Origin of the sequence: Pedobacter zeae, from assembly GCF_014196715.1 — a bacterium.
Lineage (GTDB): Bacteria > Bacteroidota > Bacteroidia > Sphingobacteriales > Sphingobacteriaceae > Pedobacter > Pedobacter zeae.
Window position 1 is genome coordinate 514899 of the sequence record NZ_JACIEF010000001.1, and the last position, 57671, is coordinate 572569.

Consider the following 57671-nt stretch of genomic DNA (forward strand, 5'->3'; position numbering starts at 1 on the left):
TAACCATGATAAAACCATACTGATCGGCCACTTTCTGCAGGTTGGTGGTTTGCGACCATTGTTTGTAGGTTTCGCTATATCCGTGAAGCAGGTAAACCAATGGAAATTTTTTGGCAGGAGTATAAACCTTTGGTTTGAAAATAAGAACGGTATCGGGTTTTGCTAAATATTCTGATTTTAAAATCCATTTTTCCTGTGCATGTGCCGCGATGGTGGCAAATAGCGCCATCGTTATAACTATTGTCTTAACCATATTTTGTATTTTTGTTAGTGCAAAATTCTGCAGGCATTTTTTCGTGTGCAATAGCTAACAAAATTGTGAGCCGCAAAAACAATGGCTAAATACAAGGCGTATAATCGAAATGAAAAAATACATTTCTCCTGTTAACAGGAGGCGCATTTTGGCAGGTAAAAAATTGTAATGCGGCAGAGACTAATGCCTTTTAAGGGAATTGAAGGGTATCGCGGGCCGAAATAGATTATCGCATTTTTGGCCCTAAGGATGCAATTTTGGTTTTGAAATGGGTAGATGAAAACGGGTAAAGAAATAAAACTAAAAGGTGAAATGGAGTACATATATGCGTAAAGAAAATTCAACCAATGCGATAAACGAACAGTTCTTGTTTCAGGTTTGTGAATTAAATTCAGCGATTGCCATGATCAGCGGGCGCTGGAAATCTCAGATTGTGTATTCCATTTCGCAAGGAAATAACCGGTTCCATTTATTGAAAAAAGAATTGCCAAATATTTCAGAACAAGTTTTAGGCAGGCAGCTTAGAGAACTCGAAACACACGCGATTATTATTAAGAGAGAAATTCCAGAAACGGTTCCCTCCGGAATTGAATATGTACTTACAAATAAGGGCATTGATTTGGTACCGGTTTTGGAAAAACTTTGTGATTGGGGAAAAACCTATGCCGATGGTAAAGCGATTGCTGTTTGCTCCGATCTAATAAACAGTAGCCGGTAAGCCAGTATAGCTAACTTCTTTTGGTAACAAGATGATATTAAGGTGTTTATGGTGAAAAAGGTGCCTTTTGTAAATTACTCATCAACATTTGGTTTTTCAATAAGTGAAGCTGAAGGTACTGAGCCAGGGACTAAATTTCCTGCCGGTTATCCACCAGGCATATGAAAAATGGTCCCAAAGGCTACCAAATCAAAAAACTAAAATCCTTAAAATCATCAATGTTAAGGATTTTAGTTTTAGGCCCTGTCCATGGGCGGGAAATGAATTATTTTCACATCCGCTCTTATTCCGTTACTTTCAACTGCTGAATTAGCCCGTCTGCGATATCAAAATGAAATTTTAATATAATCGGGCTTCCCGGAAATGTTCCGGAACACTCAGCAGATAAGATACCTGAAGTACCATTTTCGGTATATTCTAGAGGTATCATCACTGATCTGTATTTTTCGTTTGATTCTTCGATCCAATGGTGGATTTCGGTCCTCCCGTTATGCGTTTTTCCCTCATCAAATACCACGGCGGTTTCGGAAAAACAATTGGCGTAAGCAATGCTGTCGAAGCTGTTCTGTGCATTAACCAGGTCGGTTATGATTTTCGGTAAGTTCATTTTTATTTCTTTTTAGGTGATTTTTTAAGATGATTAGATTGTTGGTACTGTACCACCATCAATTATAAATTCTGTTCCTGTTAAATAACTGGCCCTTGGTGAAACGAGGAAACCAACCAATTCGGCTACTTCTTCCGGTTGGGCAGGTCGGCCATAAGGTATTCCACCCAGGGCATCCATAACACTCTGTTGGGCTTCTTCTATCGTACTATTTGCGTTTCTTGCAATCTCGCCCAGCCACGCTTCCGATGCTGTTGTATTTATCCATCCTGGCGAAACTGTTAGCACGCGAATACCTTTGGGGGTAACTTCATTCGATAAACTTTTACTATAGTTGATCAGCCCTGCTTTTGCGGCGGCATAGGGCAAAGTAGAATCGTACAAAGGCAATTTGCCCTGAATCGATGCAATATGAATAATCACACCGCTTTTTCGTTCCAGCATCTGAGGCAGAAATCCCCTGTCCAATCGCACAGGAGCAAGCAGATTAGCCTGCAGGGTTGATTCCCAGTCTTGATCGGTCAACGCGGTGAAGCCGCCGGCAGGTGTAGTTGAAGAACCGAGGTTGTTCACAAGAATGTCAAGTCGCCCGTAAGCCGACAATACCTCGCTGATCACTTTTTGTGTTCCCTCTGCCTTGCTTAAATCTGAAGGAATGAAATGCAGCCTGCTGTCTTCTTTTTCGGGTGTATTCCTTGCGGTAATAATAACGGTTGCGCCAGCCTGCAGCAGCCTTTCTGCTATTGCTTTTCCGGCTCCCTTTGTACCTCCGGTTACCAGGGCAATTTTGCCCGATAGCTCGTTGTTGAAGTTAAAATTTTGTTCCATTGTCTTTTATTTTTGTACAAAGTTGGGATGTATATAAGTATCTGGCAATAAGGGAAAATCGAATTGCATAGGGACAATTTTTTCCCCTATTGCGCAATTTGGAACATTGCACTAGCTTTGCTATATGTACGAGAGAAAAATACCTTTGAACCTGAATTGCGGCCTCGACCTTATTGGCGAGGTGCTTTATGGAAAATGGAAGATGCGGTTGCTGTGGTTTATTAACCAGGGACATAAGCGTCCCAGCGAACTGCAGCGTAAAATTCCGGATGCCTCAAGAAGGGTGCTAACCATTCAGTTAAAAGAACTGGAAGACCATGAACTGATCTCAAAGGTGATTTATCCTGTGGTACCTCCCAAAGTTGAATATAGCCTCACGGATTTTGGAAAAACGCTGATTCCGGTAATTGGAGCGATCGGTGGCTGGGGAGATGAGCACGAGGAACGTTTACGATCGCTCATTTTGAAACGTTTGGATTCAAAGCCTTGACTACTAAAACGGTTTGTTATTTATAACTTAGTCCTTTTCGGAAAACCCTTTAGCCCGGGAGAAAACCAATGATGGCTATTTTTTTTGAAGTGAATATCGAAACATGCTGAGAGAATTTTCATATAAACAGTTCGGGAACATCGAATTTAGCAAGAAAGCTATGGATGAAACTGTACTCAATTCAATATCGGGATACATTAAAATTCTATTTATTCCAAAAAAGGCTACTATACAGGTTGATTTCCAGGAATTCACGATGGAAACCGATGCCCTTTTATTCATTAATCCAAAAGTGATCATCAAACCTTGTGAAACCATTAACGGCCAGTTGATTTATTTTAACAGAGATTTTTATTGTATCGAAATTCACGACCAGGAAGTGGCCTGCGATGGTATCCTTTACAATAATGTTTTCGAAATTCCATTTATTAAGTTAGACGAAATTCAATCCCAGAACATCCAAAGCATCATTCAGGAAATCAAAACTGAAATGACCAATGATGATTCCAGTACTGAAGAAATGCTGAGAATTCTATTAAAAGTTGTCATTCTCAAATCAACCCGCATCTGGAAACAACAACATCAGCTATCGGAAAAGAATCAGCATGCCGATGTGCAGTTCTTAAGGAAGTTCAGCAAGCTGGTTGAACAAAATTTTAAGACACATCATACCGTTGCTGATTATGCTGAGATGTTATTCATAACGCCAAAAAATCTGAGTAAAAAAATCGGGCTGATCAGCAAAAGTACGCCCAACGATATGATAAAAGAACGGATCATACTAGAGAGCAAGCGGCTTTTGGCGCATACCCAAATGACGGTAAAGGAAATTGCCTTCAGCCTCAATTATGAAGATGATGCCTATTTCATCCGTTTTTTTACCAAACATGCGGGTTTGTCGCCTGTATCTTTCAGAAAGCAATTTTAAAGCTAACGGGTAGTAAATTGTAAGTAAAGCACGGTAATTATGCTGTGCTTTTTCTGTTAACCCAATGCTGGGAAAGAATTTAAACGATGATCAATCTGCCTGATTTAGCATAAAGGGGAAAAAGTGCAATTTAAAGAGAAAACCGTCCATTGATGCCATTGGGCATTTGCTGCAACTTTGCTTCATCAAATAATACTAACCATTTAAAAAACAGAAAAAATGAAAAATTTAGTTTTAGCAATCGGATTGTTTTTATCATTATTAATGGGCAATGTTTCGTTTTCGCAAACCAAAAGAGTAGCAGCCGCTGCTGGTAGGGAAGAATACATCGAAGTTGAGAAAAATGTAAAACTTCATGTAACCGACCTGGGAGAAGGGCAGCCTGTCGTTTTAATCCATGGTTGGCCACTAAGTGATGAAATGTATGAGTACCAATACCAGTACCTAAGCCGAAAAGGTTTCAGGGTGATCGGAATTACCTTAAGGGGATTTGGAAAATCAGACAAACCTTATGGCCGATATGACTTTGATGTCTTTTCAGACGATATCAAAGTGGTTTTAGACCAACTAAAAATCAAGAATGCGGTAATGGGCGGTTTCTCCATGGGGGGTGCGGTAGTGCTTCACTATATCACAAAATATGATGCGGCGCATGTTAGCAAGCTTGCCCTTTTTGGAGCAGCTGCACCATCGTGGAGGAAGAGAGAAGGCGCACCTTATGGCATATCAGAAAATGACGCAAACGGACTGATCGCAAAAACCATGACTGACAGGGAAGATCTGATTGCCGGATTTGGAAGCGCCTTTCCTGCAAAAGAAGGCAATATCTCTAAAAACGTAGAAAAATGGCTGGAAAGCATTAATTTACAAGCATCGCCTTATGCCATCACCGAATCGATAAAAGCACTTTCAAATATTGACTTACGTCCTGAACTTTCTAAAATTAGTATTCCCGTAGCGATTTTTCATGGAGTACAAGACAAATTATGTCCATTTGAATTTGCAGAAGAGTTAAAGAAAGGGATTAAAAATTCCCATATCGTAAGATTTGAAAATAGCGGCCATGCGTTATTTGTTGAAGAAGCAGAAAAATTCAATACAGCCTTAGAAAAGTTTGCCAGATCATAAGATTGGCCCATCGTTTAATAAAAGATGTAAATGAAGCTGTTCAATTGTATGTGTTAATTTAAGCATACCAATTCATATGTGAAATATACGATAGGCTTGAGGTTGCATTCAGAATCTTAGAAATTATAATAAAAAAATCGAGGGTCAAGCTCAATTGAGCTTGACCCTCGATTTTGGTGGAGCCGAAGGGAGTCGAACCCTTGTCCAGTTGTGAGATAAATTATACCTTCTACATGCTTATTTTTCAATTGATTTTCGGGAAATAAACGGGCTGAAAACCGACCTTATTTAGATCCTTAGATACTTCATCTCACTTTAAGTCGTATCTCCTTAAAGCCAGCTTTGTTGTTTCGATGCCCCGGGTTCTAACCCAACAATGCAGCAGTTAGAGGGACAAAAGCTAAGCGTAGTTCTAAACTAGGCAGCTAAGGCGTAAGTATTTTCGCCAATTAAAATGTGATCGTTCACTTTTAAGTGCTCTCCGAACAACGCACTGCATGCTAACATAACCCTCGCCACCCTGTCAAATCCAAGAACGGCCCCGGTATTACAATTTTACAATCTTGCAATTATCAATTATCAATTATCAATTATCAATTATCAATTATCAATTATCAATCGCAAAACTGGACTACAAATATACAAAATTATTGGTAAACTGGTTAATTGTTTAAACCGGTTAACTGTTTTTGTAATGACAACAATTAACCAGTTTAAACAGTTTTAACAATTAAACTACGCGTCCGGGATATTGCTGTAAGGCAATTTCCAGGCAGTCCATGGCTGCATTTAAATCTTCTGTATTTAACACATAGGCCATACGCACTTCGTTTTTACCCGAACCTGCGGTAGAGTAAAAGCCTGTAGCAGGTGCCATCATTACCGTTTGGTTGTTGTGGTCAAATTTTTCTAAAATCCACTGGCAGAACTTATCTGCATCATCGATCGGGAATCTGGCCACCACATAAAATGCACCACCCGGGTTAGGGCAGTAAACACCCTCAATGTTGTTTAAGCGTTTAACCAAAGTATCGCGGCGTAGTGTATATTCGGTATTTACCTTTTCAAAGTAACTATCTGGTGTATCAACGGCAGCGGCACCGGCAATCTGTTCTACCATACCCGGGCTTAACCTGGCCTGGGCAAATTTTAATCCCGAGGCAATAACTTCTTTATTTTTGGTAATTAAACAGCCTAAACGTGCACCACAAGCGCTGTAACGTTTAGAAACCGTATCCATAACCACTACATTTTCATCTAAACCGTCTAAATGCATCGGCGAGATAAATTCCCTTCCGTCGTAACAGAATTCGCGATACGCTTCATCCGAGAACAAAAACAGGTCGTATTTAACGCAAAGTGTTTTTAAGGCCTCTAGTTCTTCTCTTGAGTATAAATACCCGGTAGGATTGTTCGGGTTGCAGATGATGATGGCCTTGGTTTTTTCGGTAATCAGTTTTTCAAATTCTGCAATCGGCGGTAATGCAAAACCATTTTCGATGTACGAAAGGATTGGTTTTACTACCACGTTGCTCATACAGGCAAAACCGTTGTAATTGGCATAGAAAGGCTCTGGAATGATAATTTCGTCGCCTTCATTTATACAGGTTTGCATGGCAATGGTTATCGCTTCAGAACCACCAACTGTTACGAGTATGTTTTCTGGCGCAATATTATAACCAAGTTTATTGTAATATTCAGTAAGCTTTAAACGGTAGGCAAGGGTACCTTCTGATGGTGTATAGGCCCAAACATTAAAATCAATGTTTTTAATGGCGTTCAACATTCCTTCAGGTGTTTCTATATCGGGCTGGCCAATATTTAAATGAAAAACTTTTTTACCGTCTTTTTTGGCTTGATCTGCAAATGGAGTTAATTTTCTGATCGGTGAGGCAGGCATCTGCACACCTTTTTGTGAAATTTTTGGCATGGCACAAAAATAAAAAAGTCCCGATGAAAATCGGGACTTTTTAAATATTATCGTCTAAAAAATTATTTAGAAGCTGCGGCAACCGTTTCGCCTTTAATGTAAAGCACTTTAATAGGTGTTTTTGCATTAGAAGTGATGGTGATGGCCTTCGAAAAAGTTGAAGGACCGGCAGCAGCATTGAATGTTACCGAAATTACACCGGTTTCACCTTTTTTTAATGGGGTAGAAGTATATTTAGGAACAGTACATCCACAGCTTGCTTCAGCTTTGGTAATAATTAATGGCTCTTCACCAACGTTAGTGTATTTGAAGTCGTAAGTTACGGGTTTGTTTAAAACGATTTTACCAAAATCGTGAGTTTCCGACTCAAATTTAAACTCTGCGGGCTTAGTTTGTGCATTTGCAGCAATACCCAAACCCAAAACAAAAGCGAATAATACTAAGATCTTTTTCATGTTATTGTGGTTGTAATTTATTTTTTAATTCTAAAACAAATTTAATGATTTCATATTAAAACAAAAACTATTCCAAATATATTTTACAAATCCATATATAATTTTACAGGGGAGGATAAAGGCAAACTTTTAATTTTGTATATATTTGCCGCAACCAATCTTTGATTACTATGCCGAATGAAAAATTGATGACCAACACTATTGATGCTTCAGAACTTAGTTTTAACGATTTTAAATCGATCGTTAAAAACGATTATAAAATAGCCTTCGAAAGCAGGCAGGCCAGTATTTTAGGCCGTAAGGAAGTATTAACAGGGAAGGCTAAGTTTGGGATTTTCGGCGATGGGAAAGAAGTGCCCCAGCTCGCTATGGCGAAAGCCTTTAAAAATGGCGATTGGCGCTCAGGTTATTACCGCGATCAAACTTTTGCCTTTGCAACAGGGATTTCTACCATTAAAGAATTTTTTGCGCAACTTTATGCGAATACCACCTACGGTGCCGACCCGTTTTCTGGCGGTAGGCAAATGAACTGCCATTTTGCAACAAAATCCATTAATGAAGACGGAAGCTGGAATGATTTAACGCAGATTAAAAATTGCTCATCCGATATTTCCCCAACCGGCGGCCAGATGGCCCGTTTGGTTGGTTTAGCTTATGCTTCAAAATTATTCAGGCAAAATAAGGAACTTGATTATCTGAAACACTTTTCGGTTAACGGAAACGAAGTGGCTTTTGGTACCATTGGTAATGCTTCCACTTCTGAAGGCGTATTTTTTGAAGCCATTAATGCTGCAGGTGTTTTACAGGTACCTATGGCCATTTCCATCTGGGATGACGCCTATGGCATTTCAGTTCCGGCAAAATACCAAACTACAAAAGAAGATATTTCGGAGGTCTTAAAAGGTTTTCAGCGCGATGCAGATCAACCGGGATATGAAATTTATAAGGTAAAAGGTTGGGATTATCCGGCCTTGTGCGAGGTGTACGAAAAAGCAATACAGGTATGCAGGGAAGAACATGTACCCGTTTTAATCCATGTAACTGAACTTACCCAACCTTTGGGGCACTCGACTTCAGGTTCGCACGAAAGGTATAAATCAAAAGATCGTTTGGCATGGGAAACTGAGTACGATTGCATCCTGAAAATGCGTGCCTGGATGCTCGATTCGGCCCTGGCAACCGAAGAGGAAATTGCAGAGATCGAAAAAGAAGCAAAGACTTTTGTACGTAATGAGCAGAAAGAAGCCTGGAACGAGTTTTTAGACAGCATTAAACCTGAGCAAAAACAAGTGGTTGATTTGGTTAATGGTATAGCTAAACATCAACCTGAGCTGGCTAAAATTGCTGTAAATCTGGCATCAACTGCTGATGCACAACGCCGTGAAGTTTTTACTGCTGCACGAAAAGCCATTCGCTTATCGGCTGGTTTTAACTCCCCGGAGCGCAAGGAACTATTGGCGTGGTATAAGCAACAGACAAAGCTTAATCACGATCGTTACAATTCTAAACTGCATACTGACGGTAAAGAAAGTCCGGATATGATTCCCGTGGTTAATGCGGTATATGATGAGCAGTCGAAAATGATCGATGGCAGGGAAGTGCTTAATGCCTGTTTTAACGAAAACTTTGCACGCGATCCGCGCTTGGTTGCATTTGGAGAAGATCTGGGAAATATTGGCGATGTAAACCAGGGGTTTGCAGGTTTACAGGCGAAATATGGCGAGTTAAGAATTACCGATACCGGAATCAGGGAAATGACCATAATGGGGCAGGGCATAGGCCTGGCACTGCGTGGTTTAAAACCAATTGCCGAAATACAATATTTAGATTATTTAATATTTGCCTTAAATGTACTAAGCGATGATTTGGCATCGCTTTCATACCGCACCAAAGGAATTCAGAAAGCCCCTGTAATTGTGCGCACCCGTGGCCACAGGTTGGAAGGTATCTGGCACTCAGGCTCTCCTATTGCCATGCTGTTAAGCTCTTTAAGAGGGATGCACCTGTGCGTACCGCGAAACATGACCCAGGCTGCCGGTATGTACAATACGCTGTTCAGGGCCGATGAGCCCGCGGTCGTAATTGAGTGTTTAAACGGCTACCGTTTAAAGGAAAAATTACCTTCAAATGTTGGCGATTTTACAGTTCCTTTAGGAAAAGCCGAGGTTTTGGAAGAAGGAACCGATATTACGGTAGTTTCTTACGGTTCTTCATTAAGGATTGTTCAGGAAGCTGCGGAAGAACTGGCAATCTTAGGCATTTCTGTAGAAATAATAGATCCTCAAACCCTTTTACCTTTTGATATCGACCAGGTTTGTTTGGGTTCTCTTTCAAAAACCAATAAATTACTGGTTGTTGATGAAGATGTTCCGGGAGGTGCTTCAGCCTATATCCTGCAAAAAGTACTCGAAGAGCAAAAAGGTTATTTCTACCTGGACGGACAACCCAAAACATTATCGGCTAAAGCACATCGTCCGCCGTTTGGATCTGACGGTGATTATTTCAGCAAACCATCAGTAGATGATGTGATTGAAACCATTTACCAGATGATGCATGATGCCAATCCCACCAAATACCCATCACTTTTTTGATAACAAGAGTTAGGGTGTAAGACATGTTCTGTAGTAACATAATGATTTACAGTTGGTTTCCTGTTTTTTTATATTTTCATTGAAAATGTAAAAAAATGGTTACTTATTGACCGGTTTTTTATTACTTTTATAAACCAAACTCTATTTTGTTATTTCAGTATGTTTTATTTCATCCGGGTTATGAAACGCTGTCATTTTCAAGATCCTTCAGGTTTTAGTAGAAACCAATCATTAAATTGATCTTGGACATGAAGCGCTATCTTGTAAATGCTCTGTTCGTTAGTGAAGCGTGTTTTTTTAAAAAAGGCATGCTCTTTTTCCCTTTCTTATTTTTAGCTATGGCCAGTTTTGGCCAGGGGAGTGCACCGCAGAAAAAACTGGATAGTCTTTTAAGTTTAAACCAAAGGAATTTAAAATCAGACTCTACCAAAATCAAAATATTAACGGAAGTCTTCCGTCAGTACATGAGGATGAAAAATGTAGACAAAGCGGAAGAATATGTGGATAAAACCATTCAGCTTGCACATGAGAAAAATCTGAAAAAATTCTCTGCCATGGCCTATTACCGTAGAGGTTTAATGTATCATGGAAGGTCTGATTATCAAAAGGCTGAAGAAAATTATTACAAGGCGGTTGCCGAATTTTCTTCCATAGGAAATTTGGATATGTTGGCTGGCACTTATCTCAACCTGGGAGCGCTATATGGCAGCATTCCGGATTATGTTAAATCTTTAGATGTTAACCAAAAGGCTATAGCGATCTACGAAAAAATGGGTAACGAAGCCGATATGGCGAGTTGCTATACCAATATTTCGACTATTTATCAACGCTTGGGTAACCAAAGCCAGGCGCTGGTTTATATGAACATGGCATTAAAAGTGTTTGCCAAAGAAGGTGAAAATACAAGGGGTGTAGCGGTTGTTTATGGTTTAATCGGAGACAACTATTTTGAGGCTTCAGACCGTGAATTATCGGAAATGAACGTCATGCCCAGTCAAAAAATAAAGCTGGCCTTAACCTATTACAACAAATCGCTGAAAGTATCAGAAGCTATCGGCGATATAGGATTAATGGCTAGCCTTAAGCGTGATCTTGCCAACCTGTACAGTTCGATAGGACAAAATGAAGTGGCGCTAAAATTATATCAAAAATCGGTCGAGTTAAATAAATCGGGAGAAGATAAAGAAGCCTATGCTGCAAGTTTGTATGCTTTAGGAAACTTTTACCAAAAAGAAAATGATTTTGAAAATGCAATCGCCTTGCTCAGTAACAGTTTAAAAATTGCAGAAGAAAACCATTTATTAGATATTGAAAAGCAGGCTACTTTAGGATTGAGTACGGTATATGAAAAACAAAAAGACTACAACAGATCATTAACCTACTACAGGCAGTATATTGCGGTCAGGGATAAGATTTTCGACCAGGAAAAGGAAAAGGAGATTACCAGGAGGCAGATGCAGCTCGATTTCGGTATCAAAGAACGCGACTACCTGCTGAAACAGAAGCTGACAGAGGCGGAATTAAAAAGACAACAACAGGAACTTGCGCTAAAAAGGCAGCAACTTGCATTGAGCGATAAAGAAAAAGCATTGGATCTCCTGACCTTTCAAAAGGCAAAGGCCGACCTCGATATTCAGCGTTTGGCTCAGGATAGTAAATTTACCAATGCTAAATTTGAGGCGCAGTTAGCCGCCGGGTTAAAGGATAAACAGATCAGTAAACAGGTACAGCAGATAAAATTTGATGAACGTATAAAATTATTCCTTACCATAGCCGCTACGCTTATTCTGATTACAGCTGTGGTTACATTTTTTAACCAGCGGAAAACAATCAGGCTGAATAAGATTATCAATACCCAAAAACGGGAATTAGAGCAACTCAGTAAGGTGAAAGACCGTATATTTAGTGTCGTAAGCCATGATATGCGTACACCTGTTAATTCGCTGATTTCCTTCATGCAGCTGTTAGAAGGGGGCAACATAGAACAGGAGAAGTTAAACAGGTATGCAGCATCGCTAAAAAATAACCTTACCTATACCTCTACCATGATGGAAAACCTACTCAATTGGGCAGCCAGCCAGATGCAGGGGTTTAACCCATATCTCGAATCATTGGATGTTCATGACCTGATTAATGAAGTTATCCTTTCTTTGCACGCTTATGCCGATGAAAAGGGCCTGACGATCCGGAATTTAGTTTCGGCCAGAACATATTGCAAAGCAGATTCGAACATGTTTGCGCTTGTTGTAAGAAATATGATCAGTAATGCCGTTAAATTTACACCAAATGGCGGTACAATTACCGTTAGTACGATTTCTAATGGAAATGACCTGGAAATCAAAATTTCAGATACCGGCATCGGCTTAACACCCTTACAGGTTGAGCATTTTAATAAGCCCGGCTATTTGGGCGTAGGCGTAAGCACATTGGGTACCAATAAAGAAAAAGGTACAGGTTTGGGATTATTGCTCTGCAGAACTTTTATAAACTTAATGGATGGTAAGATCAGCGCAGCACTTAATCCTGCGGGTGGAAGTTGTTTTAAAATAATTTTAAAGAAATAACCTCATTTTAAAAATCTCGACAGAATTTTCTTGTCGATCGATTTTTCCAATAATTCCTGCCGGTTGGAAGCACTTATCGGAACCAGGAAGTTATGAGCCAAATGAACTTCGTGATTGGTTAAGGTTACAATGTGGTTGATATTGATGATATACTGCTTGTGTACCCTGGAGAAAATTTTGGAAGGCAGTTGTTTTTCTAAATTTTTTAAGCTTACTAAAATAACATGCTTATCGCTATGGGTGAACAGTTTTGAAAAATCGCCCATGCTTTCAATATAAATCACGTCGCTGTATTTTAACTTGGTTATGCCTTTAGTTTCCCTAAAAAAGAAATAGTCGTCGTCTTTTTTATTACCGGGGTTTAAGTCTTCAACAGGGAGTTTATCTATCAGTTTTCTTAATTCGATATATTCAATGGCTTTATTGGTTGCTTTTAATATCCGTTCGAAAGTGGCGGGCTTAACAATAAAATCAAGGGCATCCAGGTTAAAACTTTCGGCAGCGTATTCACTAAATGAAGTAATAAAGATAAACAGGGGCTGCTTTTTGATGCTCTTTAATAAATCCAAACCAGACAGTTCTGGCATATCAATATCAGAGTAAACAATATCTACAGCAGTAGTGGTTAAAATTTGGGCAGCTTCTATACCATTACTGCAGGTCGCGATGATGTTTAATGATGGAATTTTCTTTAGATGCATTTCTATGGCATCTCTTTCAATTTCATTATCATCAACAATTAAACAGTTATACGTCATTTAGAAATAAGTTAAACAAATTTATTAAGTTTTTACTTAATGTGCTTGTAATTTACGTTAAATATGGGATATAATAGAGTTAGAGCATCATTTTATAGATAAAGTTAACACCAGTGATAGATAAAATTAACACCGGCATTTATTCATGATGTTTCTTCTCACCGGTGTATCGTTTTTCGCCAGCTTTAATGGCCAGTTGTAAATCGTTTTCTTCCGGGGGTACCGGACACCGGTAACCATCGCTGTAGGCACAGTAGGGGTTATAGGCCTTGTTAAAATCGATTTCTATGTGGTTGTTATTGATTTCTTTCGCATCCAGGTCAATATAACGGCCACCTCCATAAGTTTCCTTATGGTTCGTTTCATCTGTAAAAGGCAAAAATAAATGGTCATTATAGACAGGATTGGTCGATAAAGCGACGCTTCGATACAGCGTCATCTGGATCGCTTTTCCCTTTAAACTGAAGTTTATGTGTGCATAGCGGTAATAATCGCTGCTGCTGCCGTTAAAGGTTGGCATTTTGAACACCTTTTCATTCTTTAACAATTCTACTGCCGCTAATACTTTATAATTGCTGTCGGCCTCATAAAAATGCAGGTTCTGCAGATCATTTTTCTGTAATGGCGAGTGGCTGTCTTTAATGAAATCTTCTTTATAAGCCTCGCGGTGTTTAGCAATCAGATCGGCATAACTTTGGGCAAAAGTATTCATGCTGATCAACAAAAGTAGGGTGGTAATAAGTTTCATAATTAAACTACACTTGCTTTATTTCTTAAAAACTGATCAGCCAGAACCAGGGCAGCCATTGCTTCTACAATCACCACAGCTCTTGGTACCACGCACGGATCGTGCCTGCCTTTTCCTTTAATTTCTGAAGCTTCGCCAGCAGCGTTAATGGTTTGCTGGTTGTGCATAATAGTGGCGACAGGCTTAAAGGCTACTTTGAAGGTAATATCCATTCCGTTTGAAATGCCCCCCAATATACCGCCGGCATAATTGGTGGTGGTTTTGAATACCTTCGAATCGGCAGTTTTTGGCTGCGGGATATCGTTATGCTGCGATCCGCGTAATTCGCTTCCGGCAAAACCGGAGCCATATTCGAAACCATGAACGGCATTGATGCTTAGCATGGCTTTACCCAAATCGGCGTGTAATTTATCGAAAACTGGTTCACCTAAACCTGCCGGACAGCCTTTTATTACGCAACTGATCTTTCCACCAACCGTATCGCCGTCTTTTCTTACTGAATCAATAAATTCGATCATTTCGTGCGCCGTTGCAGGATCGGCACAGCGAACAATATTTTCTTCCCTGATGGCTAAAAGCGACGATAAATCGTTGCTTTCTAAATTCGGAGCATCGATAGTGCCTACTGAGGTTACATGAGCAAAAATTTCTATACCCTGTTGTTTTAATAATAATTTGGCAATGGCTCCTGCCGCTACGCGGGCCGCTGTTTCGCGGGCAGAAGAACGTCCGCCACCACGATGATCGCGGATGCCGTATTTTGCATCATAAACATAATCGGCATGGCTTGGACGGTAAACATCAATGTTATGGCCGTAGTCTTTTGAGCGCTGATCCTCATTCGGGATTAAAAGTGCGATAGGGGTACCCGTACTTTTTCCTTCGAAAACACCGGATAAAATCTGCACAGTATCACTCTCTTTTCTTTGCGTGGTAATTTTAGATTGACCTGGTTTACGCTTATCCAGCTCGGATTGGATAAAATCCATATCGATATCCAATTGCGCCGGACAGCCGTCAATAATTACTCCAATGGCTACGCCATGAGATTCGCCAAATGTAGTGATGCGAAATAGTTGTCCGAATGAGTTGCCTGCCATATATATTAGATAAGATAAGTTAGATATGAGATTGGAGAAGTACCTGGTTCATATCTAAACTTCTGTTTTTTAATTGTTTAGAGGTTAGATCTGAGGTGGTAGATTTGGAGTTATCCCTCAAATTACACTCAAATCCAGTTAGCTTGTTATTATTTGTTTTAATTAATCTTGTATTCAATCCCGATGTATTTTCTCAGGTCTGGTGTCTCACATCTAGTATCCCACATCTCAAATTTCATGTCTCACACCCAGTATCTCACTTATCCAATCTCTTTCACCTCAAACCCTGCTTTTTTCAAATCTTCCCAATAATATGGATAAGATTTTTCCACCACCTGCATTTCTTCAATTTCAACTTCGTTGATCAGTAGTGCAAGTGGCGCAAAGGCCATGGCCATACGGTGGTCCTCGTAGGTTGCAATGGTAATTTTATCCGGAAAATGCAGGTTATCTGTATTTAAGGTATAAACCTGGTTATTTTCGGTTAAAGTAACGCCAATTTTAGCCAATTCGTTCTGAAGGGCTGCAATACGGTCGGTTTCTTTGATTTTTAGGGTTTCCAAACCAGTAAATGCCATGTTTTTGCCCAAAGCTGCGGCAATAACGATGATGGTCTGTGCTAAATCAGGACAGGTTTTTAAGTCTAAAACTTCTTTGGTGTCTAAAGTAAGCCCCAGATTACTAATGGCGATTCCTTTATCGGTTTTACTGGTTGCAATGCCAAAAATCTTCATAATATTTTTGATCTGGCTATCGCCCTGCAGGCTTTTTTGCTTTAAAGCAGGTAAAGCAATTTCAGCTTCATCGGCTAAAGCCGCAATGCTGTACCAATATGATGCTGCACTCCAATCGGGCTCAACAACCAAAGTGCCGGGCTTAAAAGCCTGAGGTTCGATTGTTATCGAATTTCCGTTCCAGGCATGCTCAATGCCAACTTCTGCAAGCATATCCAAGGTCATGTCTACATAGGGTTTAGAGGTGAGCTCCCCCTCGATCTCTAGAGTTAAGCCTTGTGGCAGAATAGGGGCAATCATCAGCAAAGCCGAAATATACTGACTGCTGATATCGCCTTTTATTTTTACCTGTGCCGTTTTTTGATCCAGTGGACCAATAATATTTAAAGGAGGGAAACCCTCTGCTTCTGCATAAGAAATATCGGCACCAATTGTTTTTAAAGCCTCGGCCAAAATCCCTATCGGACGTTGTTTCATCCGCTCGGTTCCGGTTAACAGGAAATTCCCGTTTTTAGCCGAAAGATAAGCCGATAAGAAACGCATAGCAGTACCTGCAGGTCCAACATCAACCAGTTCGGAGTTTGCAGTTTTCGGTTTGGAGTTTTCTCTCAACTCACTACTCTCAACTCCCAACTTATTCAGGATACCATTTAAGGTTACCGTATCGGCAGCATTTGAAAGGTTTTCAACTTTAACCAGTTTCTTGCTTAAGGCACTGATGATTAAAGCCCTGTTACATTCGCTTTTGGAGCCTGTTAATTGGATTTCCGTGTTAATATTCTTGGTTCCTTTAAAAGAAACTAAGGCGTTTTTGGACATTTTATTCTGTTTTATTCTTAAATGTAAGTGCCAGATGGAAACATCTGACACTCCATTATGTATGTTTCTTAATATCATGTTAAGCTGTCGAAAAATTACTGTAGTTTTTCGACAGGCTATCATTGACAGATACCTAAGGAATGTCGTCATTGCGAGGAGGCTTTTTCAGCCGACGGAGCGATCTTTATAGCCAGAATTACTGGAATGAAAGATTGCTTCGTCGTTCCTTCTCGCAATGACGATTGGGCTTTAGGCTTAAGTAATCGTATTGGTTTTACCCTCCACCTTAAACCTTTAAACCCTCTACCTTTTAGGCTTTAACTTCGTTATGTTGCTCTGCCGCAATGCCTTTTTCAGCTTTGCCTGCATTCATAATTTCAGTTTGTTTGCGGATTGATTCACCGTGCATCAATTCTAAGAATTTCTCGGTAAAGCCTAAATCTAATTTTAAAGCTTTTGCAAAAGCGTGACCTTTTTTAATAATAGCATCCCAACGGTTAACCTGTAAAATAGTTACCTGGTTATCGCGTTTAAACTCACCGATTTTTTCTACGATGGCCATACGCTCACCTAATTTTTGCAATAAAATGTCGTCAATTTTATCTATCTGTTTACGCAGTTCGGCCAGTTTATCGGCAGATGCTTCGTTTGGTGCCTCTGGTTCGCGAACGGTTAAACGCTCTACCAGTTCTGCCAAAGCAGCCGGGGTAACCTGTTGTTTGGCGTCTGTCCAGGCTACTGAAGGATCTACGTGCGATTCGATCATTAATCCCTGCATATCTAAATCCAATGCTTTTTGTGCAATGTAAGGGATCAGTTCACGGTTACCGCAAATGTGGCTTGGATCGTTGATGATCGGAAGCTCAGGGCATAAAGTTTTTAACTGGATAGCCATTTCCCACATCGGTTCGTTACGGAAAGAACTTTTCTCGAATGAAGAGAAACCGCGGTGAATAGCACCGATTTTAGTGATACCCGCACCATTGATACGCTCAATAGCACCTACCCATAACTGTAAATCAGGGTTAACAGGGTTTTTGATCAATACCGGAACATCATGTCCTTTTAAAGCATCGGCAATTTCCTGAACAGTGAAAGGATTTACGGTAGAACGTGCACCGATCCAAAGGATATCCACACCAGCTGCCAAAGCCTCTTCAACGTGTTTTGCATTTGCAACCTCTACTGCCGTTGGTAAACCTGTTTCAGCTTTAGCACGTTTTAACCATTCTAAACCGATACTTCCGATACCTTCGAATTCTCCCGGACGGGTACGTGGTTTCCAGATACCGGCCCGTAATACCGATACTTTACCGGTAGCTGCCAATAAATGTGCAGTAGTTAACAATTGTTCTTCCGTTTCTGCACTGCAGGGACCAGAAATCAATAATGGTTCGTTGTTTGTGTTTAACCAGGTGTTTAAAGGTTGGATGTTTAAATTAAGTTTCATGATGATGGGGGTTGTTTAAAGTCCTTTGTCCACAGTCGGAAGTCAGGAGTTATATTTTATATTGTTTAATTGTTATATTAGATTGTCAACTGAAAATTGTTTACGGCTGTTTATACTTTATCGTTCTTTTGATATTCTCCTAATATGTTAAAGTTCGATGTATATTTTAATGCCTTTCTGATCGCCTTATCATACTTTTCGGTACTTGGCCATTCCAGGTCGACGTAAAAGTAATACTCATTTCTTTTACCTAACACCGGCATAGATTGTATTTTTGTTAAGCTTACATCCTGTTCGGCAAAGATATTTAACACGGTGGCCAACGAGCCCGCTTTGTGTCCAACCTGGAAACAGATCGAAGCTTTGTTTATTTTCTTTCCTTCGTCGGTTTTATCTTTTTTAAGGATGAGAAAACGGGTATAGTTTTTCTTGTTCGACTCTACACGGCGTTCTAAAATGTTTAAGCCATAAAGTTCTGCAGCTAAGCTGTTTGCAATGGCCATAGTATCGGTTAATTTCTCTTCCTGGATGCGTTTTGCACAGGCAGCAGTATCATTGCTCTCCACAATTTTAATGTGCGGATAATCGTAAAAGAAATCGATACACTGGCGGATGGCAATAGGGTGTGAGGTAACCACTTTAATATCTTCGAATTTTATACCTGGCAATGCCATTAAATGCAGCTGGATAGGTAAGTAAACCTCACCAACAACCGAGAAACCATAATCACGAATCAAGGTATAGTTTGGTAATAAGCTGCCTGCAATCGAGTTTTCGATGGCCATTACCACGAAATCAGCTTCGTTTTTTTCAAGCTTATCGCAGGTTTCTTTAAAAGAATTGCACTCTACCGTCTCAATTTCCTTACCGAAGAATTTGTATGCGGCTTCTTCATGAAAAGAGGCCTTGATACCCTGAATTGCTACACGTTTTGTCGTTTCCATTTTTTGCGTTAAAACAAAAAAGTCCCGGCTGTTTGCCGGGACTTTCTTATACAATTTAATATTTTTTATATATCTTTTTGCATATTAGCCCCGGCTCTCACTAAAATAGTAAAAGTAACCAAAGTAATATGTGTTAGTATTTTGCATTTCTTTTTTTGTTGAGCCAAATGTAGTAACAAAATTTAATTTGTCAATAAGAAATTGAAAATATTTTTAATAAAATTTAATTTCTCTGTTTTTATACTGTTTTGAGGATGGGTATAGAAACCTTACAGGTTTGATCAATCTGTAAGGTTTGACCGGCATATTATACTGCAGAACTTAATTCGGGCTGTTCTGATTTTAATTTTTTAGATTTTTCAAGTGCTTCCGAATCACGTAGCTCCTGCTGCATAATTTTAGCAATTTTGGTGCTTCCGTCATGGCTCCATCCGGGTGGATTGAAAATGTACTTCACTTTATCCATAAAAGTAGGTGCTTTTTTAACATCTGCTGTTAAGGCAATAAACTCGTGGAAAATAATGTTTACCGGACCGGTATCAGTAGGTTGGGTAGTTAAGCCATATTTAACTTTATCTTCTGGCAGTTCGGCCTGGAAGGTTCCGAACCACCTGTCCCACAGGATTAGAACCATGCCCATATTTTTATCGAGGTAACGCACATTGCTGGCGTGGTGTACCCGGTGGTGTGATGGGGTTACGAAAATATATTCGTACCATTTCGGAAATTTGATGTTGTATTGGGTGTGCACCAGGTTGCCGTAAATCTGGGTAACCAGGTAGGCAAAAAGAATATCAACTGCGGTAAAGCCCATAAAGGCCAATGGCAGGTAAAAGAATACCCGGTACAAAGGTTCAAAAACAGTAGAACGGAAACCCGTTGTTAAGTTAAAATGCTCTGAAGAGTGGTGTGTTACGTGCATGGCCCAGAAAAAACGCACATAGTGTCCAACAGTATGTAAAAACCAGTACAGGAAATCCTGGGCTAAAATTAATACCAGCCAGTAAATCCAGACATTGCTAATCTGGAACAAACGGAACTGGTAGCAATATTGCAATAAGAAAAAAGTACCTGTTTTAGTAGCCAAATTAATTACAATAGCGGCTGTCATCAGGTAAATATTGGTCCAGGTATCGCGTTTGGTATATAATTTCCTGTCGTGCAGGTAACTGAAATACATTTCAACCAGGGTTAAAACGATCACGAAACCAAAAAGCCCGATTACAGAAATATCACTTCCGGTAAATTTCATGTTATAAACTGTTATAATAATCCAAACTGCTTAAAATATCGGCAGTGCTTACACGGCAGTTAAACGTGCATTTGCCCGTAGTTTCTAAAAGTGAGAAAAGAATATTTCCATCTTCGTTCTTTTTATCACTCTGCATCAGCTCCAAAAGGGCATCGAAACTTTCTTTTTTGATGTGGTATTTAGGGTATAATGATAAAATATAACTACTGATGTCGTTCAGTTCCTCTTTTGTTAATGTGCTGTTTTTAATGGATAATGCTGCTTCACAAATAAAACCAATGGCAATAGCTTCGCCATGTGTTAATGGATTTTCGTCATTTGCCAGAGAATAACCTTCAACAGCATGGCCAATGGTGTGGCCAAAGTTTAAAATCTTCCGCAGGTTTTTTTCATGCGGATCGATGGTTACCACTTCATTTTTAATTTCAACCGAGCGGTAAATGTCTTCAGCACTCGGGGTAAGGTAATTGGTGGTTTTTAACTTTTCGTAGTAAGGTTTGTCGTAGATCAAACCGTGCTTGATCATTTCGGCAAAACCCGATAAAAGTTCACGTGGTGGCAGTGTTTTTAGAAATGCTGTTTCGATAAAAACCATTTGTGGCAGGGTAAAGGTGCCTACCATGTTTTTTACATTGTCAATATCAATCCCGGTTTTGCCACCTACAGAGGCATCAACCTGCGATAACAGGGTGGTAGGTATATTGATGAAATCGATTCCTCTTTTATAGGTCGAAGCAATGAAACCTCCCATGTCGGTAATTACGCCACCGCCCAAATTAATCATCAAACTTTTACGGTCGGCTTCAAAATCAAGAAGAGTTTTCCATATACCGATACAAAAATCGATATTTTTATTTTCTTCTCCAGCTGCCGTTTCGATGAGGTCGAATTCGGAGAAATCATTTAAAAGCGACTGGAACAAAGGTAAACAGATTTCGCTCGTATGCTCATCGGCAAATACAAAAACTTTACTGTACCTGTTGCTTTCTAAAAGTGTTTTTAAGGCGTCTAAATTGCTTTCGAAATAAAGCGAATGGCCTGCGCTCGTTAAGGTTTCCATTAAATTACTTCGATTTTATCTTGTTCAAAAGTGATGACGTCGCCAATCCTGACTTTATACCGTTTGCGGAATTCTACTTCTCCGTTGCATTTTACCAAACCGTCAGTCACGGCAGCCTGTGCATCGCCCCCGGTGCCAACCAAACCTGTTGCTTTAAGCAGCTGGATCAGCGGAATAAATTCGCCTTCTAATTTGAATTGTATCATTTTGTGCAAAAATACGATTATTTAGAGCTTTTTAGTTTTAACAACCAATGCTTTTTATAATTTTGCACCAATCTGACTTATTTATATAGTAAAAAATGGATTTAGTTCCCAATAAACAACCTAATTTTGACAACACGGAAATCGCTTTTCGTCAAAAAACTAACCAAGAACTAAAAAAAGCTTACTGGCTTTTTAAATTGATCGGCAATAATTTCCTTACCAAAGTTGGTCCGGCCATTACAAACTTTTTCTTAAATATAGGGCTACCGATCCAGGGTGCAATTAAAGCCACTATTTTTCAGCAGTTTTGCGGAGGCGAAACCATTGCCGAGTGTAATAAAGCCATTGAGCAACTTGATAAAGGGGGCGTGGGCACCATTTTAGATTATTCGGTTGAAGGGGAAGAAGAGGAACATGTTTTTGATGAAACCTGTGCTGAAATTATCCGTACAATTGTTCGCGCAGATGGCGATGCCAAAATTCCGATCACTGTTTTTAAAATAACCGGGATAGGCCGTTTTGCACTTTTGCAGAAACTGGACGCCAAAGAAACATTAACTGCTGCCGAAGAGGCAGAATACGAAAAGGTAAAACTGCGTTGTGAAATGATCTGTAAAACGGCTTTTGAGAAAGGTGTACCGGTTATGATCGATGCAGAAGAAACCTGGATCCAGAATACCATCGATGAACTGGCTCTGGATATGATGCGTAAATTTAACCGTAAGCAAATTATAGTATATAATACTTATCAGATGTACCGTCATGATAAGTTGGCCGATATGAAAGCTGATCATTTAATTGCCAAGACCGACGGCTTTATTTTGGGCGTTAAAATAGTACGCGGTGCCTACATGGAAAAAGAACGTAAACGCGCAGCCGAAATGGGTTATCCCTCGCCAATTCAGCCTGATAAAGAGGCTTCGGATCGTGATTACAATGAATCTTTACGTTACTGTGTAGACCATATTGAGGAAATTGCCACTGTTGCCGGAACGCACAATGAAGATAGCTGCCGGTTATTGACTTACCTTTTGGAGGAAAAGAATATTGCGCACAATCATCCACATGTATATTTTTCACAATTGTTGGGCATGAGTGATAATTTGAGCTTTAACCTGGCCGATTCGAATTATAATGTGGCGAAATATGTGCCTTACGGGCCAATTAAGGCCGTGATGCCGTATTTGTTCAGAAGGGCGCAGGAAAACACATCAGTTGCCGGACAAACAGGCCGTGAATTAGGTTTGATTGAAAGGGAATTGAAAAGAAGAAAACTGTAGTTCGGTTTTCTGTTAACATTTGGTAATTTTCAGTTTTGAGTGGTTATAAATGCTGCCAACTGAAAATGGCCAACTGTTTTTCGTTTGCGGAGCGTGATGTTGAATTTATTTTACAAGTAGAAGGAGTATATTTTCAATTGCTTTGTAGCTACTTTGTGCCCGGCATCTGTGTTGCTTAAAAAACTGATTTATTTTTTAGAAAATGGGCGTGCAATAGTTCTTTGGGAGGTGAGTCCTCGCTTTGCGCTGTATTTTTTTGGCTGCATTCTGATACTTCCAGGGGGGACAGCCAAAAAGGATGCCGCTTCAATCGAGTTGAGTTTGAAAGGGTAGTGCGCTGAAAGCAGCTATAAATTACTTCTTGATTATAAAGGATTGCTTGCCCGTTAACAGGTCGTAAAACAGTATAAAATCACTTGCCAGGCTATATCCCGGATACTGAAAGGTGGCGGGTTTATTTTTTTCGAAGAAAAAGTGCCCAACCCATGCAAAACCATAACCCAATATGGGCATAGCCAAAAAGAAATGCCAGTTGTGAAACAGAAAACCTGCAAAAAAAGCCAGCACCACTAATCCCGTTCCGATAAAATGCAGGATCCTGGAAGTGGTATTGCTGTGTTCTGTCAGGTAAAACGGGTAGAACTCTTTAAGCGATTTATACTTTTTTTCTGCCATACCCTAATTTACAAAATTCCGTTTGCTTTTAAAAACGATCCTAACTGGGCAGGTTTTTCGGTCATTAATAAGGTATTTAAGCCTAATTTTTTAGCACCTTCGATATGTTGCGGACTATCATCAATAAATAAAGTTTCTGCAGGGTTTAGATTGTTCTCTTTTAATACCTGCTCAAAAATATTGGTATTGGGTTTGCGCAGTTTCATGTGCTGAGAGAAATAAGCTTTCTCAAAATAAGCATCGTAATTATTGATTTTGAAAGTCGTTTTCAAATAATTAATGATCCATTCGTAATGGATTTCGTTGTTGTTGCTCAATAAAAAAGTGCGGTATTTTTCTTTTACCTGGAGGAGTAAATCGTGGTTTTCCTGAATCGTGCCAATTAAAAGGCTGTTCCAGGCTTCATCAATCTGCTGGTCGGTCAAATCGGGTTGACCAGCTGCTTTCCTGATTCCTGCCCTGAATTCAGCCGGAGAAATGGCTCCGGTTTCGAAATCATCAAATAATGCATTGTGCCCTTTATGAGCGAAGAAATTTTCGATATCGGTAATACCCAGTTTTTGAAAAGATGCCTGGGCAATTTTGAAATCAATATCAAATATGACGTTTCCGTAGTCGAAAATAATGTTCTTAATGTTTTGCATAAATACGCTGAATTTGCTGCAAAGATATTATTGCTAAGCTAATGGGAGATAGGAAAGTATTATTTTTACAATAAAAAACCCGAAACCTTGATGATGGGGTTTCGGGTTGTATTTTTTTATTTAAATCTACTTAGGCTCTACCGTTATGGATTGAATAATCGGCCGGCTTTTTTTATCGCCGGTTTTTAGCTCTTTAAAAATAAAATAGATTGAATGGAATTTTCCATCCGAGAGCATATTAATTGGAACGCTTTTTCTAAAAGTAGATTTTCCGATCATAACACCGTTATTGTCATCCAACCTGATTTCTATTTCGCCATCACTTTTTGGATCCAGGTTGAGGAAAGAAAAACCGAATCCTGAAATACCGGTTAAATCAATGTTTTTGATCGCTATCCAGCCATAATCCTTTTTTAAAATCAGTTTTTCACCTCCAAATACATCTTTTCGTTCAAAACCGTTAAAATCTTTTACCTCATCAGCATCAATGGTATTACTTTTCAGATTGATCAGTTTTGTTGTAGTTAAAGGTTTTAACCCTGCCTTAGCTGCACCGGTATAAGTTGCTTTTAAAGTCAGTACTGATTTCTTTTTATCGGTTGTTGCCGGTGGAACAATTTTACCGGAAGTTGGCAAGGATGCTTTAATGTTTTCTTTATTTCCCAAAGTCATGATCCATTCGGTAATTTTTTTTACCTCGGCTTCTTTCATAGTGGTATGTGCAGGCATCGAAACTTCACCCCAAACGCCCTGGCTGCCTTTAATTATTTTTGAAGCGAGGTAATCAACCGCTTTAGTGTCATTTTTATATTTAACCGCAACCTTATCAAAAGCAGGACCGATTGAAACGGCTGATTCTTTATGGCAGGTGCTGCAATCGGCTTTTAACATCAATGCCTTGCCGATCATGGTTTGTGCGGCCTGCTGATGGCCCAATTGTGCCCCGGCCATATCGGTTCCCTCGGTATAGGTATTTGAAATATAAATGCGGTTATTGTTCACTTTCGAACCTTTATCGCTCACCAGTACCTTATAATCAACTGGCTTATCAGGAAAATAAAAACTTTTATTTCCGGCTAAATCGATCGTCACATTTGGATGTTCATTTCCGGCAACAACAGGTATTATTTCGCTCTTTGCACTAGCTTTACTTTTATCCATAACAGTAACACTTACCGGGTATTCGCCAGCTTTGGTAAAGGTATAGTGTAAGGTGGGGCTTGTGGTGGTTTTGGTTATGCCTTTTCCTAAATTCCAAACATAGTTTAAAGCATCTCCATCAGGATCTTTGGCAGTAACAGTCGCGGTCATTTTGTAAGGAAGTAATCCGCTTGTTTTTGCAATATCGAGTTTTTCCACTCTTGGCGGACGGTTTCCTTTTAAGTAGTCGATCCTTGAGATCGCAGCATCAGGATTTTTACTGAACCAGCCTTTACCATATTCTAAAATGTACAATTTCCCATCTGGACCTAATTCCATATCGATTGGGGCAGCCAGCGAAATTTTTGATAAAAAGGGTTCCATACCCTGGTAGTCACCTTTATCGTTCATGGTTACAGCTTTAACCCAGCCGCGTACCCACTCATAAATAATCAGTTTTCCGTTATAGTAAGCAGGGTATGGCGAGTTTGCACCGGCATAATATACAGGGCCTGCCATTGCGGTACGTCCGCCGGCACCAACCTGTGGAAATTCTAACGACTCGCCATAAGGATACCAGATAAAAGCCGGTTGTGCCGGTGGGAGCTGTTCCAAACCTGTATTATTTGGTGAATTGTTGATCGGTAACTTAGGGTCGAAAGCATCGCCATTTGCGCCGTTCGTGAAATCGTAAGCTTTATAAGGATAGTTATTACCAATAAATAATGGCCAGCCAAAGTTACCGGCTTTCCGGGCCTGGTTTACTTCGTCATAACCCCTTGGCCCCCTCAAAGGGTCGTCATTGCTTGCATCCGGACCAACTTCGCCCCAGTATAAAAAATTGGTTTTTTGATCGACCGAAATGCGGTAAGGGTTTCTATCACCCATTACATAAATTTCTGGTCTGGCTTTTGGATCATTTTTAGGGAAAAGGTTACCGTCCGGGATGCTGTAAGTTCCATCTTCGTTTACTTTGATCCTTAAAATTTTCCCGCGTAAATCGTTGGTATTTCCTGCTGATCTTCTGGCATCGTATTGTTCAAAGCCTTTTCTGTTATCTAGCGGGGCGTAACCTTTATTTACATATTGCTGTTTAGGAGCATCAAAAGGAGTAGAGTTATCACCGGTTGAAACATAAAGCAGGTTATCCGATCCAAAAGCGATCGAACCACCGGTATGGCAGCAGATTTCGCGTTGCGAATAAAATTCCAAAATAATCTTCTCCGATTCTTTTACGATCTGATCATTTATTAATTTAAACCTCGATAAGCGGTTTACGGATTTATCAAACGGACTGTAAAAAAGGTAGATATATTTATTGGTGGCAAATTTTGGATCGGCAGCCATACCCAATAATCCTTCTTCGGCATTCACATTAGGGGTATTCGTTTTGAAGTAAACATCAAGTTTGCCGGCTTCTTTAATTTTTTTGGTTTGGTTTTTATAGATCAACACTTCACCTCTGCGCTGTGCTACCAAAATATCCAGATTAGGGAGTACCGCCATTTCTGTGGGTTCTGTAAATTCACCCTGTGCTAGGGTAACTTTAACGAAGCGCTCCTGATCGGGCGTGTCGATCTTATTGCTGTTAATAAAATTGAAAGTCTTGAGCTGATACGTTTTTTTGTGGTATGTAGTTGCCGAAATTAGTATAAATGCTACGAGGGATAAGACCAGGGTAAAGGTTGTTTTCATCTATTTGATTGAAGAATTTTCAATAAATATAGTGTAATGTTTTAAAAATCGATCCTTTATAACAAAACTTATGCAAACAAGCAAAATAGAGGCTAACGGATCTGCGAGCACAATGGCTGATCAGGTAAACGGCCTCAGAATTTATTGACTGGACCGTACCAACAGCATCATCCTGATCAGGTAATTCCGTGATGATGCTGTAATTAAAGTTTTGATCCTATAATTGCTTAATTCATTATTTCTCTCGTTCCTGCCTTATAATATAATTCTGCCAGTGTTTTCTGGTACCCGGCTACCATACTTTCCTGCTTAATTTTCATGTCGATCAGTTTAGTTTCCCTGCTGTTGATTAAAAAAAGTGTGCTTTCGCCCAGGCTGAACTTCTGGTTCTCCCCATTAACCAGGATTTGCTGGTTTTCGATGCTTTTAACCTGTAAGGCAAGCTGAGCAGAATAAGCAGAGAGATCGTTATAAGAGGCGACGACATTGTTCCTGATTTCTCTTCCAAACTGTTTGATGTCGTAATCCAGCTCCAACTGTTTGATTTTTACCTCCCGTAATTTGCCGCGTTCGGATCGGAGGAAAAGCGGAAATGCAAACTCAATCCCCAACTTATAGTTGCTCCAGTTAAAATCGTAATATCCGGGTATATTGCTGTTAAAGCCGGTACGGTTGGAAATCAGGTTGCCAATTAAGTTCAGTTTAGGCTTGAGCAACTCCTGACGGTAACTTTTTTCGATCGCCAGTTGTTCACCTTTACTTTTTAGTTTTAAAAGCTCAGGATGTTGGTTTGCTGCCTGACCGAGAAGTGTATCCAATAAAAGGGGGTTGGGCCTATTGGTAGCTAAAGTTGTACTTTGCGGGATGGCTTCAGTCGGAAGTTCCAATGGAGAACCCTGATCATTCCAAAGGTGGTTAGAGAGAATCAGTCGCGCATTTTGAAGCTCGATAGCCGTTTTTTCCTTTTGTATCATCCGTTCCTGTACGGTGATGTAAGCCTCAACAGAATCGATAACGGGCTTATCGCCGATGAATGTTTGTGCACTAAGCGCTTTGAACCTGCGTTGGGCGAGGTCCAAACCTTCATTAACCAGCGCAAATTGTTTGTAGGCATAGTACCAGTTCCAATAATCCTTTACTATTCCATACCAAACGCTGTTGATCTGTTTCAGTTGATCCGCCTCTGCATATTGAACCATTATTTTCGATTGGCGGAGGGTACTTCGCCTTGCATCAATAATCAGCCCCTGTCCTAAGGGAATACTTAAACCAATAGCAGATAAACCTTGCTGGCCGGTTCGGTTTTCCGGATCGATGTAGTTCCCCACGTTGCGGTCGTAGCCCAGTTTAAGGTCTGCTCCGGCAAGCCAGAGCGGAATTTTTAGCTCACTGTTCCATTTATTATAATATTCGGTATCGCCAAATAATTTTCTGCTGAATCCTGCCTTTAATGCCGGGTCAAAATAACCTAAAGACTGCAATACCTTTGCCCTTGCAGATTCGCTCAATAGTGCCGCCTGCTTCATCACCGGGTGATACCTGAAAACCATTTGCTGCAGATCTTCAAGACTGAAAACTTTTCCACTGTCTGCGTTTTTATTGATTACAGGGTTTTGTGCAAAGTTTATTTTGACCGATAACAATATTAAGGCTGCTGTTGTAAATATTTTTTTTAAAGCCATTTTCATTTTACAACCTCCAAACTACTTTTTGTCTTTTATGTTTGTTGCCGGTTCCTGATCCAGGCTTGGCGGAAAACCGTTCAATTGGCGCCATATTTCATACCACAGCGGTACCGACCGGAGGATAATCCTTCCGTAAACACCAGAACCCTGTCTTAACTGGGCTGGCCAGGGCTCATCTTTAGTGGGAACCGGGTTGGTTTGGCTTATCAAAACACGGTATTTTCCACCGGTACTGCTCGTACGGTCAATCGAAAATACTTTACCGGCAAAAGTACCCACTGCTACCGATGGCCATCCTGAAAACTGTACCGATGGCCATCCCTCAAATTGCAAACGAACATCACTCGTGTCTACGATCAATGGAACATCCATGGCGCTTACATAAAGCTCTGCTGCAACCATTGGCGATTTTGGTTGTAGGGTAGCTACCGATTCCCCTTCTTTGATGTTTTCGCCTATACCTGCTTTTAAGGTTTTAACGATAAAGCCGCTTTGAGGAGCCCTTACTACATAGAGGCCACGTCTCACACGGAGGTTAGAAATATCGTTGCGTAATTTTGCAATGTCTCCCTGTGCGCTTGCCTTGCCGGATATGGCCGAACTCATATCTGATTGTGCTTTTGACATCGATTCCTGGTACTTTGCCCTAATATTATCGAGTTCAATTGAGGCATTTAATAAATTCTGTACGGAGTTGTTTAATTTATTCCGCTGGCTGATCACTTTGGCATTATCTTCCTGCAGTTTTAGCCGGCGTGTTTCAATATCTGTGAGCGAAAAAAGCCCGTTTTTGTAGCCTGTTTCATACCGTTCTAAACGCACTTTTGTGGTTTCATAAAATTTTTGGACAGCCAATAGTTCCGCGCTATCGATACTTACATAATTTCTGGCCTGTAATACTTTGTTTTCTGCTGCTTTCATTTGAAAGTGCAAACCCTCGGTAAGTGCTTTCATTTGTGCTTTGGTGGCATCAATTTTCTGCACGGCAGCGGTCTCACTTCCCCGTTTCGCATCAAGTTGCTCATTTAGCCGCGCGGGGAGTTCAGGATCAAAATAAGATTGGCTGGTTTCTGAAATTAAGAGAATGGTATCGCCCTTTTTTACTTCCTGTCCTTCGCGTACTGCCCAATGTTCAATACGGCCACCAATCTGGTTCTGTACGGTTTGTGGCCGGTCTTCGGGCCTGAGCGCGGTTACGGTTCCGCGCCCGGGAATGGTTTGGCGATAAGGAAGAAATAACAATAACACAAAAAAAGCCATGATAAACAGCAGTATCTTACCGAGTCTTTTAGGACCGTTTGCATTGATAATTTTACGGTTGGCATGTACCGAAAGCGATTCCCAGTTTTGAAGCTGAGCCAGATTATTCCCCAGGTTAGCCATGGTTGGTTTCTCCTTCCTCCAACTCCAGGTCGGTTACCACAGCAAGTTTTTCGCTTCCTGTTATCATGTCAAACACCGTGTTCAGGTTGGTCATCAGTTTTTCAATGGCATAGCTGATCTGTACAATTATAACCTCAGCCGCTACAAACTGTCCGAAAGTCATTTGGCGCTCTACCACAAAATAAGACCCTAAAAGCAGTAATGCACCCATCAGTATGGTACGCATGGCTACGGCGCTGATGAAAAATTTTTTCAAAACACCGAAATGATCATTGCGTGATTGGATGTAGTTTGCTGTGATTTGATCTGTACGTTCAATGATCTCTTTTCTCTTGGTCTCACTCTGCCGGTAAGTATCCAGGTCGGAAGCAATCTCTTCCAGATAGCCAACCACTTCGTATTTATAACCAGATTCTTCAATACTTGTTTCTACACCGCGGCGGTAGTATAAAATAAGGATTAAAACGATTACGATGAGCACAAATGTTCCGAAAGCCATAAACACAGGATGATAAAAAGAAAGCAGGATTACGCTAAAAAATATAAGTACAGCCGCGGCAACGATATCAACCAGTAATTTGGTCAGGCCTTTTTGTATGGTAAGAATATCAAAAAAACGGTTAACCAGCTCTGTAGGATTTTCCCCCTCCAGCGCTTTCTTTTTAATTCTTGGTAAACGGAAAGCAAACTCGAGGGCTGCCTTTGTAAAAATTTTCTGCTCCAGGAATTCGACCAGCGTTAATTGGCCGATAAGCAGTATGCCGCCAACAACAATACCAACCAAAATTACCGCAATAAGGATATATGTTGAGCTGTACATTGCCCCATTGGAGAGCAGATTAAAAACGGCACTTGTTCCTAGTGGAAGTGAAAGACCGATTAAGCCGATTAAGATGGCATAAACATAGATGTAATTGATGGTTTTGCGTTCAAGGTGAAGCATAAGCACCAATCTTTGCCATGGCGAACGGGCGCTGGCATGGTGATGATTTTTCATTAATACTTAATTCAGGATATATAAATTATAGTCCAAATGTTTTGGAATAATTTTACTGGTGGATAGTGTGTAATAATTAAAAGTCTATAACATCTCCATTAACATGCCCAAGGGCGTGTTTAAAACATTTTTGATGTCGACCCGGTGTGTTAAGAAAATATGTCGGGTGGTGGGGTAGGTACGTTCTTTGCCGGGAAACTGTAGGGGCTAAAGCAATGGGCGTATTTATTTACCGTAGATTGGTCTGCCAGAAAAGGATTTAAACATGCTGTTAGCGAGGAATCCAAGATCAACATTTTTTTCTTTAGTTTATCAAAAGATTCTTCTTCTTTCCCTTTGTTTTCTTCGCTGCTTTTTTCCACGGCGTAGGCATGATCAGAAGATAAGAATGTGCTAAGCGAGAATGCAAAGAATTTTGTGGCAAGCAGTCCCAGTACCAACAGGCCAAAAATGTTTTTCCATAATTTTTTTCTCAGGTAATTCATCATCTGTGGCGCAAATATAGGATAGAAAAACCAGGATTGATCTATTGAAAAGCAGATTGAGTTCTTTTTTTTAAAGCCTGACATAAATTTAATACTAGTATTAAAACGGCATTAAAAAAAGCTCAATGTTTGGTTAAGCGATTTGATTTTTGTTTAAAACTTCAGCGGTAGTGGCCTGGTACCCAAAGCAAAGTATTGCTTTTAAGACTTTAGGATTTTCCATGTTAAATTTATTTACAACTTAGTGGTGAACCTATTTCGGGCTTCATATGTCCTGTTCCCCGACTAATTTTCCAACTTCTCCTCTTTCGTATCCCATTATTTTTAAAAAAATAAGTAATTTTATATTGATAAAAAATAAAACAATTTCAGTGTAAAAAGATTTTAAGAAAATGCATTTTCCCAAAAATAATTTATTATTACCTCCATATTTACGTTCATGAACTATAAACAATTGCAGGAAGATGTAGAAAAGCATGTTAGCGATTACTTCCATACCCATAGCGATCCGCGGTTGGTTTACCATAATTTTGAGCATACCCTGGAGGTTGTAAATGCAGCGCAACAGATTGCCAATCACTACCAACTTAATGAACAGGACTTTTTCACGGTAACTGTTGCGGCCTATTTTCATGATACAGGCTATTTCGAAGATGCGATGAACCATGAGGCAAAGGGAGCGGAACTGGCCAATGATTTTTTAACCAAACACAAAGTTAATCAGGAAGTTAAGGATAGTGTGAGAAGTGCTATACTGGCGACAAAAATACCACAAAATCCTAAAAATGAAATTGATAAGATCATCTGCGATGCCGATCTTTTTCACCTGGGATTGCCCGATTTCAGGGCAAAGGGAAAACTGATGCATAAGGAAAACGAACTGATTTATAAAAAAGACATCAGCAAGCGCGAATGGCGTAAAAAAGATATCCAGTTTATGGAGTCGCACCATTATCATACCGATTATGCCAGCCTGTTACTGAACGATCAGAAACAAAAAAATATCGAAAAGCTGAAAAGTAAACTTACTGCGCAGGAAGAAATCAGTACCGAACTCGAAGAACCAAAAAACTTTGCACCGGTGATCATCAAAGACAAGAAAAAGAAAGATAAAGAAGACCGACCTGATAAAGGCATCGAAACCATGTTCAGGATTACTTCTGCCAATAACCAACGTTTGAGCGATATGGCTGATAATAAGGCGCACATCCTCATTACGGTAAACTCGATCATGCTTTCATTAATTGTGAGTTTGTTACTAAGGCGCCTCGAAGATCATGGCAACCTTATTATTCCGACCTTCATTTTGTTGATGGTAAGTTTAACCTGTGTGGTGGTTTCTATTTTATCAACCCGCCCATCCATTCCAAAAGGAGAATTCACCCAGGAGGATATGGACAAGAAAAAAGTAAATCTTTTGTTTTTTGGTAACTTTTATAAAATGAGCCTGCCAAGTTATACCGAAGGCATGATTAAGGTGATGAACGATAAAGACTTTTTATACGGAACCCTCATCACCGATGTGTATTCGCAAGGTGTGGTATTGGGCCGTAAATATAAATTGATCCGCCTGGCTTATAATATTTTCATGTTTGGCTTAATTGCTGCAGTATTGGCTTTTGTAATTGCTTATGCAGCTTACGGTAAACTTTAATGGAGCATACAACAGAAACCTCTTTTTTCAACAGGGATTTAAGCTGGTTAAAATTTAACGAGCGTATTTTAATGGAAGCCGAACGCAATAACGTTCCGCTTTTAGAAAGGATTAAGTTTTTATCTATATTTTCTTCTAACCTCGATGAGTTTTACCGGGTAAGGATGCCAGTGCTGCTTGCCCTCGAAAAATTAAGCAACAGAGAGGATAACGACATTAAGATCGACGATAATTTATTGAATGCGGCTAATCAGCTCATTTCCGGTCAGCAGCAGCGTTATGGAAAAGTACTGAAATCGGATATTATCCCTCAGCTTAAAGAAAATAAGATTAATTTAATCTATGGCCAGCCTTTTCCCGAGGAGATTCAGAAAAGCGTAACCCGCTATTTCCTCAGCCAGGTAATGGCCTTTTTGCAGCCCGTTCACATTAACCAGGATACTAACTTTTTTCCTTCCAATAACGAACTCTATTTTCTGATTACCTTAAAAAAGAATGATGAAACCGAAACCGTTATTTTAAATATCCCTTCCAACCAATTACCACGTTTTTATAAAGTAGAGGCAGGAGAAGAAACCTTTATCGTTTTTTTAGATGATATTGTCCGTTTTCATCTCGACAGGGTTTTTCACGGAGTGGAAATCACAGGTTGTTACAGTTTCAAGATCACAAGAGATGCTGAAATCGACCTGAAAGACGAATATTCAGGCAGTTTATCCGAACAGCTTGAAAAACAATTGCTTAAACGAGATTCTGGCCTGGCTACGCGGTTTCTTCATCAGCCCGGCATACCTGCCAATGTTTTTGAACTCCTTAAAAAAGTGTTCAACCTTAAAAAGGCAAATAGGATGGAAGGCGGACAGTACCATAACCTGAAAGATTTTATGGCTTTCCCGGTGAGTTCGCCAAAACTATCCAACCAGAACTGGCCAAAACTCTGCAATACCGATCTTATTGATGGATCTTTAACCGAAGCCATTTATAAAAATGACATCATTGTACATACACCTTATCAAAGTTACGACAGCGTGCTGCGTTTTTTTAACGAGGCTGCTGTTGATGAAGACGTAAGGGAAATCTATATTACACTTTACCGGGTGGCCAGCGATTCGAAAATCGTAAACGCATTGATCAGTGCGGCGAAAAACGGGAAGAAAGTAACTGTTTTGGTCGAGCTTAAAGCCCGTTTTGATGAAGCGAATAACATCAAGTGGGCCAAGAAGATGAAAGAGGTAGGGGTAGATATCATTTATAGCGTTACTGCTTTAAAAGTTCACGCCAAAGTAGCCCTGGTAAAACGACAGGCCGGCGATAGGATGCATTATTCGGGTTTGTTTGCTACCGGGAACTTTAACGAAAGCACTGCTGCTTTTTATACCGACCATATTTTAATGACAGCGAATAAAGAAATGCTACGTGAAGTAGAACTGCTCTTTATTTTCCTGGCAAAAAGGGTCAAACCAACCTCTGCCGATCTGATTAAATTTAACCAGTTGCTGGTGGCACAATTTAACCTGCAGCAGGTTTTCCTGGAATTGATCGATCGCGAGATCGAACATGCAAAACAGGGCAAACCATCGGGCATTACCATTAAAATGAACAACCTCGAAGAAAAAGTGTTGATCAATAAACTTTACGAGGCTTCGCAGGCAGGCGTAAAGATTAATATGATTGTGAGGAGCATCTGCCGTTTGGTTCCTGGAGTAAAAGGAATGAGCGAAAATATCAGGGTTATCCGCATTGTTGATCGATATTTAGAGCACGGGCGTGTTTTTATCTTTCATAACCTGGGCAAGAACGATATGTACCTGGGGTCGGCCGACTGGATGAACCGGAACATTTACCGCAGGATTGAAGTTTGTTTTCCCGTTTATAATGAGCAGATAAAGCAGGAAATCATGGCGATGATTGAAATTCAGGAACAGGATAATGTGCAGGCGGTTTACATCGATCAAAACATGGATAATGTTCCTGTTAAAACTGGCGAGGTTCTTGTTTCCTCTCAACATGATATTTATGAATTACTGAAAAATAAATAAATAAAGTACGCCGTGGCCTGTTATTCATTAAAGCGTTATCCTTTCGGCTGAAACGCAGCAGAATGCCTGTACAGCCAGGGAGAAATCTATAGAAGTGTTTAATAGATCTCTCTGCTGCGGCCGGGATGATTATATGGAATAACATGCTCTAAGGACCGTGTTCTCACTGTCCACATGGCTTTAGTTACACCTGATTTATTTGCTTACTGATGGCCTGTGAGGACACAGGTTATAACTATAAATTTACCCTTATGAAATGCAATACAACTATTTTGGCCTCAGGTTTTATAATTGCTTCGGCTTTTTTAAATGTATCCTGTGTTAACGGCAACCGCGATGATAAACAAAACGATTCAACTGTCGTAACTTCTTCAACAAGTGGAGCAGCAAAATCAGATTTTCCTTACGATCTGGCCAATCCGGTAAAATACAACATGCCAAATAATCTTTTTGAAATTTCTGGAATAGTATTTCATAACGGCGATCCGAAAGAAATATTTGCCATTCAGGATGAAGATGGCGACCTTTTTCATTTAGCTTTGGGTGCTAAAGAGTCGAAATTTACAAAATTTGGTGGTAAAGGCGATTATGAAGATGTAACCATCATCAAAAATTATTTCATCGTATTAAAAAGCAATGGCGAACTGCACACCTTCCCGGTAGCCGAATTAGGCAAACCTGAAGCCGCCAATGTAACCAAAACCAAAGACCTTGTACCTAAAGCCGAGTACGAAGGATTGGCAGCAGATGAGAAAAACAGCATGATTTATGTGCTGACTAAAGATAGCAAACCCGATTCCAAAGCAAAAGCTTCCAGTATTTATGGATTTAAGGTTGCCAATGATGCTTCCTTAACAGCAGCCGGAGAATTCAGCCTTTCGCACAAAGCAATCGAAAAAGCATCCGGCAGTTCAAAATCAAGGTTCCGTCCGTCTGCACTGGCTAAAAATCCAAAAACCAACGAGTGGTACATCCTATCATCAGTAAACAAACTTTTGGTGATTACCGATGCTGATTTTAAAGTTAAAGCAACACATGCATTAGATCCAGATTTATTTAACCAACCGGAGGGTATCGCCTTCGACCGCGATAATAACCTTTATATCTCGAATGAGGGTGGTAATTTATCGGCCGGAAATGTCTTAATGTTCAAACTTAAAAAGTAGGCTGGTAGATGTATTCCCTCAAAAGATCGTCATGCCGATCTTGCTTCAGCATCTAAATGACGCCCCAAATTACCTTTAGCAAGCTGCTAAGGCTCGCTTTACTTCGCAGTTTTCCATTTCGTTATAGGTCGGGCTGACGGCATGATGGAAAACTGCCTCAAAAAATAAATTTTATAATGACTATCTTTATACAAACCTCAAACTATGATTAAAAGATTTACCCTTTTTACCATCTTATTTTTAATCAACTTTGTTGCCTTTGCGCAGGATGATGTTAAATACCGAGTAATTCTTTTTGGTGATGCTGGTGAAATGAACCAGGCCCAAATGCAGGATCTAAAAAATGCTGCAAAGCAGATCCTTCCAAAAAAAACTACCGTACTTTACCTTGGTGATAACATTTACCCCACGGGAATGGGGCTTCCCGGTAGTTTAGGAGAAGAAGAAACCCAAAAAATCTTACGCTCACAGTTCGAACCGATGCGTAAAATGGGAGCTGCAGTATACTTTCTGCCTGGCAACCATGATTGGGATAAATCCGGACCAAAAGGCCTCGCCAAAATAAAAGCCCAGGGAGATTACCTCAGGGCGCAGAACGACCCACTGCTAAAACTGATTCCCGATAATGGCTGTCCCGATCCGGTAGCCATTAATCTTACAGACAAACTCACCATTATTGCTTACGATAGCGAATGGTGGCTTTTCCCCTATAATAAATCCAATCCAGATGGCGATTGCGATTGCCGTACCAAAGATGATGTACTCGTAAAAATGGAGCAATTGCTCGAGGAAAATAAAGACAAAGTAATCCTTTTGGCTTCGCACCACCCATTTCAGAGTTACGGCCCGCATGGAGGCTATTTCAATTTAAGAAACCATATTTTTCCGCTTACTTCGCTAAACAAAAACCTGTACATTCCTTTACCGGTTATAGGCTCTGTTTATCCTTTGTTGCGCTCCACTTTGCTAAGTCCTGAAGATTTAAACCATCCGGCCTATAAGGATATGATTAAATCGGTAACCGGGGTATTTGGCGATTATCCTAACGTAACCTATGTTGCCGGGCACGAACACGGCCTTCAGTTAATAAAAGGCAAGCAACTGCAAATCATCAGTGGCTCCGGTTCGAAAGTATCGCCAAATAAAGAGGGCAAAACCTCCCTGTTTCACGAAATGCAGCAAGGTTATGTAGTAGCCGATCAGCTAAAAAACAATGATATGCGCTACGAATATTACATTTATTCGGATACCAGCGTTAAACGTGTTTACAGCTATATTAAAAAGTTTGAAACCATTCCTAAAAAAGTACGGAACAGGGATAAACCGATCACTGCCGATAGCATCGTGATCCGCATTAAACCGGAATACGATAGTGTAGGCCGTTTTCACCGTTATATTTTTGGTGAAAATTACCGTAAAGAATATGCAGAGAAAACAAAGGTACCTGTGCTGCGGATTTCCCAGATGATGGGCGGTTTAAAAGCAACCCAGCGCGGAGGTGGTAATCAGTCGCGATCATTGCGTTTAGAAGATAAAAATGGTAAAGAATACGTATTACGCAGTGTGGAAAAATATCCCGAAGTACTTTTACCTGCTGCCTTACGCGAAACTTTTGCCAAAGATGTTATTAAAGATAACATGTCGGCACAGCATCCGTTTTCGGCTTTGGTAGTGCCTGACCTGGCTAAAGCGGCGGGCATTGCACATAGCAATCCGATTATCGGTTGGGTATCTCCCGACGATAATTTAGGCGAGTTTGAAGCCGTTTTTGCCAATACCCTTTGTTTATTTGAAGAACGCGAACCAACCGGCGATTCAGATAACTCTCCAAAAATGGATAGAAAACTCACTGAAGATAATGATAATAGACTGGATGGCGCATCCTGGGTGAGGGCGAGGGCATTTGATGTATTATTGGGCGATTGGGACAGGCACGAAGACCAGTGGCGATGGAAAGCAACCAAAACCAAAGATGGCTTGATTTATACTCCGGTTCCTAGAGACCGCGACCAGGTATTTTTCAGGTCAGACGGTTTTTTACAGCGTTATGCACAATCATCTTCTTTATTGCCGATGATGCAGGGCTACGAACGCGGCATACAGAATATCAACTGGTTTTTATGGGAAGGAAGAGAAATCAGCAGCCGCTGGACTGCCAACATCGATGAAAAAGAATTTGATCAGATTGTAAAAGATTTCTGTGCAAACTATAACGATGCCGTTTTCGAAAAAGCACTGAAAAAACTACCTGAGCCAAGTTATTCAATGCACCATGATGCATTTTTGGCCGAGTTACGGAACAGAATTGCCACTTTGCCAAAACTGATGAACCAGTATTATCACTTCTTTAACAGGATTGTTGATATCGAGGTGACGAATAAAAACGAGCTGATCCAAATTACTGATGCAGATGCCAATGGTTTACGGGTGAAAATCAATAAAATTTCAAAAGAAGGGAATGTTAAAGAGGAGCTCTTCGACAGGAAATTTGATCCCAAAGTAACCAAAGAAATCAGGGTGTACATGCACAATGGTAACGACAGCCTGATCCTGAACAACAAAAATTCGAACATTAAAATCAGGATAATAGGTGGTAAGGGCAGTAAAGTATACGATTTTGCCAATAGCAACAGTTTGGTTAGACTATATGGCAGAGAAGATAAAGCCACTTACAATGGCAATGATGCCGATAAGATCAGGAAAATAATCTCTAACGATACTTCAAATTTCAGCTACATTCCAAAAGATATGTACCGCAGAAGGTTCTGGTTGTTAAATGCAGGTTATAACCAGGATGATGGTATTTTATTGGGATTAATTTATAAACAAACGAATCCCGGATTCAGGAAACAGCCTTATGGCAATTCGCAGACCGTTTCTTTCCTCCATTCTTTCTCTACAAGAGCTTTTAAGTTCAATTATAAAGGGGAGTGGTTAAAAGCTTTGGGTAAAGGCGATATTGTGGTAAAGGCCGATGCTTTTGCGCCGAACAATACGCAGAATTTCTTTGGTTTGGGCAATGAAACCCGTTTCGACGAACACGGCGACGATATCAGGTATTACCGTGCCCGTTACAATCTTTACCAGTTGGATGCTGCCATCAGGTGGCGCCGTCCTAAATCTACTTTTAGTGTTGGTCCAACCTGGCAATATTACAAGTACAACAAGGAAGATAATAATGGGCGTTTTATCGAGAATCCATCACTCTTGCATTCTTCTGATTCGCTGACCGTCCGCAACGAAAAAATGTTCGCCGGTGCATTTATTAATTTTACCAATAATACCCGCGATAACGATCTGCTGCCAACTTTGGGCAGTTACGTAGATTTTAAGGTTTTGGGATATAAAGGTGTTAACCGATATTCTAATTCTTACGGACAGTTTACTGCAAGCATTGCGATGTATAAAAATCTCGATGGCAGAAAAAACTTCATTTTGGCAGATCGTTTTGGTGGTGGTGTAACCGTGGGCAAACCTGCCTTTTACCAGGCGCTTTATCTTGGCGGACAAGGCAATCTGCTCGGTTATCGCCAGTTTAGGTTTGCAGGTGAGCACCTGTTTTACAATAATTTAGAGCTTAGGGCCAAACTTGGCGACCTGGTAAGTTATGTTTTACCCGGACAAATTGGCTTATTGGGTTTTTATGATGTTGGCAGGGTATGGAAACGTGACGAAGCATCGACAATATGGCACCACGGCGTAGGAGGGGGCGTTTATTTCGCGCCAGCATCACTTGCAGTTGTGCGATTTGTGATGGGACACTCGTCAGATGGCTGGTATCCTTATGTTTCGCTTAATTTTAGGTACTAAATTTGTGTAACATATTTATTGATGTAATATCCAACTATTACGTTCAGCAGACGAAGATTGCTTTAATGAGTGCGTATCTTTGCAATGAATTAGTAATTAAATAGATAACTGGTAATTTTTACACTATAGCAAAACTTATACAATGAATACCAATGTCATACAGATACATAAAAACGAATGTATACATTGCCAGGTAGATTCCGCTCTGTCTTTCCGCCCCCTGGTGGAGTATTTAAAAGGCAGGTTGAAAACAGAAAAATCAGTAAAATCTGAATTTTACAGGTTTTTACTGCAAAAAATTGAAAAAGATGATGTGCTGCTTGGCAACATCAGTGCAGAAGATTTATCTCAATATAAAGATACTTTAGAACTGATTTTCACTATCCTAACCCCTTTAATGGATAATGAAAATGATTTGTTTTGGGCATTAAGCACGCCAATTCCAGATAAAATTTTCTTTAGCACCAATGCATTTTATAAATTTTTTAAGGATCATGATCCTAAAAATAAGGTAACAAAAGACAATGAGCCCGTAGAGAAAAAACAACTTAAATTTATCTACAATGCTATTTTGAGCCGCTTTTATAATTTTACGCCCTTATTAAAAAATGAGATCATTTATGCCCATATCAACCCGGAAACTAAGCTTACGCAATACTACAATATACAAACAGATACCAAATTTGTAGATATTCTGCATAAAGGGGATCTGCCTGAGCTTAATTTCGAAGAACTGGGCAGGTATTTTCAGAACGATACAGAACTGGAATACCTGGTGAAGCATTTGCCTTTGAGTAATTTTCTTTTTGAAGGATTTACCATCATTTCGATAACGGATGTAACCCTGCAACATGCTATTGATGGTATCCGCGATGCACTGGTTGATCACAATTATCAAACAGAGGCTTATAAACATGTTATACATGCTTTAAAAACCCTGAGCGGCAACGGAAAAGTTGAATTTGGTTTAATGCCATTTTTAACCGTGAACAATAAACTGGTTTTTGATAACCAGGAATTTTCACAGAGCATGTTGATCAATTCAGCAAAAGCATCCAATCTCGAAGAGGAAGTTTTTTATTCGCTGGTAGAAAAATATAAAGAAAACCCCAGGGCAATTTTTGTAAGTTCCATTAATGACGACCAGATCAGCAAAGACCCTTTTTTAAGGGTTTTGAAAGAAGCTGGCGTTTGTTCTTATTCCGTATTGCCAATCTATTACAATAATCAACTGGCTGGCGTTTTAGAAGTTTATTCGGAAGAAGAAGTAGTGGTTGATGATAAACTCTTATCGAGGTTACGTCCGGCAATGCCTTTGATCGGTCAGCTTTTCCAATACAGTATCGAAGAATTTGATGCCAAAATGGACGAAGTACTGATGGATAAGTTTACGGCTTTGCAGCCTTCTGTACAGTGGAAATTTAACGAAGCGGTTTGGCATTTCCTTCGAAACAATGGCAGTCAGAAATTAAAGGAAATTGAAACCATTACCTTTAAACACATGTACCCCCTGTTTGGTGCAATTGATATCCGTAATTCTACTACAGAGCGTAACAAGGCTTTAAAAGATGATATGGAAGTGCAATTAAACAGCCTGATTGATACTTTAAAAGCCATCCGTAAGCACGTTTCTCTGGAACTTACTGATAAGTTATTGTTCAATTGTAAAGATTGGATTAAACGCATTGGTGATTTTGCATCTTCAAACGAAGAAAATAAACTGAATGAGTTTTTAGAAATGGAGGTTTATCCATTTCTATCCATTATAAAAGGTAACTATCCGGTAACTGCTGAGTTTGTTGACCGTTATTTTGAGGTAATTGTGCCCCAAACAGGAGCTGCCTTTGCAAACCGCCGACAGTTAGAGGTTTCGATGCAATTGATCAACACAGAAGTAAGTCAGTACCTCGAAAGATCGCAGGCAAATTTACAGGCTTCATATCCTTGTTATTTTGCTAAATTCAGAACCGATGGTGTAGAGTACGACATTTACATTGGTCAGGAAATTGCGCCTGATAAACCTTTTGATCTCTTGTACCTGAAAAATATCCGTTTGTGGCAGTTAACTTCCATGGTGGATATTGCCCGTTTATCAAAAGGACTGATCAGCGAAATGCCACGTTCATTAGAAACCACCCAGTTGATTTTTATCCACTCCAATGCGATCGATATCAGCTTCAGGAACGACGAACGCCGCTTCGATGTAGAGGGAGCTTACAATATCCGTTATGAAGTTGTTAAAAAGCGTATTGATAAAGTATTGATTAAAGGTACTGATGAACGTTTAACGCAACCCCATAAAATTGCCATGGTTTATTTCAATCCAGAAGAAGCCAAAGAATATATGGAATACATTAAATATATGCAGGTTCAGGGTTATTTAAACGACGATTTAGAAGAGTTGGAACTTGATGAACTACAAGGCGTTTCGGGTTTGAAAGCTTTGAGGGTAGGTGTGAAATATTTAGAATCGAAAACTGGTACTAAAGATGATGTGGCAAGAAAGCTTAAGCCCAAAGAGGTAAAATCCATCGAGAAAGAAATAGCCAAGGTGCTACAGAGATAATAAGCGGTAGGAATCATTGTTAGTGCTAGCGAAGCTACATCTATCAGGTAAATCTCCTCAGGATATCGTCACCCTGAACTCGTTTCAGGTTCGTCCAGTCAGGATGATGCACTTATTATTTAAGTTATTTAAGCCATAGCTATAATTGTACATTCCGTCTCCATCCTAATATTTGTGGTAACAAAAAAGGCCTTCTGATGATTTCATCGGAAGGCCTTTTTTCATTTGTGTGTTATCTATACTATTTTATTGATGCGATTTCTTTTTCGATTACGGCGCTTTCTATAGAACTGATGTTGGTTTTTAATGCTGCAAACCTGTCGATGGTTAATTTTTGCGATTTGCCCATTACCAATGTATGGTTATCAGTAGATCCACTTAATTTCAGGTCTGCATTATCGGAAATTACAGTATACAGGCCTTCGGTGCTGGTATTGATTTCCGCATGGGCATTTCCTTTTAAAAAGATCTGAAGGTATTTGGTCCTTAGTTTTCCATCAGTTTTAACAATTGCATTTTCTGATGCTTCAATTCTGTAAAAATCGTTTACATAAACCGTTAATTTTGTTTTTTCTGCACTAATTGAGGTAATTTTTAAATGATCACCATCCTGGATAACTTTTGCTGTTCCTGTATTGTCATCATTGTAAAAGATGCCCGGGTTACTGCGCTGGATAATGGTTAACTCTACATTTCCTTTAACCGAAATTTTTTTATAATCAGCTGCTTTTAAAATTGTGCCCGGCTCTTTTTCTGTTGCCGATACAGGGCTTGTAAATGCAGCCGAAGATAAAGCGATAGCTGTTAATGCTGTGGCGATTAGGGTTTTGATTGAGGTTTTCATAATATTTTTTATTTAAAAATTAAATGTTAATTAATTGTTATTGAAGTGTTTGTGTTTTTAGCTTGTTTATGTTTTGATGATAAGACGCCGGTAATCTGAAAACGTTGCAGCACATTTATACCTTTTATACAATCAACAGGTAATACTCGACGAACGGGCTTTAATTCAAGACCAAAACAGATAACATTTACATCCGAATTGTAAAATATTTTAAGAACCGCTTTTCGATTGTTCTTTTTATTTATATTTAAGCAGATTTTAGTCTGCTTATTTATGAAGAAAAAGGTTGTACTTGTTCAGGATAATAAAGATATCCTTGATATAATGGACCAGGTATTGGAAGAAGAGGGGTTTGATGTAACCGCATCATTAACAACTGAACCTATAGATAAAATAGAAGAGATAGAGCCTGATGTGGTGATCGTGGATGATCACATCAAAGGCAAAAAGAAAGGATCACAAGTAATTAAAGAGCTTAAATCTGATCCTGAAACGGAAGATGTATCGGCAGTGCTAACTTCAACATCAAATAACTTACCTCAACAGGCAGAAGAGTGCAAAGCCGACGATTATATCGAAAAACCGTTCGATATAGACCACATGGTTGATGTGGTGAAGAAAAATGCTGAATAAAAGCTTTTCCTGTCAGGCTCGAAATAACGGATTTCATTAGGAAATTCGTCATCTCGACCGAAGCGCAGCGCAAGGGAGAGATCTGCAAGTTTCTATTATACCTAACTTATAGATTTTTCAGCTAAGCTTTAAATGACGGTCTGCTCTCCAGATGAGGTTTAAAAGTATCTGTTTTAACGGTAGCCTTTAACTCATGCAGCATGGTGTACAGCCCAAAATTAGTTCGGTTAACATAAATAAAATGTTTTACCCCGCGGGCCTGTTTAAATTCCGGCATTTTCGAAATTTTTTCGCCATAACTGTATAATTGTTCGAAAAAATCGGGCTTGCTAAAATCAAATGTTGAGCTGGTATAGGGTTTGGCAAATAAACTGATCATTTCCCGGTACGATTTATAATAAAATTCTACCTGTTCCGGCGTATCATCCGAATGGATCATTTCAAGCTTCCTGAATGCATCAATGGTTTTGTTCTTATCGTTGATTACATCGGTGGAAATCAACGCGAAAAAAGGATAATAGAAATCATCCGGCATCTCCTTAATGCAGCCGAAATCAATTACACCTAGATTTTCTTCCGGAGTGATCATGAAATTACCCGGATGCGGATCAGCATGTACCGCCTTTAATTTGTGCTGTTGGAAATTGTAGAAATCCCACAGTGCCTGCCCAATTTTATTCCTGAGTTCCTGAGCAGGATTGGTCTGTAAGAACTCCTTTAGATGAAGCCCCTCAATCCAATCCATGGTAATAATCCTTTTTCCTGACAGTTCGGGGTAATAATTGGGAAATACTACATGATCGAGGTCTTTACAAGCCTCTGAAAATTGGATCGAGCGCCTTACTTCCAATTCGTAATCGGTTTCTTCTAAAAGGCGTTCTTCAACTTCTTTAATGTAAACATTCAGTTCCCTTTCAGACATACCCAGTAAACGGAAGGCAAAAGGTTTAACCAGTTTTAAATCGGACGAAATGCTATCACCCACGCCCGGGTATTGGATTTTAACTGCTAATTTTTTACCGTGAAGCCCAGCCTGGTGTACCTGGCCTATTGAGGCCGCATTGCTCGAACTCAGATTAAAAGTATCGAAGATCTGTTCCGGCGTTTTACCGAAATTTTTGGTAAAGGTACGCACAATTAACGGGCCTGAAAGAGGGGGCGCGTTGTATTGAGACTGGGTAAATTTATCAACATATGATTTCGGAAGGATGTTTTTATCCATGCTCAGCATCTGGGCAATTTTTAATGCGCTTCCTTTGAGTTCGCTCAGCGATTTATAAATGTCGGTTGCATTATCCTCGTTAAGTTGTTCACGGTCTAATTCAGGGTTGAACAGTTTTTTAGAATAGTGTTTAATATAATTGCCGCCGATCTGGATACCGGTTTTCACAAATTTTGCTGAACGTTCAACTTTGGTGGTTGGAATACTTTTTTGCGTTTTCATCTCATCTTTAAAACCTCATTTTATCAGCAAACTTTCCGTTTCTTGATAAAAACTTACCATATTCCAGTAAATTATCGATTGGCGAGTGCTGAAAAAGATCGAAAGTAACGTTAATTCCTTTCTCAATCGCTTCATCGCTTTTTTCAAAACCTTCACTGTCATCATTGATCCAGAAATTAACAATAAAGGCAAACTGGATCCACAGTGCATCTTTATATCTTTTACTTAAAAAACGGCGTTCAGCGAGTTCACCGCTGTTTAAGCCCTCATCTATAATCTCCTGTGCAAAATTTTCGAAAATAGGTTTTACACCGGCGAGCACATCAGGTGTGGAAAATTTCCCTTGGTAGTTTTTTAAGCTGTAAATCACGAAACTCCTTTCGTTCTTCAGGTTTTCCAGGTAGCTATAAAAAAAGGAAAGCATTTTTTCTCTTGCTGTATACTGTAACCAAACTTCCTGTTCTTTGATTTTATTGATGGTTTCGAAAGTAAGTTCAAACCAGATCGTTTTTTCTATACTTTCGAAAGATGAGAAAAACTGATAAAAATCGGCTTCCGTAATTTTAAGTTTTTTAACAAAAACGTAAACCGATTTAGGTTTTTCATTGTTGGTTAAAACATAATCTAAATATGCTTTTCTAATGTGTTGAGCGGTTGCCATATAGCTTTTTTACAAGTATAACGTTTTATTTACCTGCTTGTTTTTGTATTAGCTTTTTTGTAGATCATTAAAATGTAATAATAGCTTTCAAAATATTTGAAAGCTGATTTTAGGCTAATTAAATTAGTTTTAATAGGTGCTCTTGTGGATAACTTATTTTGTTTAAGCTAATTTTTTTAGTATTTTTGATTCTGATTATTCCTTTAATTAAAGCATGATATATGATCCAGGTAAACGATTTTTTATATGGTAAAATGGAACTGCCAATGGTATTTTCCGATTTGTTAAATACTGATGCTTTAAAAAGGTTAGGAGGTATCCATCAGAGTGGTGCTATATTTTTGGTTAATCCGGGGATCTGCCATTCACGGCTGGAACATGCCATCGGTGTTACCATGTTAATCAGGATCCTTGGAGGATCAGAGCTGGAGCAAATTGCGGGGCTGCTACACGATATTTCGCATACTGCTTTTTCGCATGTAGGTGATTATGTTTTTGGCAATACCGATGAAGATTACCATGAAAAGGTTTTTGCCGAGGTTTTATGCAAATCGGAAGTGCCTGATGTACTTTTGAAATATGGATACGATATCAATCAGATCCTTTATGGGACATTTGATATTTTGGAGCAATCGATGCCTGCGCTCTGTGCTGATCGTTTAGATTATACCTTGCGCGATGGTGTTCATGGTAATATTATTTCCAGGCAGCGTGCACGTGAGTTTCTGACTGCTGTGGTTTTAAAAGATGGAAAAATTGCAATCAATAAGGAAGTTGAAGTTGAATGGATTAATGAAACATTTGAAAAACTCAATAACGAAGTATTTAGATTGCCTCTCCACTTATATGCCAACGGAAAAATGGCAGAGCTGATTAAAAAATTTCTCGATAAAGGTTTATTGGTAGAAAGCGATCTGTTTAAAACGGATACATTGCTGTTAAATAAAATCAGAACTTCTTACGAAGGTTATGAGGCCATTAAATCCATCAAACAGTTGAAAGGTTTTGCAGAATTTATGCGTCATGGGGCCGTACCAAAGATTAAAAAAAGAACTTTAAACGCGTTGCTGGTTTAATGAGGCAGGTATTGATGGTTTGATGAGAAAAGTTGCGTCATCCTGAACTTGTTTCAGGATCTTTCTGGCTTAATTCGTGCTAAGTGCCATATACCACTGACTAATTTACTAATGACCAATAAACCGACAGCCAAACAAACCGGTTCGAAAGAAATCCCGTATATTGTGAAAAATATAAAGATATGTCTGCAATGGAAATTATTTTAATCGGTCTGGTAATCCTGCTTATTTTTGGAGGTAAGAAACTGCCGGAACTAATGAGAGGGATAGGGAAGAGTGTAAAAGAATTTAAAGAAGCTAAAAATGATCCTCCTGCTAAATAGGCACAGTTTATAAAACATTTATGCACTATCACTGTTCTTTCTTAAAATACTTCCCAAAATGGATAATCGAAAACACGACCAGGTAAAATTAAAATCTGATTTTAAAGAAGAAGATAGCAAACATGCAGAAGAAGGATTGAACCAGTGGAACGATCGTTTAGATGAAAACCTCGAACCTGAAGATCATAACGACATTGTAGCTGACCAGAAAGCCAAAGACTTCTCTGAAAAATATGGAAGCGGCGACCAGTCCGACCAGGGTAATCATTGAATATTTATTGTATAACCGCCACTTTTATAAGTGGCTTTTTTGTTTTGAATAATATTATATTACAATTCATGGTTTGCCATATTTTATCGCAATACATTTCGTGTTCGAAATTTTTTTACACCAATCTCTTATTTTATTACACGAATAGCGATTTTTTTATTTAAAAATGTTAAAAATCTTGTAATTGTTTTTTCTTGTGATTTGATTAATAGTATATTGCATATCTAATCAAACAAACATGTATAACGTTTTCAAACTTAACTGATAGGTAATGAGCAGGCATTGGTTATTGGTTTTGTTAATGTTTTTATTTTTCTTTAAAGCATCCGGACAGAATATTTCTAATGAAGGAACTGATTTTTGGACGGTCTTCCCAACCCATATTCCATCAAGAGCCGTTAATGGTGTAGTTCCATATGGACAATTAGCTGTTTTTGTAACTTCAAAATCTACTTCAGAGGTTACTGTGACCTGTGGAAATGCTGCTCCTGTTACTAAAATTATCCCTGCTAATACAGCTGTCAGGTTTGATGTACCAAGGGCCAATGCTTATATCGACGGACAATTGGAAGCAAACCAGGTTTTAACCAATAAAGGTATACATATTAAAGTTACAGACGGCAAACCAAAAGTTTCTGTATATACTCATATTTATGGAGCAGCCAGGTCTGCAGCTTCTTTGATCTTGCCATTTGAAACCTTGGGGCAAACGTATTATTCGATGAATTTTACACAGAGCAATGGAGGAAATAATTTTTTAACACTGGTTGCGGTAGAAGACGAAACAAAAATTATTTTGCACGACAAAAATGGAAATAAAATTCCAATAACTTTAAACAAGGCAGGCGATGTTTATGAATACTTGGCGCCTGGCACCGAAGATCTAACCGGAGTTTATGTAGAAACCGATCCTGCAACGTCATCATGCAAACGGTTTGCTGCATATTCTGGTTCTTCCGTAATTGGGATCGTATGCAATACTTCTCAGGATCCACTATTTCAGCAGTTATATCCTACTAATAGCTGGGGCAAAAATTATGGTGTAGTACCTTTTATTAACCGGAAATATATCCTCAGGATTCTTGCCCAGGAAGATAATACAAGGGTAACTTATAACGGCAATACATATATTGTTAATAAAGGAAAATTTTTTATTGAAAGTAATGAGTTAACTAACTCCACTTTTATTACTGCCGACAAGTTGATTAGTGTAGCGGAGTATTCTTTGACGCAAGACTGTTCTTCTGCTAATGGAGGAGGAATTATTGGCGATCCTGAAATGGTTATTTTAAACCCAATCGAATTTAACATTAAGAGTGTTACTGTTTTTTCTTCCAATTTGCAGAATATTACCAATAAATACGTTAATATATTGATTAAGACCGATAAGATATCAGGATTTAGGTATAATGGTATAGCGCCAGCTACCCCATGGACAGTTTTAGATGGCAATCCGTCATATTCTTATACGCAAATACCGGTTAATGAAGAAAGTGTAACACTTACGGCAGATGACGGTTTTAATGCGATTGCTTATGGTTTTGGTGATCACGAATCTTATGCTTATTCTGCGGGGACAAATCTATCATCGAATAACTATCTTACAGTGTTTAACACCACTAAAAATGAAGAAGGGCAAAATGGATGTATTGGAGAAACTTATAATATCAAAATATCGCTCCCGTATAAACCAGATTACATCAACTGGTCGCTGGATAATGAAAGTGTAATCAATCAAAATCCACCTGCGCTCATTGAAACTAAAACTTTGCCTGATGGTACCAACATATTTACCTATGAATCGCCTTATACCAAAACTTATGCGCAAAAAGGTAAACACAATTTAGAAATCGTAGCACATGTGCCCAATACATCATCGTGTGTATCGGGTGATTTAACAACCAATTATACTTTTAATATTTACGATCTTCCAACAGCAAAGTTTGATCCTGTAACCGGATGTTCAGGTAAGGATACTAAATTTACCGATTTAAGTGTTTCTAATTCTGAAGATTTTACGGTAACAAAATGGTTATGGGATTTTGGAGATGGAAGCATGCCTTCTACAGAACAGAATCCTGAACATACTTATGCAAGGCCAGGCCGGTATTTTGTAAGGTTAACTGTTACCACCGGTTCTAATTGTTCCAATACATCAGAACCCGTTGAAATTATCATAAATCCTTCACCTTTTGCCGATTTTGAAGTTGCCGGATTCTGCACCAATACATCAACGGCTTTAACTGATGAATCAAGCATAGACGCTATCAGTACCATTGTTAAATGGACCTGGGATTTTGGCGATGGCAGTACTCCTGTGGTATTAGAAAATAATGTTGCTCCCTCTCATCAATATACGGCTGCGGGTACTTACAACATTACTTTAACTGTTGAAAGTGACCTGAAGTGTACCGGAACCAAGCATGTTAGCATAACAGTTTACGATCCACCTAAGGATATAGATTTCATGCTTCCGGATTTCTGTTTGGCCGATGGCGTGGCCAGATTTAAAAATACATCCAGAAATGTAGATGCAGGCACAACGGATTTAACGTTTAAATGGCAATACCTTGATGATAACAATAATGTGGTAGCCACTTCAACTGGTGTCGACGGTGCTTTTATGCCCACTGCAACGGGAAATTATAATGTGATTTTGATGGCAAAGAATCAAAATGGCTGCGAAATTCCTGTTTCAAAGAGATTTACTGTTAACGGAGCCGTTAAAGAGGCAAAGTTTGAAAAGGTGAAAAACGATGTTTGTGTAAGCGACGAGATATTAATCAAAAACACTTCAAGCACTTTTGCTGGCAAAATTACCAAAATTGAGATTTATAGAGATTCTCAAAATGAGACTACTATTTACAAAACGATCCCTTATCCGGATGACAGTGATATATCTATTAAATATGAAACTTTTGGCGGGAATGCCAGTCGCATATTTAAAGTGAGATTGGTTGCCTATTCAGGAGAAAGTTGCTTTAAAGATTATACAGACGATGTTACTGTAAAACCCATGCCGCAATTGGTGTTTGAGGATATGGCCCCTGTTTGTCAGGCCGACGGTACAGTTTTAATTACGCAGGCTAAACAGAAAGCCGGAGAAGAAATGAATGGTGGGCCAGGCATATATAGTGGTGATGGCATGAAGGCAGATGGGACCTTTAATCCTAAAATAGCAGGGCTAGGACCACACACCATCACCTATACTTTTAAAGGTGATAACGATTGTTCTTCTTCCATCAGCAAAACGATTGAAGTGTATGCCTCCCCGGTGGCCTATGCGGGTACGTTGATCTACATGTTAGCCGGCGGACAGATTGAAATTCCGGCAACTGCTGAAGGCGCTAATTTAAAATACGAATGGTCGCCGGCAACCGGTTTAAATAAAACCAATGTGTTAAACCCCATGGCTTCACCCGATCAGGATACAGAATATACTTTAACTGTAACCACACAACCCAATGGCTGTTCAGCAACATCAAAAGTATTGGTTAAGGTGTTACAAGCCTTAAATCCACCCAATACTTTTACACCAAATGGCGATAATGTGAACGATACCTGGAATATTAAATATTTAGATTCTTATCCCAATGCTACCGTAGAGATCTTTAACCGAAATGGGAACAGGGTATTTTTTAGCAATGGCTATAAAGTTCCTTTTGATGGGACTTATCAAAATGAACCGCTTCCAACGGGCGTTTATTATTACATTATCAATCCACAGAACGGACGAAAAACCATAACAGGACCACTTACCATAATCAGATAAATTGAAGAAGCTTATTACCATATTTGCGCTTTTTGCAACCGTTAATGTTTTTGCACAGCAAAAGCCGCAATATACCCAGTACATTTTTAACCAGTACCTATTAAATCCGGCGCTCTCTGGAATTGAAAATTACCTCGATTTTAAGGCAGGATACCGTAAACAGTGGTCGGGTATTACCGATGCGCCCCAAACTTCTTTTGCATCTGCACATTGGGCATTGGGCGACAACCAGTTATGGAGCAATGCACTGACCTCGTTTCCTGAGCAAACCGGCAACCCGATGGACCGGAATTATATGCAGAACTATATGTCGTCGCCTTCTCATCACGGCATGGGGCTAACAGCTGTTTTGGATAAAACCGGACCGATAAAAAGATTGGATGCCAATGTAACCTATGCTTACCATTTACAACTGAGCAATAATTTTAATTTGTCAGCAGGCATTGCCGCAGGTATTTCGAGTATTTCATTGGATGTAAATGCACTTACTTTTGATACCCCGATTGATCCGGTTATGAACAGGGCGCTGATTAACCAGGTAAAACCCGATTTAAGCTTAGGTTTATGGTTATATGGTGCCAGGATGTTTGCGGGTATTTCTGTACAGCAAATTTTACCTCAGAAGTTAAGTTTTACGGGAGACAACAGTTATAATATGGGAAAAGAAGTGCCTCATTATTTTGCTACTGGGGGATATAAATTCTTTGTAGATGATGAGATTTCAGCTATACCTTCGGTAATGATCAAATACGTATCGCCAACGCCTGTTTCTTTTGATTTAAATATGAAACTGGCATTCAAGGATAAAATCTGGTTGGGTGGAAGCTATCGTAAAGACGATTCTTTTGCGGCGATGGCGGGGTTTAATATCGGTAAAATGGTTAACCTTACTTATTCTTACGATTTTACCACTTCACAACTAAATCAGGTAAGTAATGGTAGTCATGAAATTGTATTGGGCCTGTTGCTGAATAATATTTACAAGGTACCATCATATATTAAAATGTGGTAATATGTTGGTATTCAGTTTTATGAGAGTGCGTTGCATATGTGTCGGAACGCAAAACCTTCAGCCGGGGGCTGGATGGCCACACCAGTTTTTCATTTTTTGAGATTGTAGAAACCATGTTCTTAAACCCGATTGCATTGCAAAGCCCGTAAGCGAGGAATGGAGTGCGGACTTGGAATGGAAAGCGGGACTGAAGCTGCCAGGCACACAAAACTGCCCATTTCTCAATCACAATAAATACACCCTTTATATTTGGATCGCAATGCTTTCAGTTGGTAATTTACAATTTTATACGTTAAATAAGTAACTGTAAGCTTCGAATTGTAAACTAGCCATTGGTAATTGCTAACTGATCTAAAGTTCTTTCCTGAGTCTGGCTACGGGAATATTCATTTGCTCGCGGTATTTGGCAACCGTTCTTCTTGCAATGTTATAACCTCTTTCTTTTAAGATTTCGGTTAATTTTTCGTCCGCTAAAGGTTTGCGTTTATCTTCATTGCCAATGCAATCTTCCAATATTTTTTTAACCTCTTTGTTCGAAACTTCTTCACCGTTTTCGGTTTGGATGGCTTCTGAGAAGAAAGATTTTAGCAGAAAAGTGCCAAATTCTGTTTGTACATATTTAGAGTTGGCCACCCTCGATACGGTTGAAATGTCCATGTCGATTTTATCGGCAATGTCTTTTAAGATCATCGGACGCATTTTACGCTCATCAGCTGTTAAAAAATATTCATACTGGTAGTGCATAATAGCGTTCATTGTTTTTAACAAAGTTTGTTGTCTTTGTTTAATTGCATCAATAAACCAACGGGCCGAATCCAGTTTCTGTTTTACAAACTGAACGGCTTCCCTCAGCTTTTTATCTTTTGACGAAGATTTGTCATAATGTTCAAACATCTCCTGGTAAGACCTGCTTACCTTTAATTCAGGGGCATTTTTCGAATTTAGCGTCAATATTAACACCCCATCATTATTGCTGATATGGAAATCAGGAATGATCTGCATCTGTTTGGTGGTAACCTGGTTGGCATCACCCGGTTTTGGGTTTAAACGCAAAATTTCGTTAACCACCTCTTTAAGTTCCTCGCTGTCTAAACCTAAACTTTTCTCTAATTTATCGTAATGTTTACGGGTAAACTCATCCAGATAGTTTTCTACAACATTCATCGCTTTAACTATAATCGGATTGTTCGTGTCTTTCCTTTTTAGCTGGATCAACAGGCATTCTTTCAGGTCTCTTGCGCCAATGCCAGGAGGATCAAAACCCTGGATCAGTTTCAACATTTCCAATACATCTTCTTCCTCCACCATTACATTCTGAGAGAAAGCAAGATCATCGATCATAGAACCTAACGGACGGCGCAAATAGCCATCATCATCTAAACTGCCAATAATCTGTTTGCCAACAATAAAATCCTGGTCGGATAGCGGAATAAGGTCCAATTGCTCTTGTAAACTTTCAAAAAATGTACTTTCAATGGCGATTGGAGTTTCTTTTTTCTCCTCATCATCATCGCCATTATTGTAGTTTGTACTGTAATCGTTGGTAGAATCGTCCTGTAGATAATCATCTACATTAAATTCATCCATGCCGGCATCTTCCGATGATTGTTCGTAATCTTCAGACCTGTCGTTTAAGTCATCATATTCGCTCTTTGGCTCATCCTGAGTCATTAGGCTTGGATCTTCAAGCGCGGGATTCTCTTCAAGTTCTTCCTTTATACGGGTGTCTAAAGCTACGGTTGGCACCTGCAACAGTTTAATAAACTGTATTTGTTGTGGTGATAACTTTTGTAATAATTTTTGTTGTAAGTGTTGCTTTAGCATAGTAATTATAAAAGAATGGAGCAAAAATAAACAATAGATTTCAGATATTCTGCTGATTTGAACTAAATGCTATTCGTATGCCTGGTTCTAAAATTATTTCATAAACATTTGTATTGAGTTTAATGTTTGCTATTTTAGTGAATAAAAACTAAAACTTAATAAAAACATGGGCTTTATAAAAGAATTTAAAGATTTTGCCGTTAAGGGAAACGTACTTGACCTGGCGGTGGGTGTAATTATTGGTGCTGCATTTGGTAAGATTGTGAGCTCCCTGGTTGAAGACATTATTACCCCCGCAGTGTTGGGCCCTGCATTAAAAGCAGCAGGTTTAGAAGACCTAAGCAAGCTTACCATCGCAGGCACGGCCATTAAGTATGGTAATTTCCTGTCGCAGGTAATTTCATTTATTATTGTGGCATTTGTACTCTTTTTAATTATTAAAGGAGCAAATAACCTGAAAAAGAAAGAAGTAGCTGCTCCGGCTGCCGCTCCTGTACCTACAAAAGAAGAAGTACTTTTAACCGAAATCAGAGATTTGTTAAAAGCTAAAGCATAATAGACAAAAAGCATCATATAAAAGTCGTTTCAATTTAACTTTGGAACGACTTTTTTGTTTTTAATAACTTCTTTTTACTGCAGGATCGGTTATGATGATGTAGTCGCCAAGGGTTTTGAATTTGTTCCAGTCCGGATGGGCAAAGCCGGTATCAGAAAACGAAGAAATATTCAGGATTTTTACCTTTGGGTTGGCTTTTAATAATTTCGCCACTGTACCCAATTTTTCATCGCTATGGAAACGACCGTTAAGCTGTAGCACTTTTATTCCTTTATTAGATTTTAAGAATTTATTGATAGACCAGGCCATGGTAGCATCCCACAGGTTTTGGGTCTGGTAAATTTTCATCGATCCCATACCGTGGCCACCCATAGTTTCGATAAATTTTTCATAATACCTGCCTTGTGCAGTATCGATAGGTGCAGGGGGCAAAAAGCTGAACGAGGTTTTAGGAAAATTTTCCAATACCTTTAATCCGCCCATGGTAACCGCGTTGCTATACCGGGTGGCAGCATTGGCCGCAATTACTTTAATGTTGTTCGCTTTGGCATATTCTATAAGGGGTTTGTAGTCTTTATAATTTCCCCAGGCCCTGCCTTCCTTAATAAAATTCTTCTCAGAAATCAGTCCTGCTAAATATTCATCTACTTCAGGTTGCACGTCGGTATGGAACATTTCCAGCGATAAAGCCGTTTTGTTGGGATATGCAGTGCTGAGTTTTTTAAAAATTTCGGTTTCCAGGTAATGCCCTATGGAATCGTTATGGTCTTCACCAAAAAAGAGCACATCAGCCATGGCCATATCTGCGATAATATCATCTACCGAAATGTTCTTTTGCTTTTTTACGTCGTAAATTTTGTAATGGCTGCTTATTTCCTGTGCATATAGTGCCGTAGAAATGCTGAGGCTGATCATTAATAAGAATAATTTCATGGCCTCAAAATAGCAAAATAATTTTCACCGATAAAATAAGGCCGCTTACCGCCTTTTAGCCAATTCTTGCGCCCGGTGTATATAATGCATAAGCACTTATCGATACTTTTGAATCATTAAATTTACACACATGGATAACCTTAATCATAACGATAATAACAGCACTAAAAATCCGGGACGGGCTTTAAGTGGCTTCATCATAGCGATCATCGGGTTCGCACTTTTGTTAAACAATATGAACTTAAATATCCCAGGATGGATATTGAGCTGGTCTAATTTTTTAATCTTAATTGGTGTATTTATAGGCGTTCGTCGTAACTTTAAAGGTATAGCCTGGTTGATCCTGATTTTGATCGGTGCTTATAATACTTTGGATGATATACCAGACCTGAATTTCGATCCTTCCAAATATGCTTTAGGTGTTGGTTTGGTGATCATCGGAGGCTTCCTGATCTTCAGGCCTAAAGATACAGAATTTTTTGGAAAGCGGCGCAGGGACAGGAAAAAGGCCAGCTTTAACCTGGAGGGAACAGCCAATGATAAAACGGCTAACAACAATGATGTAATTGAAGTGATGGCGGTATTTGGCGGAAGTACGCAGACAGTTTATTCGAAGAATTTTCAGGGCGGTGATATTTCAGCAGTATTTGGCGGGGCGGATATTATCATGACCCAGGCCGATTTCGCCGAAACGGTTTCGCTCGATGTAACTGCCGTTTTTGGGGGCATCAAACTGATTGTACCGCAAAATTGGGCTATCAAATCGAACGTAACTGCATTGTTCGGAAGCGTTGAAGATAAAAGATCGCATGTAATGCCGGTATCCGAAATGACAAAAACACTGGTTTTGGATGGCACAGCATTATTTGGAGGCATCGAGATTAAAAGTTTCTAAACATTGATTATAAAACATTGCCTATGAAATGGTTTGCAGTAAATTGTATCTATCAGGTAATTTGTGGTGAGGGGAAACATACTCCTCAGTTTAATGAGCAAACACGTTTGATACAGGCAGACGGTACGATGCAGGCCTTAGAAAAGGCTAAATTAAATGCCGTTCATTTTAATCAGCCTTTTAATAACTGTGTTGGCGATAAAGTAGTATGGAAGTTTATTGGGATAGGGGGAATATCGGAGGTAGAAGAGCCTGCCGATGGTGTAGAAGTAAGTTCGAGGATTGTTGAACCGAAATCAGTTGACCACTATCTCGAAAAACTCGAACACCGTAATCAATCATTAATTAATCAGAACCGTTTTGACAACTAGACCTTTATCCGTTCCACAGATACAGAAAACATCACTCGCGTTTGCAATAGTTTGGACGGTGATATGTGGTGTTGGATTACATTATGTGGTGAATTTTTCGTGGTGGATATCCGTAACCGATAGCCTGGTGAATAATTTTTTATTGGCCCTGGCCTGCATCGCAGTGAGCAATATGCTCGGGTATTATCAACCTAAAAATGAACGTATCCTTTATGTGCTCATTATTACGCTCGCATTAACCTTTGTGATCATTTATATCGCAAAATATGTTATG

The 57671-nt window shown here is 39.4% G+C and carries 48 protein-coding genes and 1 other RNA gene (2 of these 49 cut by a window edge); 22 read left to right on the top strand and 27 right to left on the bottom strand.

Annotated elements, in window-relative coordinates; genetic code table 11:
• Positions 1–253 carry the 5' portion of an alpha/beta hydrolase gene (locus GGQ60_RS02040; RefSeq protein ID WP_183759730.1) on the bottom strand. Its footprint begins 575 nt before the window's first position, so 253 of the gene's 828 nt are visible here — the first part of the coding sequence; the start codon lies at positions 251–253; its stop codon lies off the left edge, out of view.
• A 307-nt stretch (positions 254–560) separates the two neighbouring features.
• On the opposite strand from GGQ60_RS02040, the gene GGQ60_RS02045 reads away from it, so the two are divergent.
• Entirely contained in the window at positions 561–971 is a 411-nt protein-coding gene (locus GGQ60_RS02045) for a winged helix-turn-helix transcriptional regulator (protein WP_221235856.1), read from the top strand.
• 283 nt (positions 972–1254) lie between these two features.
• Here the strand turns inward: GGQ60_RS02045 and GGQ60_RS02050 are convergent, their stop codons facing one another.
• Positions 1255–1578 carry a nuclear transport factor 2 family protein gene (locus GGQ60_RS02050; RefSeq protein WP_183759731.1) on the bottom strand — a complete coding sequence of 108 codons (324 nt, stop codon included), beginning with the start codon at positions 1576–1578 and terminating at the stop codon, positions 1255–1257.
• Between the two features lie 33 nt (positions 1579–1611).
• Complete coding sequence (locus GGQ60_RS02055) at positions 1612–2406, bottom strand: SDR family oxidoreductase (protein ID WP_183759732.1); 795 nt, start codon at positions 2404–2406, stop codon at positions 1612–1614.
• A 124-nt stretch (positions 2407–2530) separates the two neighbouring features.
• Between GGQ60_RS02055 and GGQ60_RS02060 the strand changes: the two genes are divergently transcribed.
• From GGQ60_RS02060 to GGQ60_RS02070, 3 genes are all read left to right on the top strand, one after another.
• Entirely contained in the window at positions 2531–2896 is a 366-nt protein-coding gene (locus tag GGQ60_RS02060; protein ID WP_183759733.1) for a winged helix-turn-helix transcriptional regulator, read from the top strand.
• Positions 2897–2999: 103 nt separating this feature from the next.
• Entirely contained in the window at positions 3000–3824 is an 825-nt protein-coding gene (locus GGQ60_RS02065) for a helix-turn-helix domain-containing protein (protein ID WP_183759734.1), read from the top strand.
• A gap of 219 nt (positions 3825–4043) precedes the next feature.
• Entirely contained in the window at positions 4044–4952 is a 909-nt protein-coding gene (locus GGQ60_RS02070; protein ID WP_183759735.1) for an alpha/beta fold hydrolase, read from the top strand.
• A 174-nt stretch (positions 4953–5126) separates the two neighbouring features.
• On the opposite strand, the gene ssrA is transcribed toward GGQ60_RS02070, so the two are convergent.
• The 3 genes from ssrA to GGQ60_RS02085 form a co-directional block, all read right to left on the bottom strand.
• Positions 5127–5495, bottom strand: a transfer-messenger RNA (tmRNA) gene (gene ssrA / locus GGQ60_RS02075).
• A 187-nt stretch (positions 5496–5682) separates the two neighbouring features.
• The gene (locus GGQ60_RS02080; RefSeq protein WP_183759736.1) at positions 5683–6882 is read right to left on the bottom strand and encodes a pyridoxal phosphate-dependent aminotransferase; all 1200 of its coding nucleotides are present in this window, start codon (positions 6880–6882) and stop codon (positions 5683–5685) included.
• A 62-nt stretch (positions 6883–6944) separates the two neighbouring features.
• On the bottom strand, positions 6945–7337 hold the full coding sequence (locus GGQ60_RS02085) for a DUF1573 domain-containing protein (RefSeq protein WP_183759737.1): 393 nt from the start codon (positions 7335–7337) through the stop codon (positions 6945–6947).
• Between the two features lie 170 nt (positions 7338–7507).
• Here GGQ60_RS02085 and GGQ60_RS02090 point away from each other — a divergent pair, with 170 nt between their 5' ends.
• Positions 7508–9928, top strand: coding sequence for an alpha-ketoacid dehydrogenase subunit alpha/beta (locus GGQ60_RS02090; RefSeq protein WP_183759738.1), 2421 nt, complete (start codon positions 7508–7510; stop codon positions 9926–9928).
• A gap of 248 nt (positions 9929–10176) precedes the next feature.
• Positions 10177–12492, top strand: a complete 2316-nt coding sequence (locus GGQ60_RS02095; protein ID WP_183759739.1) for a tetratricopeptide repeat-containing sensor histidine kinase — start codon at positions 10177–10179, stop codon at positions 12490–12492.
• Between the two features lie 2 nt (positions 12493–12494).
• Here the strand turns inward: GGQ60_RS02095 and GGQ60_RS02100 are convergent, their stop codons facing one another.
• The 9 genes from GGQ60_RS02100 to GGQ60_RS02140 form a co-directional block, all read right to left on the bottom strand.
• Positions 12495–13250: a LytR/AlgR family response regulator transcription factor gene (locus GGQ60_RS02100; RefSeq protein ID WP_183759740.1), complete on the bottom strand. Its 756-nt coding sequence runs from the start codon at positions 13248–13250 to the stop codon at positions 12495–12497.
• 139 nt (positions 13251–13389) lie between these two features.
• Positions 13390–13998 carry a DUF1684 domain-containing protein gene (locus GGQ60_RS02105; protein WP_183759741.1) on the bottom strand — a complete coding sequence of 203 codons (609 nt, stop codon included), beginning with the start codon at positions 13996–13998 and terminating at the stop codon, positions 13390–13392.
• 2 nt (positions 13999–14000) lie between these two features.
• A complete protein-coding gene (gene aroC / locus GGQ60_RS02110; RefSeq protein ID WP_183759742.1) occupies positions 14001–15098 on the bottom strand; it encodes a chorismate synthase in 1098 nt (365 codons plus the stop codon).
• 260 nt (positions 15099–15358) lie between these two features.
• Positions 15359–16651 (bottom strand): 3-phosphoshikimate 1-carboxyvinyltransferase, encoded by a 1293-nt coding sequence (gene aroA, locus GGQ60_RS02115; RefSeq protein ID WP_183759743.1) that lies wholly within the window; start codon positions 16649–16651, stop codon positions 15359–15361.
• Positions 16652–16961: 310 nt separating this feature from the next.
• Positions 16962–18101, bottom strand: a complete 1140-nt coding sequence (locus GGQ60_RS02120) for a chorismate mutase (RefSeq protein ID WP_183759744.1) — start codon at positions 18099–18101, stop codon at positions 16962–16964.
• 110 nt (positions 18102–18211) lie between these two features.
• Complete coding sequence (locus GGQ60_RS02125; RefSeq protein WP_183759745.1) at positions 18212–19045, bottom strand: prephenate dehydratase; 834 nt, start codon at positions 19043–19045, stop codon at positions 18212–18214.
• 307 nt (positions 19046–19352) lie between these two features.
• On the bottom strand, positions 19353–20297 hold the full coding sequence (locus GGQ60_RS02130) for a sterol desaturase family protein (RefSeq protein WP_183759746.1): 945 nt from the start codon (positions 20295–20297) through the stop codon (positions 19353–19355).
• Between the two features lies 1 nt (position 20298).
• A complete protein-coding gene (gene aroB, locus GGQ60_RS02135) occupies positions 20299–21357 on the bottom strand; it encodes a 3-dehydroquinate synthase (protein ID WP_183759747.1) in 1059 nt (352 codons plus the stop codon).
• Positions 21357–21563, bottom strand: a complete 207-nt coding sequence (locus GGQ60_RS02140) for an RNA-binding S4 domain-containing protein (protein ID WP_183759748.1) — start codon at positions 21561–21563, stop codon at positions 21357–21359. The genes aroB and GGQ60_RS02140 overlap by 1 nt, the downstream gene beginning before the upstream one ends.
• Before the next feature lie 95 nt (positions 21564–21658).
• On the opposite strand from GGQ60_RS02140, the gene GGQ60_RS02145 reads away from it, so the two are divergent.
• On the top strand, positions 21659–22843 hold the full coding sequence (locus tag GGQ60_RS02145) for a proline dehydrogenase family protein (protein WP_183759749.1): 1185 nt from the start codon (positions 21659–21661) through the stop codon (positions 22841–22843).
• 354 nt (positions 22844–23197) lie between these two features.
• Here GGQ60_RS02145 and GGQ60_RS02150 read toward each other — a convergent pair whose 3' ends face one another.
• From GGQ60_RS02150 to GGQ60_RS02180, 7 genes are all read right to left on the bottom strand, one after another.
• Complete coding sequence (locus tag GGQ60_RS02150) at positions 23198–23518, bottom strand: Mpo1-like protein (protein ID WP_183759750.1); 321 nt, start codon at positions 23516–23518, stop codon at positions 23198–23200.
• 8 nt (positions 23519–23526) lie between these two features.
• Positions 23527–24162, bottom strand: a complete 636-nt coding sequence (locus tag GGQ60_RS02155; RefSeq protein WP_183759751.1) for an HAD family hydrolase — start codon at positions 24160–24162, stop codon at positions 23527–23529.
• A 126-nt stretch (positions 24163–24288) separates the two neighbouring features.
• Positions 24289–26997 (bottom strand): PQQ-dependent sugar dehydrogenase, encoded by a 2709-nt coding sequence (locus GGQ60_RS02160; RefSeq protein ID WP_183759752.1) that lies wholly within the window; start codon positions 26995–26997, stop codon positions 24289–24291.
• 227 nt (positions 26998–27224) lie between these two features.
• Positions 27225–28679, bottom strand: coding sequence for a TolC family protein (locus tag GGQ60_RS02165; RefSeq protein ID WP_183759753.1), 1455 nt, complete (start codon positions 28677–28679; stop codon positions 27225–27227).
• A 21-nt stretch (positions 28680–28700) separates the two neighbouring features.
• Positions 28701–30065, bottom strand: a complete 1365-nt coding sequence (locus GGQ60_RS02170) for an HlyD family secretion protein (protein WP_183759754.1) — start codon at positions 30063–30065, stop codon at positions 28701–28703.
• A complete protein-coding gene (locus tag GGQ60_RS02175; protein WP_183759755.1) occupies positions 30058–31062 on the bottom strand; it encodes an ABC transporter transmembrane domain-containing protein in 1005 nt (334 codons plus the stop codon). Before GGQ60_RS02175 ends, GGQ60_RS02170 begins: the two co-directional genes overlap by 8 nt.
• A 149-nt stretch (positions 31063–31211) precedes the next feature.
• The gene (locus GGQ60_RS02180) at positions 31212–31631 is read right to left on the bottom strand and encodes a hypothetical protein (RefSeq protein WP_183759756.1); all 420 of its coding nucleotides are present in this window, start codon (positions 31629–31631) and stop codon (positions 31212–31214) included.
• Between the two features lie 355 nt (positions 31632–31986).
• On the opposite strand from GGQ60_RS02180, the gene GGQ60_RS02185 reads away from it, so the two are divergent.
• The 5 genes from GGQ60_RS02185 (at position 31987) to GGQ60_RS02205 (ending at position 42782) form a co-directional block, all read left to right on the top strand.
• Positions 31987–33201: a Pycsar system effector family protein gene (locus tag GGQ60_RS02185; RefSeq protein WP_183759757.1), complete on the top strand. Its 1215-nt coding sequence runs from the start codon at positions 31987–31989 to the stop codon at positions 33199–33201.
• Positions 33201–35240: a polyphosphate kinase 1 gene (gene ppk1 / locus GGQ60_RS02190; protein ID WP_183759758.1), complete on the top strand. Its 2040-nt coding sequence runs from the start codon at positions 33201–33203 to the stop codon at positions 35238–35240. Before GGQ60_RS02185 ends, ppk1 begins: the two co-directional genes overlap by 1 nt.
• Positions 35241–35491: 251 nt before the next feature.
• Positions 35492–36406: an SdiA-regulated domain-containing protein gene (locus tag GGQ60_RS02195; RefSeq protein ID WP_183759759.1), complete on the top strand. Its 915-nt coding sequence runs from the start codon at positions 35492–35494 to the stop codon at positions 36404–36406.
• 204 nt (positions 36407–36610) lie between these two features.
• Positions 36611–40216 (top strand): BamA/TamA family outer membrane protein, encoded by a 3606-nt coding sequence (locus GGQ60_RS02200; protein ID WP_183759760.1) that lies wholly within the window; start codon positions 36611–36613, stop codon positions 40214–40216.
• Positions 40217–40358: 142 nt separating this feature from the next.
• Positions 40359–42782, top strand: coding sequence for a GAF domain-containing protein (locus GGQ60_RS02205; RefSeq protein ID WP_183759761.1), 2424 nt, complete (start codon positions 40359–40361; stop codon positions 42780–42782).
• A gap of 241 nt (positions 42783–43023) precedes the next feature.
• On the opposite strand, the gene GGQ60_RS02210 is transcribed toward GGQ60_RS02205, so the two are convergent.
• Complete coding sequence (locus GGQ60_RS02210; RefSeq protein ID WP_183759762.1) at positions 43024–43626, bottom strand: GIN domain-containing protein; 603 nt, start codon at positions 43624–43626, stop codon at positions 43024–43026.
• A gap of 273 nt (positions 43627–43899) precedes the next feature.
• Between GGQ60_RS02210 and GGQ60_RS02215 the strand changes: the two genes are divergently transcribed.
• Positions 43900–44259 carry a response regulator gene (locus GGQ60_RS02215; RefSeq protein ID WP_183759763.1) on the top strand — a complete coding sequence of 120 codons (360 nt, stop codon included), beginning with the start codon at positions 43900–43902 and terminating at the stop codon, positions 44257–44259.
• A gap of 121 nt (positions 44260–44380) precedes the next feature.
• Here the strand turns inward: GGQ60_RS02215 and GGQ60_RS02220 are convergent, their stop codons facing one another.
• Both GGQ60_RS02220 and GGQ60_RS02225 read right to left on the bottom strand, forming a co-directional pair.
• Entirely contained in the window at positions 44381–45703 is a 1323-nt protein-coding gene (locus tag GGQ60_RS02220) for an ABC1 kinase family protein (RefSeq protein ID WP_183759764.1), read from the bottom strand.
• Positions 45704–45710: 7 nt separating this feature from the next.
• A complete protein-coding gene (locus GGQ60_RS02225; protein WP_183759765.1) occupies positions 45711–46364 on the bottom strand; it encodes a TetR family transcriptional regulator C-terminal domain-containing protein in 654 nt (217 codons plus the stop codon).
• A gap of 221 nt (positions 46365–46585) precedes the next feature.
• On the opposite strand from GGQ60_RS02225, the gene GGQ60_RS02230 reads away from it, so the two are divergent.
• The 5 genes from GGQ60_RS02230 to GGQ60_RS02250 all read left to right on the top strand — a co-directional run bounded on the left by GGQ60_RS02230 (position 46586) and on the right by GGQ60_RS02250 (position 52818).
• Positions 46586–47440 (top strand): HD domain-containing protein, encoded by an 855-nt coding sequence (locus tag GGQ60_RS02230; protein ID WP_183759766.1) that lies wholly within the window; start codon positions 46586–46588, stop codon positions 47438–47440.
• A gap of 182 nt (positions 47441–47622) precedes the next feature.
• Positions 47623–47763, top strand: coding sequence for a twin-arginine translocase TatA/TatE family subunit (tatA, locus tag GGQ60_RS02235; RefSeq protein WP_183759767.1), 141 nt, complete (start codon positions 47623–47625; stop codon positions 47761–47763).
• A gap of 58 nt (positions 47764–47821) precedes the next feature.
• Positions 47822–48034, top strand: a complete 213-nt coding sequence (locus tag GGQ60_RS02240; protein WP_183759768.1) for a hypothetical protein — start codon at positions 47822–47824, stop codon at positions 48032–48034.
• Positions 48035–48305: 271 nt separating this feature from the next.
• Positions 48306–51806, top strand: coding sequence for a PKD domain-containing protein (locus GGQ60_RS02245; protein ID WP_183759769.1), 3501 nt, complete (start codon positions 48306–48308; stop codon positions 51804–51806).
• A gap of 1 nt (position 51807) precedes the next feature.
• Positions 51808–52818, top strand: coding sequence for a PorP/SprF family type IX secretion system membrane protein (locus GGQ60_RS02250; RefSeq protein ID WP_183759770.1), 1011 nt, complete (start codon positions 51808–51810; stop codon positions 52816–52818).
• Between the two features lie 351 nt (positions 52819–53169).
• On the opposite strand, the gene rpoN is transcribed toward GGQ60_RS02250, so the two are convergent.
• Complete coding sequence (rpoN, locus tag GGQ60_RS02255) at positions 53170–54642, bottom strand: RNA polymerase factor sigma-54 (RefSeq protein WP_183759771.1); 1473 nt, start codon at positions 54640–54642, stop codon at positions 53170–53172.
• 166 nt (positions 54643–54808) lie between these two features.
• Between rpoN and mscL the strand changes: the two genes are divergently transcribed.
• Positions 54809–55198, top strand: coding sequence for a large-conductance mechanosensitive channel protein MscL (gene mscL / locus GGQ60_RS02260; RefSeq protein WP_183759772.1), 390 nt, complete (start codon positions 54809–54811; stop codon positions 55196–55198).
• Between the two features lie 60 nt (positions 55199–55258).
• Here mscL and GGQ60_RS02265 read toward each other — a convergent pair whose 3' ends face one another.
• Positions 55259–56131, bottom strand: a complete 873-nt coding sequence (locus GGQ60_RS02265; RefSeq protein WP_183759773.1) for a ChaN family lipoprotein — start codon at positions 56129–56131, stop codon at positions 55259–55261.
• A gap of 130 nt (positions 56132–56261) precedes the next feature.
• Between GGQ60_RS02265 and GGQ60_RS02270 the strand changes: the two genes are divergently transcribed.
• The 3 genes in view from GGQ60_RS02270 to GGQ60_RS02280 are tightly spaced (at most 23 nt apart) and all read left to right on the top strand, a layout consistent with a single transcriptional unit that may run on beyond the window.
• On the top strand, positions 56262–57026 hold the full coding sequence (locus GGQ60_RS02270) for a LiaF transmembrane domain-containing protein (protein WP_183759774.1): 765 nt from the start codon (positions 56262–56264) through the stop codon (positions 57024–57026).
• A gap of 23 nt (positions 57027–57049) precedes the next feature.
• A complete protein-coding gene (locus tag GGQ60_RS02275) occupies positions 57050–57397 on the top strand; it encodes a DUF4288 domain-containing protein (protein ID WP_183759775.1) in 348 nt (115 codons plus the stop codon).
• Positions 57387–57671, top strand: partial view of a sensor histidine kinase gene (locus GGQ60_RS02280; RefSeq protein WP_221235858.1) — the beginning only. 777 nt of this gene lie beyond the right edge of the window; only the first 285 of its 1062 coding nucleotides appear in the window; its start codon is at positions 57387–57389; its stop codon lies beyond the right edge, outside the window. The genes GGQ60_RS02275 and GGQ60_RS02280 overlap by 11 nt, the downstream gene beginning before the upstream one ends.

Coding starts and splice junctions, on each gene's coding strand:
- GGQ60_RS02230 (WP_183759766.1), top strand. CDS start 46,586: ATGATCCAGGTAAACGATTTTTTATATGGTAAAATGGAACTGCCAATG.
- GGQ60_RS02080 (WP_183759736.1), bottom strand. CDS start 6,882: ATGCCAAAAATTTCACAAAAAGGTGTGCAGATGCCTGCCTCACCGATC.
- GGQ60_RS02060 (WP_183759733.1), top strand. CDS start 2,531: ATGTACGAGAGAAAAATACCTTTGAACCTGAATTGCGGCCTCGACCTT.
- tatA (WP_183759767.1), top strand. CDS start 47,623: ATGTCTGCAATGGAAATTATTTTAATCGGTCTGGTAATCCTGCTTATT.
- GGQ60_RS02165 (WP_183759753.1), bottom strand. CDS start 28,679: ATGGCTTTAAAAAAAATATTTACAACAGCAGCCTTAATATTGTTATCG.
- GGQ60_RS02215 (WP_183759763.1), top strand. CDS start 43,900: ATGAAGAAAAAGGTTGTACTTGTTCAGGATAATAAAGATATCCTTGAT.
- GGQ60_RS02100 (WP_183759740.1), bottom strand. CDS start 13,250: ATGACGTATAACTGTTTAATTGTTGATGATAATGAAATTGAAAGAGAT.
- GGQ60_RS02220 (WP_183759764.1), bottom strand. CDS start 45,703: ATGAAAACGCAAAAAAGTATTCCAACCACCAAAGTTGAACGTTCAGCA.
- GGQ60_RS02085 (WP_183759737.1), bottom strand. CDS start 7,337: ATGAAAAAGATCTTAGTATTATTCGCTTTTGTTTTGGGTTTGGGTATT.
- GGQ60_RS02140 (WP_183759748.1), bottom strand. CDS start 21,563: ATGATACAATTCAAATTAGAAGGCGAATTTATTCCGCTGATCCAGCTG.
- aroB (WP_183759747.1), bottom strand. CDS start 21,357: ATGGAAACCTTAACGAGCGCAGGCCATTCGCTTTATTTCGAAAGCAAT.
- GGQ60_RS02155 (WP_183759751.1), bottom strand. CDS start 24,162: ATGCAAAACATTAAGAACATTATTTTCGACTACGGAAACGTCATATTT.
- GGQ60_RS02050 (WP_183759731.1), bottom strand. CDS start 1,578: ATGAACTTACCGAAAATCATAACCGACCTGGTTAATGCACAGAACAGC.
- GGQ60_RS02225 (WP_183759765.1), bottom strand. CDS start 46,364: ATGGCAACCGCTCAACACATTAGAAAAGCATATTTAGATTATGTTTTA.
- GGQ60_RS02210 (WP_183759762.1), bottom strand. CDS start 43,626: ATGAAAACCTCAATCAAAACCCTAATCGCCACAGCATTAACAGCTATC.
- mscL (WP_183759772.1), top strand. CDS start 54,809: ATGGGCTTTATAAAAGAATTTAAAGATTTTGCCGTTAAGGGAAACGTA.
- GGQ60_RS02270 (WP_183759774.1), top strand. CDS start 56,262: ATGGATAACCTTAATCATAACGATAATAACAGCACTAAAAATCCGGGA.
- GGQ60_RS02130 (WP_183759746.1), bottom strand. CDS start 20,297: ATGAAATTTACCGGAAGTGATATTTCTGTAATCGGGCTTTTTGGTTTC.
- GGQ60_RS02275 (WP_183759775.1), top strand. CDS start 57,050: ATGAAATGGTTTGCAGTAAATTGTATCTATCAGGTAATTTGTGGTGAG.
- GGQ60_RS02265 (WP_183759773.1), bottom strand. CDS start 56,131: ATGAAATTATTCTTATTAATGATCAGCCTCAGCATTTCTACGGCACTA.
- GGQ60_RS02175 (WP_183759755.1), bottom strand. CDS start 31,062: ATGAAAAATCATCACCATGCCAGCGCCCGTTCGCCATGGCAAAGATTG.
- GGQ60_RS02070 (WP_183759735.1), top strand. CDS start 4,044: ATGAAAAATTTAGTTTTAGCAATCGGATTGTTTTTATCATTATTAATG.
- ppk1 (WP_183759758.1), top strand. CDS start 33,201: ATGGAGCATACAACAGAAACCTCTTTTTTCAACAGGGATTTAAGCTGG.
- aroC (WP_183759742.1), bottom strand. CDS start 15,098: ATGGCAGGCAACTCATTCGGACAACTATTTCGCATCACTACATTTGGC.
- GGQ60_RS02200 (WP_183759760.1), top strand. CDS start 36,611: ATGATTAAAAGATTTACCCTTTTTACCATCTTATTTTTAATCAACTTT.
- GGQ60_RS02125 (WP_183759745.1), bottom strand. CDS start 19,045: ATGGAAACGACAAAACGTGTAGCAATTCAGGGTATCAAGGCCTCTTTT.
- GGQ60_RS02120 (WP_183759744.1), bottom strand. CDS start 18,101: ATGAAACTTAATTTAAACATCCAACCTTTAAACACCTGGTTAAACACA.
- GGQ60_RS02170 (WP_183759754.1), bottom strand. CDS start 30,065: ATGGCTAACCTGGGGAATAATCTGGCTCAGCTTCAAAACTGGGAATCG.
- GGQ60_RS02105 (WP_183759741.1), bottom strand. CDS start 13,998: ATGAAACTTATTACCACCCTACTTTTGTTGATCAGCATGAATACTTTT.
- GGQ60_RS02055 (WP_183759732.1), bottom strand. CDS start 2,406: ATGGAACAAAATTTTAACTTCAACAACGAGCTATCGGGCAAAATTGCC.
- GGQ60_RS02150 (WP_183759750.1), bottom strand. CDS start 23,518: ATGGCAGAAAAAAAGTATAAATCGCTTAAAGAGTTCTACCCGTTTTAC.
- GGQ60_RS02095 (WP_183759739.1), top strand. CDS start 10,177: ATGAAGCGCTATCTTGTAAATGCTCTGTTCGTTAGTGAAGCGTGTTTT.
- GGQ60_RS02195 (WP_183759759.1), top strand. CDS start 35,492: ATGAAATGCAATACAACTATTTTGGCCTCAGGTTTTATAATTGCTTCG.
- GGQ60_RS02205 (WP_183759761.1), top strand. CDS start 40,359: ATGAATACCAATGTCATACAGATACATAAAAACGAATGTATACATTGC.
- aroA (WP_183759743.1), bottom strand. CDS start 16,651: ATGTCCAAAAACGCCTTAGTTTCTTTTAAAGGAACCAAGAATATTAAC.
- rpoN (WP_183759771.1), bottom strand. CDS start 54,642: ATGCTAAAGCAACACTTACAACAAAAATTATTACAAAAGTTATCACCA.
- GGQ60_RS02160 (WP_183759752.1), bottom strand. CDS start 26,997: ATGAAAACAACCTTTACCCTGGTCTTATCCCTCGTAGCATTTATACTA.
- GGQ60_RS02180 (WP_183759756.1), bottom strand. CDS start 31,631: ATGTCAGGCTTTAAAAAAAAGAACTCAATCTGCTTTTCAATAGATCAA.
- GGQ60_RS02065 (WP_183759734.1), top strand. CDS start 3,000: ATGCTGAGAGAATTTTCATATAAACAGTTCGGGAACATCGAATTTAGC.
- GGQ60_RS02185 (WP_183759757.1), top strand. CDS start 31,987: ATGAACTATAAACAATTGCAGGAAGATGTAGAAAAGCATGTTAGCGAT.
- GGQ60_RS02240 (WP_183759768.1), top strand. CDS start 47,822: ATGGATAATCGAAAACACGACCAGGTAAAATTAAAATCTGATTTTAAA.
- GGQ60_RS02245 (WP_183759769.1), top strand. CDS start 48,306: ATGAGCAGGCATTGGTTATTGGTTTTGTTAATGTTTTTATTTTTCTTT.
- GGQ60_RS02145 (WP_183759749.1), top strand. CDS start 21,659: ATGGATTTAGTTCCCAATAAACAACCTAATTTTGACAACACGGAAATC.
- GGQ60_RS02090 (WP_183759738.1), top strand. CDS start 7,508: ATGCCGAATGAAAAATTGATGACCAACACTATTGATGCTTCAGAACTT.